Below are 56,342 nucleotides of genomic sequence, written 5' to 3'. Positions count from 1 at the left end.
GGTGCACCGGGATGAAGATGGCCGAGTTGAGAAACAGGTCGTAGAACAGGGACTGGTTCTCCGGGTTCATCATGTCCTGGTGGAAAGTCTCCAGCGCCTTGTCGAGTTCGGTCATGTTCGCATTGTCCTCTTTGCCCAGGGTTGTCTGCTACAACCTGTCGCGCCAAGACAAGACCGCCGCAGGGCAAACGGCGACTGACCATGGCCGGACCTTCCACCGAAGCTGCGTGGAGGAATCCGCAAATTGTATCTGAACAATATACCACCCACCCCGGCGAAAAGCCACCGCCGATACAGGAAATGCCGTATGAAATTGGACGTTGACTAGCCAGGTTGCTCAAAAAGTTCGGATGCAAGGTAGCCTAAATCTCGAGGGAAGATGAACAACAATGCGGAAGACGGCCCTTTTTCAGCAACCTCACCTGCTGTCGCTTGACTTCACCGGGCGCTGTTTCTATAGTCGCCGACATGAAAGACCTCTTCATCGCCGACGCCCACCTGCTCGATCCGGAAGACACCAATTACCAGAGGCTGCTTGCCTTTCTGGAGAGCCGGCGGGGAAGAATCCGCAACCTGGTCATTCTGGGGGACCTGTTCGAATTCTGGGTCGGCTACCGGGAAGTGGTCTTCAGCCGCTACCTGCCGCTGCTCGAACTGCTGCACCGCCTGCACCGCGAAGGCGCCCGCATCACCTACGTCGAAGGGAACCACGACTTTCACCTCGGTCCATGGTTCGCGCAAAAACTTGGCTGCCGCATTCTGCCGGACGGCGGCGACATCGAGATCGACGGCCGCCGTTTTCACCTGGCGCACGGCGACCTGCTCAACCCCGCGGACACCGCCTATCTGCGCCTGCGGTGGATATTGCGCAGCAGGCTGCTGCGCGGCCTGATCGCCGCCGTTCCGCCGGACCTGACCTGGCGTATCTCCCGCGCCATGGCCCGGCGAAGCGCCGGCCGGAAAAAAGAGCGCCCCGCCTTCGACCCGACGCCGCTGCTCGTCACCTACGCCGAGAAAAAAATCGCCGAAGGGGCAGATTTCGTTCTGACCGGGCACTTCCACCGCCCCATGGAGCTGAGCATCGGCAAGGGCAAGCTGGTCGCCCTGGGCGACTGGATCACCGATTTTTCCTACGCCGTCCACGACAACGGTGCCCTGAGTCTTCACTCGGCGGCGGACGAAAGCCCGGCCTCCGTCACGTCCGGATAAGATCGGCCAGCGTCCTGCCGCCAAGAGCCTGCTCGGCTGCCTGGTCCAACATCTCCTCGACCCGTTCGGCCTGACAGAGCTCTTCCGGCAGCTCCCCGGCCGGCTGCAACCTCATCTCCCCCCTGATCTGACGCAGAAAATCGACGATGCGCAGCCCGTCCAGGGCTCGCGCCGGCTGGTAACCCGCCTCATCAAGGTCGCCGTCATTGACCTCGACCAGCAGCCTCAGCTGCACCAGCTGCCCGATAATGTTGCGCACCAGCCGCGAGGGCAGCCCGAGATCGCGGGCAATCTGGTGCGCGCGCCCCGGCGTCTCCCCCTTGCGAAAACGGCCACCGAGATAGAGCATGATGCCGAGAGCCACCCGCTCGCGGTCGGCGGCGCTGGTCTCTCCGCCCAGTTCGTCCTGGCGCAGGCTGCCGAGATTCTGCCAGGCATAGGTCACCTCCACCCCCAGCAGCACGATGACCCAGGAGATGTAGAGCCAGATCATGAAAATGGGCAGCGCCGCCATGGTGCCGTAGATGGCGTTGTAGCGGGCAACCCCGACCTGGAAGTTGACGTAGCCCCACTGGGTGAGCTGCCAGAGGGTGCCACCGACGATGCCGCCGATCAGCGCCGCCTGCAGCCGCACCCTGATGTTGGGCATGAAGATGTAGAGAAAGGCGAAGGCCGCCCACATGGCGATGTAGGGCAGAACGTTGAACAGAAAGATGACCAGCGGGCCGACGTAGACCGTGCTTTTGAGTTGCAGGATGAATTCCTGCGATTCGAGCGAGGCGGTCATGGTCACCGCCAGCACCAGGAAGATGGGACCGAGAATGACCACCGAAAAGTAGTCGGCGAACCGGCGCATCAGGGAGCGGGTTTCGCGCACGTACCAGATGGCGTTGAAGCTGTCCTCGATGTTGGAGAGCAGGGTCAGCACCGTCATCACCAGAAAGACCAGGCCAAAGGTGCCCAATCGTCCGACGTTGGTGTTGTTGATGTACTGGACGATGCGGGAGACGATCTCTTCGGAGCCGACGGCGATATGTTCGAGCAGCAGCGGCTCGAGCCGGTTCTGCACGCCAAGCCCCTTGAGGACGGCGAACATCAGGGCCAGCAGCGGAACGAAAGAGAGCATACTGGCGTAGGTCAGGGCCGAGGCGCGCAGCAGGCAGCGGTCGGCGACGAAATCCCTGACCGTGCGGGACGCGACCTGGCCGAGGCGCAGCAGAAACCGCTGGCCCGGATTGAGCCCTTCCGGATCGATCCGCCAGATCTCCCGCAGAAAGAAGTCCCTCACCCACTGAAACATGCCTCCCTCCCGTCAAGCCGGCCGGCGCGATACGCTCCTGCCCCGTTCATCCCTATTGAATCATGTCTGGCCGCCTAAACAAGCTCAGTCGGTATCCACCTCGCGGACCGGCAGCCCGAGCCCGGCCAGGTCGCCCGCGAACGCCTCCTTGTCGCCGACCAGAACCAGCAGCTGGCGGTCGGGATGCAGGTAGCGCCGGGCGACCCGCTGCACGTCCTCGACGGTGACGGCGGCCAGCCGCTCACGGTAGCGGGGCAGGTAATCGGTCGGATAGCCATAGAAATCGAGCCGCATCTGCCGGGTGACGATATCGTGCAGATCCTCGAAGGCGAAGACGAAGGAGTTGATCAGGCTCTCCTTGGCCAGCCGCAGCTCCTCTTGGCTGACCGGCTCGTCGCGCATCTGCCGCATCAGCCGGCGCATCAGGCGCACGACCTCGCCGGTCGACTCGGTCTTGGTCTCGCAGCCGGCAATGAAGGGCCCCGGCAACAGGCGGCCTATCTGGTAATAGGAATAGACCGAATAGGCCAGCCCCCGATTCGACCTCACCTCGCGCATCAGCCGGCTGTTGAAACCGCCGCCGCCGAGGATGAAATTCATCACCCGCACGGCATAGACATCCGGGTTGTCCTTGCTCAGGCCGATCTCGCCGAAAAGGATGGTCGTCTGGGGGATTTTCTTGTCGGCCACCCAAAGGGCGGGCCGGCCGCTCGCCGCCAGCGGTGGCACCGGCGGCAGCTCGATACGCGGCGAATTCCAGCCGCCGAACAGCTCAGTGAGCCGGGCCAGCAGCTGCCGGCGGTCGAAGTCGCCGCTGACTGCGAGCCACAGGTTGTTCGGAGCGACAAAACGCCGGTGAAAACGGACGATGTCCTCGCGGCCGATGGCGGCGACGGAGGCCACCGTCGCCTCACGCCCGAGAGGATGGCCGGGATAGAGATTCCGCCAGAGAGCGCGGCGGGCCACCGACGAGGGTTCGTCGTTGCGGCGGCGAATCCCCTCGATGGTCTGCCGGCGCAGCAGCTCCAGCCTCCGGCCGTCGAAACGCGGCCGCAACAGCATGTCGCGCAGGGCCGCCAGCCCGATCTGCAGATCGTCGCTGCGCGCCGACAGGCCGATGCTCAGGGTGTAGCTGTCCGCCGACGCCTCCAGGTCGATGGCGCGCAGGGCCAGCCTCTCGTCGAAGGCGGCGGGTTCCAGGTCGCCGGCGCCGCCACTGCGCAGCAGGCCGGCATGCAGGGCCGCCAGCCCTTCCTTTCCTTCCGGCACCCGCAGGGAGCCGGCACCGAGCATCGCCGTCACCCGTACCAGCGGCAGCTCGTGGTCCTCCTTCAGGTAGAGGCGAATGCCGTTGGGTAGCTCGATCCGCTCGATGGCGGGCGGCTCGAACTTCAGCGGGACAAAGGAAAGCTGCTCCGGCCGCAGGGGCCTGTCTGCCGGCAGCTGGCACCCAGCCAGGAGCAGAACGGAAAGAACGGCAGAAAACAGTCGGATCATGATCCTTCACCCTCCCGGCGCAGAATGACCACGGTTCGGTTTTCGGGCCTGAACCACTTGCGCGCAACCTGCTGAATCTCCTCGGCGGTGATGGTCGAAACCACCTCGTCGTAACGGGCCAGATAGCGCCAGTCGCCGGCGACGATCTGGTAGTAGGCCAGCGACCGGGCCAGACCGGCGTTCGATTGCATGCCGCGCAGATGGTCGGTCCGCAGGCGGTTCAAGGCGCGGGTCAGCTCCTTTTCGCCGACCGGCTCGCGGGCCAGCCGTTCGAGCTCGGCATAGATGGCCTTCTCCACCTCCCGGGCGGTATGCGGATGGCGCGGCACGGCGCTGATGACGAACAGGTTCGGATAGCGCGCTCCGGGAGCCGAATAGGCCGAGACGCTCGCCGCCAGCTGCTGCCGTTCGACCACGCTGCGGTAGAGCCGGGAAACCCGGCCGTCGCTGAGGATCTGCTCGATGAGATCGAAAACGTAGTCGTCCCGCTGCGGCAGGGTCGGCTTGTGAAAGGCAATGGCCAGCCGCGGTTCGGCGTCGAACCGCACCTCGATGCGTTTTTCGCCGCGCTGCTCCGGTTCGACCGCCACCACCGGCGGCACCGGCGTTCCCGGCTGGATATCGCCGAAATAGCGGCCGACAATCTCCACCGCCCGCTCGAAATCGACGTCGCCGACCAGGGCGATCACCGTGTTGACCGGCGCGTAGTAGCGGTGCAGGAAGTTCTCCGTCTCGTGCAGGGTCAGGTTGTCGATGTCGGACGGCCAGCCGATGATCGGCTCCCGGTAGGGATGGACGGTAAAGGCGTTGGCCAGCAGCGTCTCGTACAGCAGGCCGCCCGGCCGACTGTCGTAGGAACGGCGGCGCTCTTCCTTGATCACCTCCCGCTCGGTATAGAATTCGCGCAGCACCGGGTTCTTCATCCGGTCCGATTCGACCAGCGCCCAGAGTTCGAGCTTGTTGGCCGGCAGGGAAACAGTGTAGGTGGTCTGGTCCTTGCTGGTGAAGGCATTGTAACCGGTGCCGCCGTTCTCGGCGTAGATGCGGGAAAACTCGTCCTTGACCACGTATTGGCGATGTTCCTGCTGCAGCCGGCGCAGTTTCTCGCGCAACCGCGCAAGTTCTGCCGGATCGGCCTGCGGATCATTTTTCAGCCGGTCGATCCGCTCACCGACCCGGGCGATCCGGTCGAGCAGCGGTTTTTCCCGGACGTAGTCGGTGGTCCCCAGGGTCTTCGTCCCCTTGAACAGCATGTGCTCCAGCAGATGCGCCACGCCACGGGTGCGGCTGTCCTCGTCAACGGCGCCGACGCCGATGGAAAGATAGGCGGCGAAGGTGGGACTCGTGTGGCGCTCGACCACCAGCAGTCGCAGCCCGTTGGCGAACCGGTGCTCCTGCACCCGCTCTTCCAGGCTGGCCGCCCGGCCGGCGGCGGCAAAGAGAAGAACAAAAAAAACGGCGGCCAGCCGCGCAAACATTCCCCGTCTCATTGGATTCATCCTCCGGCAAAGAAAAAAAGTGGTGACTGCCAGCCGATCCAGTATAGACCAACCGCCCTGCTCCGGCCAGCCCGGACCGGGGCACCGTTTTGACATGTTCCGTCCCTGTGGTTAACTATCGATAATCACTGTTCCGTCCATGTGCAAGGAGGATGCTGCGATGAAACGTATCGGCGTGTTGACCAGTGGCGGAGACTGCTCCGGAATGAACGCCACCATCCGGGCCGTGGTCCGCACCGCGATGAACACCGGCGTGGAAGTGGTCGGGTTCCAGAAGGGCTACCGCGGGCTGATCGACCGGCATTACGAAATCATGCAGAACCGCTCGGTCAGCAACGTGCTGCAGCGCGGCGGCACCTTTCTGCAGAGCGCCCGCTGCCGGGAAATGCTCGAAGAGGCGGGACAGGCGATTGCCGCCGACACCCTGAAGGGCCTGGGCGTCGAGGGACTGGTGGTCATCGGCGGCGACGGCTCGCTGCGCGGCGCCAGGGCCCTGGCCAACCGGGGCGTCAGGGTCATCGGAATCCCGGCCTCCATCGACAACGACATTTCCCATACCGAAATGTCCCTCGGCGTCGACACCGCCCTGAACAACATCATCTACGCCGTCGACTGCCTGAAGGACACCGCCTCGAGCCACGACCGCGCCTTCGTCGTCGAATGCATGGGGCGCAACAGCGGCTATCTCACCCTGGCGGCGACAGTCGCCTCCGGCGCCGAACACGCCATCATTCCGGAAACCCCTTTCGATCTCGAGGCCATCTGCGCCAGCCTGCGCCGCCGCTACCAGGAGGGACGGTTCAACTCGATCATCATGGTGGCCGAGGGCGCCGGCAGCGCCCAGGAGATCGCCGCCCGCATCAAGGACCGCATCGGTTTCGAAACCCGGGTGATGGTACTCGGCCATTACCAGCGGGGTGGCTCGCCTTCCGCCTTCGACCGGCTGCTGGCGGCCCGCTTCGGCACCGCCGCCGTCGAAGCCCTGCTGGCGGGAGAGTCGGGCAAGATGGTCGGGCTCTCGTCCGGCGCCATGGTGCTGACCGAGCTCGACCTGGTGCTGGCCAGCGGCATCCGGCCCATCGACCGCATGATGGTGCAGCTGGCTGACAAGCTGACCTAGGAATTGTTCTCCCCCCTTTGCCACAGCCGAAGCGATACCTCCACGGATGCGATGTATCACGCCCATGCGGCTGTTTCAAACAATCGACTTTGCAGGGGCGCAGTTTATCGTCCCCGAGCATCCGCCTTCAGTAGCCGCGAACGGGACAATGGCAAAACGGACCGTTGATGCCTGTTCCCGTTGCCCCTTGTCGTCGCCCGTCCGGGCATGTTAATTAGCTCCCTGTCAGCCCGAACCATCCACGCCACCCACGAAAGAAAGTACGTCACGTTCATGGCCTGTCACATTCGCAGAAGCATCGAAATCGAGGGCATCGTCCAGGGAGTGGGCTTTCGCCCCTTTGTTTACCAGCTGGCGCAGAAACATCGCCTCTCCGGCTGGGTGCTGAACGACGCCCGGGGGGTGAAGATCGAGGTCGAAGGCGATGCCGCGGCCGTCGACGCCTTTGTCCAGGCCCTGCAAACGGAGCATCCTCCCCTGGCCGTCATCACCTCCCTGCAAACACGCGAACAGCCGGCCGCCGGGGGATCCGGATTCGAAATCCGCCAGTCGGTACATGGCGCAGACGCGCGGGCGCAAATCGCCCCCGATACCCATGTCTGCGACGATTGCCTGCGCGAACTCTTCGACCCGGCCGACCGGCGTTACCGCTATCCCTTCATCAACTGCACCAACTGCGGACCGCGCTACACCATCATCGAGGGCATCCCCTACGACCGGCCGAAAACCACCATGGCCGATTTTCCCATGTGCGACGCCTGTCGGGCCGAATACGAAAACCCGGGATCGCGCCGGTTTCACGCCCAGCCCAACGCCTGCCCCGACTGTGGTCCGCAACTGCGCCTGACCGACGCCGACAGGCTGGATATCGCCGGCGACCCGCTGAAGGAAGCCGTCCGCCTGCTCAGCCAGGGCGCCGTTGTCGCCATCAAGGGACTCGGTGGCTATCATCTGGCGGTCGACGCTACCAACGACGCGGCGGTGGCCAAGCTGCGCCGACGCAAGGCCCGGGACGAAAAACCCTTCGCCCTGATGGCCTTCGACCTGGAACGGGTCCGACGCTTCGCCCGCTTCGACGCCATTGAGGAGCGCCTGCTGACCGGCCCGGAGCACCCCATCGTCCTGCTGCGGCAGCGACCGGGGCATTCCCTGTCGCCACTGGTGGCACCGGACAACCGTTATTTCGGGGTCATGCTCCCCTATACGCCACTGCACCATCTGTTGCTGGAATCCTTCGACGCCCTGGTGATGACCAGCGCCAATTTCAGCGACGAACCGATCCTCTACCGCGACGACGAGGCCGCAGAGCGATTGCGGGGAGTGGCGGACGCCTGGCTGACGCACAACCGGCGCATCCACGTGCGGGCCGACGACTCCATCGCCCGGGTCATGGCCGGACAGGCGCTGCTCATCCGTCGGGCACGAGGCTACGTGCCGCGCGGCATCCTGCTGCCCAGACCCCAGACGCCGGTGCTGGCGGTCGGCGCCGAGCTGAAGAACACCCTCTGCCTGACGCGGGACGACCGGGCCTATCTGAGCCAGCACATCGGCGATCTGAAAAACGCCGGGGTGCTGGACTCGCTGGATGAAATCCGCCGTCATCTCGAGCGGGTTCTCGAGGTGCAGCCGCGCCTGGTCGCCCACGACCTGCATCCCGACTACCTGTCGACCCGTTTCGCCGAGGAGTTCGCCGAGCTGCCGAAGCTGGCGGTCCAGCACCACCATGCCCACCTGGCCAGCTGCCTGGCGGAACATGGCCACCCGGGACCGGCCATCGGCGTCATCTTCGACGGCATTGGCCTGGGAGAAGACGGCACCATCTGGGGCGGTGAATTCCTGGTCGGCGACCTGGCGTCCTTCCGGCGCGCCGGCCATCTGCGGTCCGTACCCATGCCCGGCGGCGACGCCGCCACCCGTGAGCCCTGGCGCATGGCGGCCAGCTACCTGCAGCACGCCTACGGCGACGACTGGCCCCGGCTGCCGCTGGTCGAAAGACGCTCCGAGGACGATATCAGGCTGCTGCGGCAAATGATGGCCAAGGGGCTCAACGCCCCCCTGACCTCGAGTTGCGGCCGGCTGTTCGACGCCGTCGCCGCCCTGGCCGGGTTACGGGAAGAGGTCAGTTACGAAGGCCAGGCAGCGCTCGGGCTGGAGATGGCCATCTCGGGGCCGAAAACGGACAGGCTCTACGGTTGGGATCTGGCGGAACAGAACGGAACGCTGATCATCGAGACGGCCCCGCTGATCCGCGATCTGGTCGACGACGTTCTGGCCGGCGTCGATGCCGGACGCATCGCCTGCCGGTTCCATCTGAGCCTGGCCCGGATCGTCGTTGCGGTCTGCCGGGAGTTGCGGACCAGAGAAGGTCTGAACGTCGTGGTCCTTTCCGGCGGCGTCTTTCAGAACCGGTTTCTCACCGAGACCATCTCCTCATGGCTGCAGGCCGAATCCTTCGAGGTGCTGCGGCATTCCCTGGTGCCACCCAACGACGGCGGCCTCGCCCTCGGCCAGGCGGTGGTGGCGGGGGCGCGATACGAAGAAGCGGGGGCGTGAAGCGAAGCTCGAACCTCGATACTCGATTCGCGGCTCTCGATTCCCCTCTCTTTCCTTCCTGCCAACAAAAAAATCCCCGAACGCGGAGGAGGATGCGTTCGGGGAGATAAAGACCCCACGGGGAGAAGATCAGGGTCCGTCAACGATCGTTGTCAAAGAGCAAGGTCGATACCAACCGTCTATAACTGTATTTTTATACTTTACTACACTTGTTTGACATATATTTAAATATAATTAAATTCATCGGCCATCAAAAAAGGCGGCCGATTTCGGCCGCCCGCTCCCTGTCATCCGCCACTACCGGCGGTCTGCCGAAACCCTCCCCCTACTCTTCCTGCCGGAAACCGTACTTTTCCAGTTTGTAGCGCAGGGTGCCGCGCGGAATGTTGAGCAGCCGGGCGGTCTTGGCCACGTTGCCGCCGGTAATGCCGATCGCCTTTTCGATCAGCTCCTTTTCGATCTGCGCCAGCATTTCCTCCAGGGCAATCCCTTCCGGCGGGATCTCGAACCTGAAGGGCGATTCGCTGCGGGGCGATTCTCCCCAGATCTCGCCTGGCAGGTGCTCGGGCCGGATGGTCTCGACATTGTGCATGATGCAGATGCGCTCGACGACGTTCTTCAGCTCGCGCACGTTGCCGGGCCAGTGATAGCGCATGAGCAGATCGAGCGCCTCGCGGGAGACGCCGCGAATCTTCTTGTTGAAGGCGCGGGCGTAAAGAGCGATGAAATGGTCAAGCAGCGGCGGAATGTCCTCCCGGCGCTCGCGCAAGGGCGGAATGTGGATGGGAAAGACATTGAGCCGGTAGAAAAGATCCTCGCGAAACTCCCGGCTCTCGATCGCCTCTTTCAGGTCGCGGTTGGTGGCGGCGACCACCCTGACGTCGATGTCGATGTTGCGGGTGCCGCCGAGCCGGCGGATGCGACGGTCCTCGAGCACGCGCAGCAGCTTGACCTGCAGGTTCATGTCCATCTCCCCGACCTCGTCGAGAAAGATAGTGCCGCCGTTGGCCTCCTCAAACAGGCCGATCTTGCGCGTCTTGGCGTCGGTGAAGGCTCCCCGCTCGTGACCGAACAGCTCGGTTTCGAGCAGGTTGAACGGAAGTGAACCGCAGTTGATCTCGATGAAGGGCCTGCCTGCGCGCGGTGACAGGTTGTGGATGGCGCGGGCGACCAGCTCCTTGCCGACGCCGCTTTCGCCGGTGATCAGCACAGTTGCCGTCTCGTGCTTGGCCACCTCGCGCACCTGGCGGTAGATCTGCTCGAGCTGCGGGCTGGAACCAACCATGTCGGTGCCGAGGGTGCCGCGCTCGCTGCCCCGTTTCAGCTGCCGGACCTCGCGGCGAAGGTTCTGGGTCTCCAGGGCCAGGCGGACGATCAGGTGAATGGCGTCGGCCTTGAACGGCTTCTTGATGTAGTCGTAGGCGCCGAGCTTGAGCGCTTCGACGGCGCTTTCGACCGTGCCGTAACCGGTGATGATGATGACCAGCAGCTGCGGGTCGATCTCCTTCAGCTCCCGCAGCACGTCGAGTCCCGACCGGTTGCCGAGGTTGAGATCGAGCAGCACCAGGTCGATCTCTTCTTCGGCGACCATGCCGATCGCCTCGTCGCCGTTGTCGACGGAAAAGGTGCGATAGCCGTCCTCGGCGAGAATCCGTTCGAGATTTTCGCGAATGAAGGCCTCGTCGTCGACTATCAGTATCTTTTCCATGCTTCTCACCTCGGGTATATGCGCGCCGGCACAGCGTATACGACCCAGTCTAAAAGAAGCCGCGGCGACTGGCAACAGAAAAGCGGTGGTTTTTCGCCACTGCTCAACAGAAAATACTGCAAAAACCAACCCGGAGTGGCCAAAGTCAGCCAGCTGCCGGCAGCCAGACGCTGAACAGACTCCCCTGCCCGGGGCGGCTCTGTACGTCGATCCGCCCGCCGTGCTCGGAAATGATGTTGTGGGTGATGGCCAGTCCCAGCCCGGTGCCGCCACTCTTGCTGGTGTAGAAGGGCTCGAATATCAGCCGCATCTGCTCGGCGGTCATCCCCTCGCCCGCATCGCGGATGGTGATCAGCACACCTCCGTCGCAGACGGCGGCCGCCACCGCCAGCTCTCCCCCGTCGGGCATCGAATCCATGGCGTTGGTCAGCAGATTGAGCAGGGCCTGCTTCAGCTTGTTGGTATCGAAAGCCACCGGTGGCAGACTCTGTTCGCGATCGAAACGAAGGGCGATATTCTGCTTTTCGAACTGCTTCTTGAGCAGAAAGAGCAGGTCCTCGACCACCTTGCCGACATCCCCCGCCATCATTTCGCTCTGGTGCACGGAAGAGAAGTTGAGCAGTTCGCCGACCAGGTTCTCCAGCCGCTCGATCTCCTGCAGGGCCCGGCGGATCAGCTGCTGGTCCCCTTCCTGCCCCAGCAGCCGGTCGTGCAGCTCGTCGAGCAGCAGGCTGATGCCGGTCAGGGGATTGCGTACCTCATGGGCGATTCCAGCAGACAGGCGGCCGAGGGAGGCCAGCCGCTCCATGCGCTCCATGCGCTGCCGCATCTGCACCCGCTCGGTCAGATCCTCGATGGTCAGGATATGCCCCGAGTGCCGGTGATGGCCGAGCGGCAGCAGGGCCAGACGGAAGGTTAGCACTTCGCCATCGCGCTCGATGGTGACATACTCGCTCCAGCGTTCGACCGGATCCTTTTTCAGCCCCCGCTCTAGCACGCTCTCCAGCTCCGGCCAGTTGTGCAGCAGATCGCTCCATGGCACCGGCTGCGGCCGGGCGGAAAGGCCAAGAATCCGCTGGGCCGGGCCGTTGATCGAGGAGACCATCCCTTCGGGCGTGAGAGTCAGGATGCCGGTTTCGATATTCTCGAACACCGTCTCCTTGAAGTTGCGCTCGCGCAGGATCTCCTTGCGCGAGCGACGCAGATCCTCGAGGGTCTTCAGCAGCCGTTCCCGGCGCAGGCGCAGCTCGGCGGCCATGGTGTTGAAGGAGCGGGTCAGCTGGCCGATCTCATCGTCCGAGGTCACGTTGATGCTGGTCGACAGGTTGCCCCGCGCCATCTCCCGCGTCCCCCGGATCAGCTCCTGCAGCGGCAGGGCTATCCCCCGCGACAGCTGGTAGGCGGCGACGAAGACCGCCAGGCCGGTCAGGGTGATGAGGAACCAGCTCTGGGTCATGAAAGAACGGAACTGCCGCCGGATCAGCTGCGACGCCTCGAGGGCCGGACGGTGAAAGTTCTTGACCTCGGCACCGATGGTGATGCCACCGAAAATACCCTTTTCGGCATAGTCGCCGCCGTCGTAGAAGATGGGGGCGTAGGCCATGATCTTCTGCGAACCGCCGACATTGGTTACGTCGACCACGCCGGAGCGGCCGGCCAGAACCTCGCGGGCGGCCACCGGGTAGTTCTTGTGGACGAAGGCAGCGTAAAAGAGGTTGAAGGGGATCACCCCCTTCTCCACCAGCTCCGGCGAGGTCTTCTCGGTGTAGGGCGGCACCAGCCTTCCCTGCCGGTCGAGGCCGCGGATGTCCCACTGCTTGGGGTGGGTGATGATCCAGCCTTCGTCATCGAACATGAAGGCGTAATTGCCGCTCCTGTAGGAGGGATAGACCACGTAGCGTTCGCGAGTCGGAGTGACGTGCTGGGTGAACTCCATCAGGTGGCGGTGATCGAGGCTGAGCACGATCACCCCCCGCAGGCTGCCATCCGGCCGCCGCAGCGGTGCGGCGTAGCGGACGACGCCCCGGTACTGCCGGCCGCCGACGGCCTTCTCCGGCGAATCGGCACCGGCGAGCTGTTCTTCCCGGTTGATGTGCCAGCCGGTGACGTGGGAGACATAGATCTTTCCGGCGGGCAGCTCCCGGGCCCGCAGAAAGTAGGTTTCGCTCCTGTAGGTGGTGTTCTCCGGCCGCGACACGTCCCTCAGCCGCGTCGACAACTCGCCGTCGACAACGCGGATGCGCTCCCGGCCGTCCGGTCCGATGAAGGCGATTTCGCTGTAGAGCGGAATGTCCTCGAGCACGTCGCGCGGCGGATCGACATCGAGCCGCCGGTACCAGATCTGCCGCTTGTGGCTGCGGGCAAAATCCCTGTACATGGCGGGATCGGGCGGCAGCAGGCTCAAGGCGCGCAGGTCTTCTTCCGCCGAACGGAGAAAGTCGGACACCTCGCGGGCGACCAGCTCAGCCCGCACCTCGAGGGCTTCGGCCGCCTGCTCGTTGAGCGCCCGTGTCGCTCCCTCGAGCAGCAGTTGCTCGACCAGCCGCAGGCTGTGGCTGGAATTGAGAGCAAGAATGACCAGCGGAACCAGCGACAGGGCCCAGAAGGCGAACAGAACCTTGCGATGCAGGGTGAGACGAAACATGGAAAAGGATTATAGCGAAAAGCCGCGGGCGACAACAGGCGGGTTTTGCTTCATAAAAGCATGACAGGACCCAAAAAGCCCGATCCGGTACCGGATCGGGCTTTTTTGCGGAACATTCGATGACGCCTGCTCACATCGTGCGGCCGACCACATAGTCGGCCAGGATGCACAGCGCCTCGCGCTCGCGCGAGGGCGGAAAAATCTCGAGCCGGCGCTTGGCCGAGGCGACCAGCTCGGCGGCCCGCCGGCGGGTGTAGCCGATGCCGTCGTAACGATCGATGAGGGCCACCACCTCGTCGATGTGGGCATCGTCGAGTTCGTCGAGTTCGACGATCTGCTCGACGCGCAACCGCTCTTCGGCGGTGGCCTGCCGCAGGGCGTGAATCAGCGGCAGGGTCATCTTTCCTTCGGCGAGATCCTGTCCGCGCCGCTTGCCGAACTCCTTCTGGTCGGCGACATAGTCGAGGGCGTCGTCCATGAACTGGAAGGCGATTCCCAGTTCCATGCCGACCTCGCGCAGGGCGAGCTCCCTGTCGGAGTCGATTCCGGCAAGGATGGCGCCGCACTGGCAGGCAGCGGCCATCAGCACCGCCGTCTTGTTGCGGACCACGCTGATGTACTGCTCTTCGTCGAGATCGAGGTCGCAGGTCGAAATCAGCTGCTGCACCTCGCCCTCGGCCATCATGGTGGTGGCGTCGGAAAGCACCTTGAGGATGGCCAGGTTGCCGTCGCGCACCATGATCGAAAAGGACTTGGCGAAAAGGAAATCGCCGACCAGCACCGACGCCTCGTTGCCCCAGACGGAATTGGCCGAGGCGTTGCCGCGCCGCAGGGAGGCGCCGTCGACCACATCGTCGTGCAGCAGGGTGGCGGTGTGGATGAATTCGACCACGCTGGCCAGTCCGATGTGCTTCTCCCCCTGGTAGCCGGCCAGCCGGGCCGAAAGCAGCAGCAGCATCGGCCGCACCCTCTTGCCGCCGCTGCCGAGAACGTACTCCCCGACCTTGCGGATGAGAACCACGTCCGAGGCCAGATCCTCGCGGAACTGGTTTTCGACCGCCGCAAGATCGTTTTTCAGTAATTCCAATACCTTCTGCATCAAAATCCACCGGTGGAAAAGTTGCCCTATGGTAAAGAATCGCCTGTCGGCTTGTCAAAGCTTTTTTCCCCGCCGGCAACGGGCAGGCAGATGCGGAAACAGGCACCGGCAGCGGATGAAACCAGGTCGAGCCGGCCACCGTGATCCTCGACCAGCTTGCGACAGAGGGACAGGCCGAGGCCGGTCCCCTCCTCCCGGCTCTTGGTGGAAAAGAAGGGCTGAAACACCTGCTCCCTCTGCTCGTCGGGGATGCCCGGGCCGGTGTCGGCGACCAGAATCTCGAGCGTGTCGCCGGCGCGCCTGATGTCGATCCGGATCGTTCCTGCGCCCTCCATCGCCTGCGCGGCGTTGAGCATGAGATTGACCAGCACCTGCCGGAGGCGGTCGGCGTCCCCCTGGACGAAGTGACGGTCACCTTCAGCGCACAGGCGCAGTTCGATCTGGCGGAAAAGCTTCTGCGGCCGCAGGCTGTCGAACACATCGTCGACCAGGCGCACCATGTCGACGGCGACCACTTCCTGCGGCACCGAGCGGGCAAGCCCGAGCAGGCTGCCGGTGATCCGCCGGCAGCGACGGCACTCCTCGATGATGGCCAGCACGTCCTCGCGCCGGCTGTCGCCCTCCTCGAGATCCTCGAGCAGCAGCTCGGCGTAACCGAGAATGATGCCGACCGGGTTGTCGATTTCGTGTGAGACGCCGGCGGCGAGCTGGCCGATGGCCGCCAGCCGCTCCGAGCGCACCAGCTGCTCCTGCATCCGCTGCAGCTCCTCGTTGGCCTGCCGCAGCCGGCGGTTGCTCTCGGTCAGGGCCTCGTTGCTGGCGTCGAGACTGGCGGCCATTTCGTTGAAGGCCTTGGCCAGCTCGCCGATCTCGTCCTGCCGCTCCATCGGAATCTGGGTTTTCAGCTTCCCCTCGCCGATCGCGCACACACCCTCTGTCAGCTCCTTCAGCGGGCGGGTGAAACGGCGGGCGACAATGCCGGCCAGCAGCAGGGAAACGGTCAACGCAACCAGGGCGATGAGGGCGAATCGGATGCGGATCTCGCGGATGCGCTCGTCCACCCGGTCGAAACTGACCAGGTAACGGGCATAGAGAATGCGCGAACCGGTCGGACCGGTGACCGGAACGACAAGGTCGAGCAGATGGCCGCCGCCAGCCAGGGGCCGCTTGCGAACCAGAATGTCGTCGCCGGCCAGTTGCGGCAAGGCGGCGATGTCGAGCACAGCGTCCGGCAACGCCACGCGGTCATGGCCGTTCAGCGGGCCGGAACGATAGAGGAGCCGTCCGCCGGAACTGTAGAAGGCAATCTGCACCAGGTCGGGGTTGAAGGAGAGAAACTGGCGCACCCGGCTGTCCGCCGACGCGCCATCCGAAAAGCGGCCGCGGATGCGCTTCATCACTTCCGGGGTGGCGAAACGGGCAAAGGAACGGCTGCGGTCGATGAGCGAACGCTCCCACTGCCGCGACTGGTTGCGCTCGAGCACCACAAAGGCGGCGAGCAGCACCACCACGAGGATGGAACTGGTATAGAGAAAAAGTTTTCGCCCGATGGTCAGCTTCATCCGCACCCCGGGTGAGCATAGGATTGCCCGGAAGAACTGTCAAGCGCCCCCTCTGCCCTCCCGGCACGGGGTGCCACCCAAATCAACCACTGTTTTTCGGACAAGGATGTCGAAACGGGTCTAAACGGCCGGTTCGAGTGCAGGGGTGGCACGAGCCACATCAAACACCGAAGCGTCGCCAGCAACGCAGCAGATGGGCCTGTCACGGCAGCCGAATCGCGAAAGGGGGGGTAGTGGATTCGGGTGTAATATCGGGTATTGACAACCTGGCAGGAGCCCTCTATATTAATGACCGTTTTGGTTATAAATTAGGGTCGCTTGACTAACCCATCTTTCCCCTTAAACTTCACTACGTTACCTTCACCACCTAGTCACGGGAGGAACCATGGAAAAACCGGCCTACGATTACGGAATCGTGCGCAGCTTCGTCGTCTGGAGCATGGTCTGGGGGCTGGTCACCGTGCTGGTCGGCGTCCTGATCGCCTTTCAGCTCTGTGATCCGGCACTGAACCTGCCCCCCTTTCTGACCTATGGCCGCCTGCGCCCCCTGCACACCAACGCCGGCATCTTCGGCTGGGGCATCGGCAGCTTCTTCGCCCTTTTCTACTTCATCGTTCAGCGCCTGTGCAAAACCCCGTTGTGGAGTCCGAAGCTGGCACGTTTCCAGCTGTGGTTCTTCAACGCCACCATCATCGCGGCAGCCGTGACCCTGCTGCTCGGCTACAACACCTCGAAGGAATATCACGAGCTGGAATGGCCTCTCGACATCATGGTCGTCATCCTCTGGGTCATCTTCGCCGTCAACATCATCATGACCATCGTCAAGCGACGCGAAGAACAGATGTACATTTCCCTCTGGTATATCCTGGCGACGATTGTCGGCGTCGCCGTTCTCTACCTGGTCAACGGGGCGGAGGTGCCGGTTTCCCTCTTCAAGTCCTATTCGGCCTACGCCGGCACCAACGACGCCAACGTCCAGTGGTGGTTCGGCCACAACGCCGTCGCCATGGTCCTGACGACGCCTCCCCTGGCGATCTTCTACTATTTCCTGCCCAAATCGACCGGCGTCCCCATCTACAGCCACCGCATGTCGATCATCGCCTTCTGGAGCCTGATCTTCATGTACCTGTGGACCGGCGCCCACCACCTGCTCTGGACTCCGGTTCCCGACTGGGTGCAGACCCTGGCCATGGCCTTCTCGGTAATGCTGATCGCGCCGTCCTGGGGCAGCGTCTTCAACGGCTATCTGTCGATGCAGGGCGAATGGCACCAGATGAAACAGAATTACCTGGTCAAGTTCCTGATCCTGGGCATTACCTTCTACGGCCTGCAGACCCTGCAGGGGCCACTGCAGTCGATCAGGTCTTTTTCAGCCTTCATCCATTACACCGACTGGGTGCCCGGCCACGTGCACATGGGGACCATGGGCTGGGTGTCGCTGGTCCTGTTCGCCGCCATCTACTACCTGACACCCTACATGTTCGGGCGCAAGGTCTACAGCATAGGCCTGGCCAACCTCCATTTCTGGCTGGTTCTCGTCGGCCAGCTCGGCTACTCGGTAAGCATGTGGATCGCCGGAGTGCAACAGGCCGGGATGTGGCACGCCATGAATCCGGACGGCAGCCTCACCTATACCTTCATCGAAACCCTGGTCGAGATGTATCCCTACTACTGGGTACGCGCCTTCTGCGGCGTCATCTACCTGGCCGGGGTACTGGTCTTCTTCTACAACCTCTACATGACCGCCCGAAAGGGTGAGCCGGTCGACAATCCGGCCCTGCAGACCAACTGAGAAGGAGGGTGACTTTCATGTGGGAAAAGAAACCTGTTCTGCTGCTCGTACTGGCCACGGTCACCATCCTGGTCGGAACCATCATCACCATGGTGCTTCCCTTCGCCTGGGTCAACACCAAGGCCGACCGGATCGCCAGCGTCACCCCCTACACGCCGCTGGAGCTGGCCGGCCGGGACGTCTATATCCGTGAAGGCTGCAACAACTGCCATTCGCAGACGGTACGGCCGCTGGTGGCGGAGGTGCTGCGCTACGGCGACTATTCAAAGTCGGGCGAATTTGTCTACGACCGTCCGCATCTCTGGGGGTCACGCCGCATGGGCCCCGATCTGGCGCGGATCGGCGGCAAGTACCCCGACGCATGGCACTACAAGCACATGCGCGATCCGAAATCGATGGTGCCGCAGACCAACATGCCGGCCTACGCCTTTCTCGACCGGGAACGGGTCGATCCCGAGCTGACCCGCCGCAAGATGGAGGTACTCGGCTTTCCCTATACCGAAGAGCAGATCGCGGCACTGTCCGGCAAGACCGAAATGGACGCCATCGTCGCCTACCTGCAGAAACTGGGCACCGGCATCCCATGGCGCGAGGCCGCCGGCAGCGAAATCGTCGGCGAGCTGAAGAATCCCTTTGCCGGAAACCGCACCGCCGTCGAAGCCGGAGAGGAGCTCTACGAGAAACACTGCGCCGCCTGTCACGGCAAGGAACGCGAGGGGGACATCGGCCCCGAGCTGAGCGGACTGGGCGACCTGGACGATGCCGAGCTGTTCCGGATTCTGTACAACGGCATTCCCGACGGCGGCATGCCCGCCTTCTCGAAGCTCGGCAGCGAAAAGACCTGGCAGCTGGTCAACTACCTGAAAGAGGAAGACTGAAGCCATGGGCTGGGCCTCGATCCTCTATCTGGGGACCACCTTCACCCTGTTCGTCGTCTTTGCGGCGATCGTGGCGAGAACCTACAGCCGCAAACGCCGGCAGCGGGGAGAAGCACCGAAATACCGGATGCTGGACGATGACTGAATCGAGACGAACCTTCTGATTGCGGGGGACTGAAATCATGACTGCTGAACGAAACAACCATCACGACGCCGACGGAATTGTCGAGAATCGCGAACGCAGGCCGCCGGCCTACTTCAACATTCTCTTTTTCGGCCTGATCATCTGGGCCGTCATCTTCATGGCCTACTATCTCTTCAGTGGCTGGAGCAGTGAAGAGGAGTTCCGGCAGGCGATGCAGCAGCACCGGCAGACGGCCGGCCAACAGGCGCCGGCTCCGGCGCCAATGACGGCCGCCGCCCCCGGCGTGAAGGATGAATCGGCTGATCGCTCCGGCGATGCCGAAAAAGGGGAGAAGCTGTTCGCCGCCCGCTGCGCCATGTGCCACGGTCAGGAGGGCAAAGGCGGAATCGGCCCCGACCTGACCGGCAAGACCTACCGCTACGGCAACGACGAAGCCAGCATCGGGCAGTCGATCACCAACGGGCGCCCCAAGGGAATGCCCGCCTTCGGCAACCAGCTCTCGCCGGAGAAGATTGCCGACCTGACCGCCTTCGTCCTCTCACTGCAGCATTGATGTCGACAGAGGGGGAGGGAGATGGTCTCTCCCTCCCCCGAACCGCGGAAAAGGCCGGCCTGACAGTCCATGAACCTCCAGCCGTACCCAACCGATGAAAACTGACCGCCCCCGCCTGCTGGCGCCCTGGCGCCGAAGTTTCCAGTGGTTCTGCAGCCTGCTGGTTCTGCTGATTCCCTTCGGGCGCTGGCACGGACGCAGCCTGCTGCGTCTCGATCTCGACAGCTTCTCGCTCTGCTTTTTCGGACAGATTCTCCGTCTCGAGGATCTGCATCTCTTTCTCTTCGTCTGCCTGCTCTTTCTGCTCCTCTTTCTGCTGGCCACCCTGGTTTTCGGCCGGGTCTGGTGCGGCTGGGCCTGCCCGCAGACCACCCTGACCGACCTGGCGGAATGGTGGGCGCGGAAGATCGGCCTGAAAATCGAGCACAATCGCCTGCAGGGTCCGCCGGCCAGAAAGGCCGTCGCCCATGCCGGTTTCCTGCTGCTGTCGCTGCTTGTTGGCGCCAACCTGGTCTGGTATTTCGTCGAACCGGAACGTTTCTTTCGCCAGCTGGCCGACGGCACCCTGCATCCGGGGGCCTGGGGCGGCATGCTGGCCATCGCCGGACTGGTCTATGTCGATCTCGGCTTCGTGCGCCGGCTGGTCTGCCGCGAATTCTGCCCCTATGGCCGGTTTCAGACCGTGCTCGCCGACCGCGCCACCCTGGTCCTTCACCGGCCGGCGAGCGAGGCGAAACGCTGCATCGACTGCGGCGCCTGCGTCCGGGCCTGCCCCATGGGAATCGACATCCGGAACGGCTACCAGATCGAATGCATCAACTGCGGCCGCTGCCTCGACGCCTGCCGGCAGGTGATGGCCCGCCGCCGGCAACCGGGGCTGATGGTCTATTCCTTCGGCAGCGAAAACCTCGGAGCCCGGGCCCTGCTCAATCCCCGGACCCTGCTCCTGGTCGCGGCCACGCTCGGCCTGGCCGTCGTGCTGGCCGTTTCCATTCACAACCGCCCCCTGGCGACCCTCAAGCTCGTGCCGAGCCACACCGCCGCCAGCCGGCAGCTCGCAGACGGCCGCACAGCCATCTTTTTCGAAGGCTGGCTGCACAACCGGGACGACCGCGAACACAGCCTGAACATCGAGGCGCGCGACGCAGCGGCCGTCACATCACCGGAATTGCGGGGACAGACGCGAAACATCCGCCTGCAACCGGGAGAAAACCGTCCGGTCGGTTTTGTGCTGTTGACCTCGCCGGCGAAAAGACAGACGATTGAATTTCTTCTCAAAGACGGACAGGGCACCGTTCTCGCCCGCCAGCGGCTCGACCTTCGTCCACCGTCCGACCGCTGAACGGAAACCAAGAGGCAGGCAGCGCCATGAACGAACCGAAAAGGAACAGCTTCCCGCCCCTGCTGGCGGCCGTCATCCTGGTCTTTCTCTTCTTCACCGGCTGGTCGGTCTGGATGGCGGTCAAGGCCGACCCCGCCGTCACCGACCCCGACTACTACAGCAAGGGCCTGAAATACAACCGGACCCTGATCGAGAAGCGGGCCGCGGCCAGCCTCGGCTGGAACCTGACAACGTCCCTCGAACGGGGACAATTGCGGATCGAACTCCGCGACCGGCAGGGACGACCGGTCCCGGACGCCACGGGTGAAATCACCCTCTTCTCCGCCCGCTCCAGGACGCAACAGCTGCCGCTGCGCGAATCCGGACCAGGCATCTACAGCGTCCGCCTTCCGGCGGGTCTTGCCGGCGAGTTGCGCGCCCGGATCGAATTCGATCGCCAGGGCGTCCGGCTGATGCGGGATCTGCTGCTGAACATCTGATGGTAGAGGCCGAACTCATCTGCGAACATTGCGGCCTGCCGATCGCGCCGGGCGATCTCGTCGTCCACCGGCAGGACGAGATCGAACACCGCTTCTGCTGCCACGGCTGCCTCGGCGCCTGGACCCTGATCCGGGAGTCGGGCCTCGACAGCTTCTACCGCCGGCGCGACTGGCGACAGCCCGGCGTCGATCGCGATGTCTTCCAGCGCCGGTTCGACAGCGAGGAGCTGGCGTCCCACGTCCATCCCGCCGGACCGGATCGGGCAAGCATCCACCTGCTGCTCGACGGCATCCGCTGCGCCAGCTGCTGCTGGCTGGTGGAAAAGGTACTGGAACGAACTCCCGGTGTGATCCAGGCCAGGGTCAACTACGGCACCCACCGGCTGCGGATTGTCTTCGATCCGCGACAATGCGAGGTGACGGACCTGTGCCGCACCATCGCCCGCCTCGGCTACCTGCCCCGCCCCCACACCAGCGACGCCCGGCGGCAGGGCGCCGCAAGGGAGCGGCGGCGCACCCTCTACCGCTTCGGCACCGCCGTCTTCCTCTCCATGCAGCTGATGGGCTACTCGCTGGCACTCTACGCCGGCTACTTCCAGGGGATGGACCCGACCGCCCGCCGGCTGATGCAGGGACTCGCCGCCGCGGTGACCACCCCCGTCGTCTTCTACTGCGGCTGGCCGTTTCTGGCCGGAGCCTGGCGCAGCCTGCGCAACCGGCAGGCCGGCATGGACCTGCTCATCGCCCTCGGCGTGCTGGCCGCCTACGGCTACAGCCTGTTCGCCATGCTGGCCGGGCGCGAAGTCTACTTCGACACCGCCGCCATGATCGTCACCCTGATCCTGCTCGGGCGGCTGCTCGAAACATCCGCCCGGCAGCGGGCGGCCGCCGGCATCGACCGTCTGCTTTCCCTGGCCCCGGAACGGGCGATGCTGATCACCGAAAACGGCTTCCGGGAGGTGGCAAGCGACAGCCTGCGGCCGGGCGACCTGGTCCTGGTCGCCGCCGGCGAACGCTTCCCGACCGACGGCGCGGTCACCGAGGGCGAAAGCGAGATCGATGCCTCGGCCGTCAGCGGCGAATCGCAACCGGTTCCGAAACGGCCGGGCGACCGAATCGACGCCGGCACCATGAACCTGACCCATACCCTGAAAGTCCGGGTCACGGCCGCCAGCGGCGAATCCTTCATCGCCCGGGTGGCGGCGCTGGTCGAAGACGCCCAGAGCCGGAGGGCGCCCATCCAGGCCATGGCGGACAGGGTGGCGGCCGTGTTCGTGCCGCTGGTCGTTCTCGTCGCCGCGACCACCTTCGGCTACTGGGCCCTCATCGCCGGCGACAACCGGGCGGGCCTGCTCAACGCGGTCTCCGTGCTGGTCGTCGCCTGCCCCTGCGCCCTCGGCCTGGCCACACCGACGGCCATCCTGGTCGCATGCGGCCAGGCGGCGGCCAGGGGAATTCTCTTTCGCGGCGGCGACATCCTCGAACAAACGGGACGGATCGACCTGGTCGCCTTCGACAAGACCGGCACCCTGACACACGGCCGGCCGGCCGTCACCGGCCTCTACCCACTCGGTGGCGACGAAACCGAACTGCTGGAGGCCGCCGCCCGCTGCGAGTCGGGATCCGGCCACCCGCTGGCCCGGGCGATCGTCGCGGAAGCGAACCGTCGGGGCATTCACCCGCCCCTGGAGGCGGGAGCGGAAACCCTGCCGGGGTTGGGCGTGGTCCTGACGGGCGACAGGGACGAAATCCGGGTCGGAAAGGCTGAACTGGCGGCGCCGGACACCGTCATTCCCGGTCTGTCCCCCGATGCCGGCGAAACGGTCGTCTTTGTCAGCCGCAACGGCCGCTGCCTCGGGGCCATCACCCTGGCAGACGACATCCGCCCGGAAGCCGCCGACGTCATCGCCGGCCTGCGCAGGGCGGGCATCCGCACTGCCATACTGACTGGAGACCGCGAACAGACGGCGCACCATGTCGCCGCGGCCCTCGGCATCGACAGCGTCGCGGCCGGGATGACCCCGGCACAGAAGGCCGAATGGCTGGACCGGCAGAAACAGAAGGGCCGGCGGGTGATGATGGTCGGCGACGGCATCAACGATGCCGTCGCCCTGGCCACCGCCGACGTCGGCTGCGCCATGTCCGGCGGGACCGACATCGCGCTGGAAAATTCCGACCTGGTGCTGACACGTCCCGACCTGCGACGCCTGCTGCTGGCCCTCCGCTACGGCCGTGACAGCCTGAAAATCATCCGGCAGAACCTGGCCTGGGCCTTCTGCTACAACCTGCTGGCCCTGCCGCTGGCGGCCAGCGGCCGGCTGCTGCCCATCTTTGCCGCCGCCGCCATGGCCTTCAGCTCGGTCAGCGTCATCGGCAACTCGCTGCGCCTGCTGCGCGAAGGGAAGGACGAATCAACCGCCACAAAGCCGGAGGGAAGCCATGCCTGACTCGATCGTCGTTCTCATCATCCTCTCCCTCTTTCTCGGCACCGGAGTCTGGCTGGTCTTCCTCTGGGCGGTGCGCAAGGGAGAATTCGACGATACCGAAGGACCCAAGTACCGCATGCTCGACGACGGGGACGATCTCCCCGGTCACCACGACGACAGAAAGGAGGACACGACGGGTGAATGAACCGGTCCTTTCGATGGCCTTCCTCACCGGCCTGCTCGGTTCCGGACACTGCATCGGCATGTGCGGCGGCCTGGTCGCCGCCCTGACGATGACCGAACAGGGACAAAGGGGTGGCCTCGCCTTCCACATCCTCTACCATGCCGGCCGGGTGCTGACCTACATGCTGATCGGGGGGCTGGTCGGATGGCTCGGCTCGCTTCTGCCGCTGAAAGATTCCCTGGGACAACTGACCCGGGCCCTGCTCATCGGCTCGGATCTGCTGGTCATCGTTCTGGGGCTGGGGACGGCGGGAGCCTTTGCCAGGCTCAACCTCAACCGGCTCGACTTTCCCGGACCGACGGCGGCCATGGCCCGGGCCCTGAACGGCCTGCGCCGCTGGCCGCCAGCCTTCTCCGCCCTGCCCCTCGGCCTGCTCATGGGATGGCTGCCCTGCGGCTTCGTCTACGCCATGCTGATCACCGCCGGGCAGAGCGGCACCGGCATTGCCGGCGCCGGCATCATGCTCGCCTTTGGCATCGGCACCACCCCGGCACTGCTGATCTTCGGCAGCGCCGCCGGCTGGCTCACCGCCAGAGCCCGCAGCTGGATGGTGCGCGGCGCCGGACTGGCCGTCGCCGGCATCGGCGTCATGCACCTGCTGAAACACCTGCGCATGCCGCATTGATCCGGCGACAAAAAAGCTCCGGCGAAAGGGCGAATGCCCTGTCGCCGGAGCTTTGCGTTGCAAACTTCGGGTTGAGAATGCCAAACGAACCGCCTACGCGGCTCACTCCGGATGCTGATGGTAGGTCTCGGCCCGCTTGACCGGCCTGAAAACCTTCTTTTTCGACAGCCATCTGTAGCTGCCGGCATCCCAGACCGATTCGAGAAAATTCCAGTCGAGATGAACGCCTTTCATCTCGTCGAAGACATCCGAAGCTGCGAGAATTTCGGCATCGTCGATGACCAGGTTGCCGTCCTGGTCGGGCCAGAGGAAGGGGGCGACCTCGACCTTTTCCTTGCCGCCGACCCTGGCCTCGCCCTCGCCCGCTTCGCCCTTGATGACCACTTCGCCGCCAAACTTCACTGTGGAATTGACAGCAGAATCGGCCACGACCCGCAACAGGTAGACGATGCGCTCCCTCTTCTCTCCCGGCTTGACGATCCAGCGCGCCGTGCCGTTGATGTTGTCGAGACTGGAAGCCGGCGGATTGGCCTCGATCAGTTTCCAGCCCCGGGGAAAGTGCTCGCGCAGGATGTAACCGCGCCCGTCGAGCTTGCGGTCGATGGCCACCCGCACCGGGATGACACTGCCCGGCGCCGCATAGCGGGGCAACAACCGGAAAGCCAGGATGCGTACCCTGTCCGGCTGGCGGCCCATCAGAAAGAAGAGGCCGACCGCCGACAGCAGACTCGCCAGCAGAAAAACGGTCAGGGCAATCCGTCTGCGGCGAACATCGCCGGTAGCGCCGGCTTCAGTGTCATCTCCCTCATCCCTGCGCAGCAGCATCTCGACCGGAACCTCCAGGGCTTCGGCCAGCGCCAGCGCGTTGTCCCTCTTGATGTTCGGATAGCGGTTGTTTTCCCAGCGACTGATGGTATCGGTCGTCACGCCGACCACCTTGGCCACATAGAGCTGGGTCAGCCTCTTCTCCTCCCTGACCCGCCTGATGGTCCGGCCGTCAATCGATACCGTCGGCGGCAGCTGCATTGCCATGAAAAACCTCTCCCCCAAACGCAATGGCCGACAGTCTAGCAGAGCACTCCCAAGAAGAAAAGGGCAAATGTCGCCCCGAATCAAGCCCATGCCCGACCCGACATGACACGTCGCAACATACTGAAATCACGTAATTACATATCGACATCGATCGACATTGGGCCCGATGTCTGATGAGAGTCGTCTCAGACTTTGCTATACCTTGTTGCCGAATCAACGGACAATAGCGTCCGAAACAAAATTATTGCATGAGAGGAGAATGGGTATGAAACGTTTCATCGCTGTTCTGGTTGCCGTCAGCTTCATCGCTCTCGGCTCCGCCGTCGTCGTGTCCGCCAACAACGGCCCCGAAGTCATCGAGCTTCCGGCCAAGATGGGCACCGTGACCTTCCCCCACAAGGCTCACCAGGATCGCATCGCTGACTGCAAGACCTGCCACCACAACGGTGTCGAAGCCGGCTCCTGCCGCTCCTGCCACGACGGCAGCAAGGCTCCCAAGTTCAAGAACGCCGCCCACAAGACGTGCAAGGGCTGCCACAAAAAGGAAGGCGTGAGCACTTCCTGCAAGACCTGCCACAAGAAGTAAGCAGGTTTCGCAAGCACGCACAAGCAAAGAAGGCCCGGGTGCATCGCCCGGGCCTTCTTTTTTCCTGCCGTAGCCGTTTCCCCCCACACATGCTCACCGAACGAACAAGACCTCGACCTTTTTCATGAATCGTTTTTTTCCATTTTTTTCTTGAAAACCGACTCGAATCCCTCTAGTATTCGAGTCGCCTTGAGCTCCTGGAGCTCGGGCTGACCCCGTGTACACCCCCCCTCCGTGCACGGGGTCTTTTTTAGACACCCCGAAAAGCTGTTGCGCCTGCGACGGCTTTTCGCTAAGGTTACACGCAATCGGATCTTCAGCCCTGCGCTGAAGAGCATTGGCCCCGTGATCCCTCTCCTTCACGGGGCCCTTTTTTGCCCGCCGATCTGTTACACTTGGATCAGTGAGCTCATCAGCAGCGGATAACACACCTCAATTGACCTGCCTGCGCTTCCCAAAAATCACCGGCAAACCTGTGAGTGCGCCTTGCGATTTCTGAAAAACGCTTTCAGGCAAGCACCTAGCGCTCTCCATCCGGCATGAACTTGTTGATTCAGGTTATAATGACGGCATGCCCATCGACACCGTTCCAACGACCGATCCTCTCAAACTGACGCCGGCCGAGATCGCCGCCCTGCCGGCCAACGGCGGTCCGCACTACAACCGGCTCGTCTTCGCCAAGAGTCCCTACCTGCTGCAGCACGCCGCCAATCCCGTCGACTGGCACCCCTGGTCGGACGCCGCCTTCGACCTGGCGCGCGAACGCGACTGTCCGGTGCTGCTCTCCATCGGCTACTCGACCTGCCACTGGTGCCATGTCATGGCGCACGAATCGTTCGAGAACCGGGACGTGGCCGAACTGCTGAACCGCGATTTCGTCGCCGTCAAGGTCGACCGGGAAGAGCGCCCGGATATCGATGCCACCTACATGACAGTCTGCCAGCTGCTGACGGGCAGCGGCGGCTGGCCGCTCACCCTGCTGCTCACCCCCGGGCGCGAGCCTTTCTTCGCCGCCACCTACCTGCCGCCCCAGACGCGAAACGGCCAGCCGGGACTGATCGAGGTGCTGACGAAGGTCCGGCAGATGTGGGCCGACGACAGGGAACAACTGCTGCTCGGCGCCAACCGGATCGTCACCGCCCTGAAACGGGCCGAAGCCGGGCGTCCCCGCTCCCGGCCGCCGGACGAGAAGCTGCTGTACAGAGCCCTGCAACACTACCGCGACAGCTACGATCCGCAACACGGCGGATTCGGCGGTGCCCCCAAATTCCCCGCGCCGCACAACCTGATGCTGCTACTGCGCCTGGCCCGCCGTTTCGACGCCGCCGATGCCGCCGACATGGCCCGGCAGACGCTGCGTGCCATCCGCGCCGGCGGCATCTACGACCAGCTCGGCTTCGGCCTGCACCGCTACGCCGTCGACCGGCAGTGGCTGGTACCGCATTTCGAGAAGATGCTCTACGACCAGGCCCTGTTCATCCTGGCCGCCACCGCCGCCCGGACCGAAGAAAACCCGCACTTCGCGACAATGGCGCTTGAAACCGCCGCCTACCTTCGCACCGGCCTGCAACATCCCGAAGGTGGTTTCTGCGCCGGCGAGGACGCCGACTCCGATGGCGGTGAAGGCTCTTTCTACCTGTGGAGCAGGGATGAAATCGAAAAACTGCTCTCCGAAGAAGACGTCGAGCTGGCCTGCCGCTTCTTCGGCATCGACGCCAGGGGAAACTTCGAGGGGCGGACCATCCTCACCAACCGGATGGAGCGGGAGCAACTGGCGGAAGATCTGGGCGAAACCGAAGCGGCACTGACCGCCCGGATCGCCCGGATTCGGCAGACGCTGCTGGCGAGGCGAAACCGGCGGCCGAGGCCGCATCGCGACGAGAATATCCTGACCGGCTGGAACGGCCTGGCCATCGCCGCCCTGGCCCGGGCCGGAGCCGCCTTCGACCGCCCGGAACTGGTCGCGGCCGCCGAAAAAGCGGCCGACTTCGTTCTGTCGCGCCTGCGGCGGGACGACGGCCGGCTGCTGCGTCGATTCTTCCGGGCAGAAGCCGCCATCGGCGCCTTTCTCGAGGACTACGCCGGTCTCGCTTTCGGCCTGGCGGAACTCTTCCTGGCCAGCCTCGAGCCGCTCCGGCTGCAGCAGGCCCGGCAACTGGCCCACCAGATGCTGGAGCTGTTCGATGACGGCGAGGGAGGACTCAGCGACAGCGGCCGGGATGCCGAGAGAATTCTCGTCCGCAACCGCAACCTGCAGGACGGCGCCATGCCGTCGGGGCTTTCGCTGGCGATCGGCGTGCTGCTGCAGCTGGGACGTCTGCTCGGCGACGGGAAGCTCGAGATGGCCGGCCGCAACCTGCTCGAACGCCATCTGGCCGAAGCCGAACGCTATCCACGGGCCTACAGCTGGCTGCTTGCCGCCCTCGACAGCCATCTCGATTCGGAACCGACCCTGGTGATCGCCGCGCCCGACCGGCAACAGACGGCAATCTGGCTGGAGACGGCCCGCCGCCTCGGACCGCCCGACCTCCTGCTGCTCCCGGCGACGCCGGAACTGGCAGAGCTCGACCTGCCGCTGCTGCAACAACGGACCCCGCTGCACGACCGCGCCACCGCCTGGTTCTGCAGCCGCAGACACTGCCATCCGCCGGTGACGGAAATGGCGGAACTGGAACGGCTGCTGGCGACGGAACGGTGACGGCTCAGCCCTGCAGCACCTTCAGCAGGTGGGGGACCAGCTGCTTCTTGCGGGAAAGGACGTTCTTCAGCTCGTAGAGGTTGTCGCCGAGGTGGGGATAACCGATGATGTAGGGCAGCTCCCGGCTGCCGAGAGCGAGCAGCAGACTGGTGCCGTTGACGATATCGGTCACCAGCAGTCCGATCATCTCCAGCCCCTTTTCACCCCGCAGCCGCGCCAGGGCCTCTTCGATCTCCTGCTTCAGGTCGTAAAATTCCTGAAAGCTGACCACTTCCACCTGGCCGATGCCGAAGCGCTGCTCGCCGGCGGCGAATTCCTTGAAGTCGGAGAGCACGAGTTCCTCGCAACTGGCGAATCCGGCCAGCGAACTGCCCGCCTGGAACATGCGACGGCCGAAATCGTTCCAGTCGTAACCGCTCAGGGCGCTCAGCCACTCGGCATACTCCCGGTCGGTCGGCGTGGTCGTGGGCGACTTGAGCATCACCGTGTCGGACATCAGACCGGCCAGCATGAGTGCGGCGTAGACCGGTTCCGGGTCGATGCCGGCCTGGCGGTAGAGGGTCGCCACCACGGTGCAGGTGCTGCCCAGAGGCTGATTGACGAAACGGATCGGCTGATCGGTGTGAAAATTGCCCAGCCGGTGATGATCGATGACCTCGAGAATCTCGACCCTGTCCGCACCCGGAACCGCCTGGGCGAGTTCGTTGTGATCGACGAGGATCAGTTTCAGCGGCGACGGCTGCAGCAGGTTGCTCTTGGTGAGAATGCCGCAGACCAGGCCATCGACATCGACCACCACCGCCCCCGGATCCCGGCCGTGCATCAGTTTCAGCCGTGCCTCGTCGACCCGCTCGTCCCGGCCGACCAGCAGACATTCCTCGCCCACCAGCTCTCCCACCGGCGTCGCCAGCCGCGTCAGCCAGGCGCTGGTGGCGGTATCGAAAGAGGTCGAAAGGACGCTCACCTGCCGCTCGCGCGCCATCGCCAGAATGGCCTCGTCAACCGGCAGGTCGCCGGTGATGACCAGCACCCGAACGCCGGCCTCGACCGCCTGCCGCTGAATGTCGGGGCGATCGCCGGTGACCAGGATCATCCGCCGCGGGTCCTGACACTGCATCTTGTCGGCAAAAGTCCGCGCCGACATGGCCCCGACATAGAGATCGAGCTCCTCGATGCTGCCGCTCTCGAAGCAGCAGACCTTGCGCGCCCGCAGGCAGCTCGCCAGGGTGTCCGGCGAGGTGCGGACCCGCCGGATCTCGGCCTCGCGTCGCGGCACCAGAAAACGCTCGGTAATCCGCTTGAGCACCAGCAGCCCCAACGGCCTTCGCGCGCCATCGACCACCGGCAGCTGGCGGATGCTGTGCAGATGGAACAGCTCCATCGCCCGCGACAGGGGCTCGTCGCGATCGATGGTGATGACATGCGTCCCGATCACATCGCCGACCCGCGGGTAGACATCGCCGAGCAGGAGCGGCAGCGGCAGCGACAGCTCCTCCAGCACGAACTCGGTCTGCCTGTTCAGGTGCCCGGCCCGGGCCGCCTGCACGTTCTCCCTGCCCTGGCGTTGCAGCAGCCTGGCGTAGGCCATGGCGCTGCAGACCGAATCGGTGTCCGGATTGCGGTGTCCGATGACAAAGACCCGCTCATTCTCCATTCACAACCTCCCTCACTTTCGTGCCGCGCACGTCTCCCATGCCCAGAACATTCTCCACCACACCGCCAAGCGGCATGCCGCGCCGGTCGAGCCAGACGTAGACATGGCCGCCGCCGGTATTGAAGACCTCCTGGTCGAGCGTCACCCGGCAGAACAGAACATCTCCCTCGGGACGGTAGCCTGAAGGCCAGTCACTGCGCGGCAGGATGTCGATGACGATATCGGACGGCCCCTTGCGACTGAAAGTCGGCACCACCACCCGTCGTCCAACCTCCAGCGGGCCGTAGACACCGGCCCGGAAGTTGAAAAAGGCGGTCAGCACGTCGACCGGTTCCTTCCCGTCCGGCATTGGCATGGGATCGCCTTCGGTCACCATACCGTTCCGTTCGACGGTGACCCGGACCTGCCTCGCCTCGTGATCGTAGTGATAGACCTTGGTACGGCCGCGACGCTTCTCACCCTTGCCCTTGTAGATGGTCGATGAGTGCCAGATGGTGTGCAGCCGTCCCTGCCCGTCGAGCCGCATGAGCGACTCGTACTTCTGCTCCCGGTCCCGGGTAAGCCAGGCGGCGATGCCCAGAGTCCGGGCGTCGAGCACGGCGCGCCAGATGCCCGGAGTGTCGCCCGGGGCGAGGTAGAACTCTCCCCTGGCCAGCCGGCGAAACCAGAGAAAGGCAATGTCGTAGTGATAGGTGCGGCCCGGCAGCCCGGCGATGGAGGGGGGCAGCTCCGCCGTACCGGCGACGGGGTTGCCGGCCGCGGGATCACCGGCGGCAGCGACCGGAGACGACAGTAGCAGCAGAAGCAGCAACGGCAACAGACGGCGCATACTCAGCTCCGAAAGAGATGGGTTATGAACAGAGCATAACAGATCAAAAGCAGCACACCCTTGCGCCGGCCGATGCGACCGCCCAGGGAGAGACCCCAGAGACCGACGGTGAAGACGAGCATGACCGGGACCTGCACCCTGAGCAGCGAGGGATCGATGGCCAGGGGAGCGAGCATGGGGCAGATACCGAGCACGAAGAGCAGGTTGAAGATGTTGCTGCCGATGACATTGCCGATGGAGATGTCCATCTCCCCCTTCCAGGCGCTAACCACCGACGCCGCCAGCTCGGGCAGGCTGGTGCCGACAGCCACCACGCTGGCGCCGATAACCAGTTCGGAAATCCCGAACTGCCGGGCCATGGTCACCGCCGACCTGACCATCATTTCGGCGCCGACGGCCAGCCCGCCGATGCCGAGCAGCACCAGCAGCAGGTCCCGACCGCGCCGTGCGCGCAGCTCCCGCCGCTGTTGCGTCTCCTCGTCGAGACGCCACTGCCGGCGGGTATCGCGCAGACAGTAGCCCAGAAAGAGCAGCAGCAGCACCAGCTGAACCAGGCCGTCGAAAAACCCGAGTTCCCCGTCGAAGCAGAGCAGGACGAAAAGCAGCGAAACGCCCAGCAGAAACGGCAGCTCGCGACGCAGGGTTCCCCGGCCGACCGCCAGCGGGCTGAGCAGGGCGGCACAGCCGAGAATCAGGCCGATGTTGGCAATGTTGGAACCGACGATATTGCCGGCGGCAAGGTCGGCCGAGCCGCGGAAGGCGGCGACCAGCGAAACGATCATCTCCGGCATGCTGGTGGCGAAGGCGACCACGGTCATGCCGATGACCAGGGGCCTGACGCCGAAACTCAGGGCCAGCCTCGAACTGCCGGAAACAAGGGATTCGGCCCCGAAAAAAAGCAGCAGCAGACCGGCGACAAACACCACAATGGGAATCAGCATCAACCAATCTCCACGAGTACACGTCTGGACGACCGGGCAAGTCTAATTCATGGCCGGCAGGCCTGTCGAGTCTCAAAAGCGGCGTATTCGCCACCCTTCGTGCTTGACCTGAAACCGGCGGACGATTAAAATTCATATATACCATTTTTTCTGGACGTTTTTTTTCGTCCGATTCCACAGGTGGGTCCCATGGACAAAATGCCCTTCGACAAGGAACTGAGCTACGACAGAGAGGCGGAAATCCTCAAGGTTCTCGGTCACCCGGTACGCCTGAAGATCGTCGCCGGCCTGACGACCGAAACCTGCAATGTCAAGAAGATCTGGGAATGTCTCGGCCTGCCGCAGGCGACCGTCTCCCAGCACCTGGCGCTACTGAAGAACAAGGGGATCATCGAAGGCCGCCGCGAAGGGGTCGAGGTTTTCTACCGGGTCGTTTCCGAAGAAGCCAGACAGATTGTCGACGCGCTGTTCGATCATTCCGTATGCGCATGAAACAGCTGATTCTGAAACCAGGGCACGATCGACGCGCCCGTAGCGGTCATCCGTGGATCTTCAGCAACGAGGTTTCGCACCTCGAGGGTTCCCCGCAACCGGGCGATGCCGTCGAAGTGCTGGCTCCCCGCGGCGAGTTCCTCGGCGTCGCCTACTACAACCCCCGCCCCCTGATCACCGCCCGCATCCTCACTCACCAGCAGGAATCGATCGACGAGGTCGACTTCTACCGGCGGCGGCTGCAGGCCGCTCTCGACTACCGGGAAACCATCTACGGGGAGATGCCCTCCCTGCGGCTGGTGCACGGCGAAGGGGACAACCTGCCGGGGCTGGTAGTCGACCGCTACGGGGACGTGCTCGCCGTCCAGTTTCTCACTCTCGGTACCGAGTGCCGTCGCCAGATCATTCTGCAGGCGCTGCAGGAGCTGCTGGAGCCCGCCGCCATCATCGCCCGCAACGACGTGGCGGTGCGCGAGCTGGAGGGGCTGGAGCGCAAGATCGAACTGCTGCACGGCGAGTTGCCGGCCGACCTGGTCATTCGCGAGCATGGCCTGCGCTTTCGCATCGACCTGATGGAAGGCCAGAAAACGGGCCACTTCTTCGACCAGAAGGAAAACCACCAGGCCCTGCGTGGCCGGGTGGAGGGGCGCGACGTGCTCGACCTGTTCTGCTACTCCGGCGGCTGGGCGGTCCACGCCGCCCGCTTCGGAGCCCGCAGCGTTCTCGGCATCGACATCTCGCAAAAGGCGATCGAACTGTCACAGGAGAACGCCCGGCTCAACTACAAGGACAACATCTGCCACTTCGAGCGCGCCGACGTCTTCGAGCTGCTGCGTCAGCTCGGCCAGTCGAAACAGCGCTTCGGCACCGTCATCCTCGACCCGCCGGCGTTTGTCAAGAGCAAGAAGAAGCTGCCGGAAGCGGTCCGCGGCTATCTGACCATTAACCGCCGCGCCATGCGGCTGGTCGAGCCGGGCGGCTACCTCTTCACCTGCAGCTGCTCCTACCACATCAAGCGCGACGTCTTTCTCGACACCCTGCGCAAGGCGGCGGTGCAGGCCGGGCGCACTGTCCGCCTGCTCGAAATGCGCGGTCAGGCCTACGACCATCCGGTCCTGCTCTCCTGCCCCGAGACCGAATATCTCAAGTGCGCCGTGCTGCAGGTGCTGTAATCTTCCCCTGCCCGACTCAGCCCTGCTTGCGTGCGATGCCGTAGATCACCTCGTAGGACGCCGGAATCCCCTTCTCACACCGCCAGCGGCGTTCGTAAAGAGCGATCATGGCGGACATCACCCGGCGCGAGGCCAGCCCCGGCGGTCGGCTGGCCGAAGCGTTGCCGGCGCCGATGCGCTTGAGGCTGCGCAGCAGGGAGGGGACGTCAGGATGATACTCGACCTCCCGTTCCGACTGCAGCTGCTCGAGCCGCAGCCCCGCCCGCGCAAGGGCCTGCTCAACCCGGCCGGCGGAGGGGAAGGTCTGAAAATGCGAGCGGTGACGGCCGCAGGCGCGGGACGCCTGCTCGTGCGCCTGCCGCAGCTCGCACAGCGACCCTTCGCCGAACAGGGCGAAGACGAACCAGCCGTTCACCTCCAGCACCCGCTCCACCTCGGCGAAGGCCGCCTCCAGGGGGACGACCCACTGGTAGACCGAACTCGAGACGACGCCGGCGAACACGGCATCGGCAAAGGGAAGCGCCACCGCGTCGGCGTCGACGGCGGAAAGGCCGCCCAGGTTATGCCGGGCGCAACAGGTCATGCCGTGGGCGAGGTCGGAGAGGACGAGCGGCGTTTCCGGCCGGCGCTCGAGAATCCGCCGGGCCAGATAGCCGGTGCCGGTGCCGACGTCGAGCACCGGCCGGCCGCAGGTCGCCGGCCAGGCGAACAGTTCGCCAAGCCGGGCCACCACCCGCTTCTGCACCCTGGCGTAGCGGTCGTAGTCGGCGGCGTGGCTGCTGAAATGCCGGCGAACCAGCTGCCGGTTCAGGACGGGGGAAGACATGCCAGAAATCCTTCCAGTTCCTGCCGAACCTGTTCAGGCCGGGACAGGAAAGGGGCATGGCCGGTTTCGTCGAAGGCGACCAGCCGGGCCTGCGGCAGCGCCGCGGCCAGCTCCTCTCCCGAGGCAAAGGGGATGACGGCGTCCTGCCGGCCATGCAGCACCAGAACCGGCATCCGCACCTCCGGCAGCAGGGAGCGCAGATCGTCCTGCGCCAGAATCCGCAACCCGGCCTCGGCCACCGGCTGCGGCGGCAGGCTGCCCGGGCCGGCGGCGAAGCGGGCGATGCGCCGGTATTCGGCCGGTGCAAGCTCGTTTTCGGCGAACATCATCCGGTAGAAACGCTCCATGGCCGGGCGATAGCTGCGCCGGACATCCCGCCGCATGGCGGCGAGCCGGGCCGGCGGTACCCCGACCTGCCAGCCGTCACCGTTGACGAACCGGGGCGTGGTACCGATCAGCACGAGCGCCGCAGCCGAACACCCCGCCTGTACTGCCAGCTGCAGACAAAGCATGCCGCCCAGCGACCAACCGCAGAGAACCGGCCGCTGCAGGCGAAGAAGCTCGATGGCCGCCGCCAGATCCCGCACCCAGTCGGCCAGCGACGCTCCCGCGGCGGGATCGCTTGCGCCATGGCCCGGCAGGTCGAAGGCCACGACCTGGCAGCCGGCCGGCGGCCGCTCGAGAAATTCACGGAAGACGGCGCGCGACATGCACCAGCCGTGCAGCAGCACCAGGGGGCGCCCGGCGCCGCTGCGGCTGTAGGCCAGTCGGCGACCGTCCGGCAGCAGAATCTCAGCCATCGTCGCCGTCCCCGACAACCCGGACAATGGCCCGGGCGGCGTTTTCGACGTCGGCGTCGGCGTGGCTGGCCATCAGGGTGGCCCGCAACCGGCAAAGCCCCTCGGGCACCGTCGGCGGCCGGATCCCCTGCACGAAATAGCCCTCTTCCAGCAGCCGCCGGCTGGCCCGCATGGTCGCATCCGGCTGGCGGGTGATCACCGGCACGATCTGGGTGCTGCTCGCCAGAAGATCGCAGCCGGCCGCCCGCAGGATGGCGGTGAACAGGGCGGTCTTGCGTTGCAGATCCCGCCGCAACCGCCGCCCCTCATCGCCTTCGACGATGGCGAGCGCCGCCTGTGCCGCGGCCGCCGCACCCGGCGGCAGGCTGGTGGAATAGATGAAGGGACGGCAGCGGTTCACCAGCAGGTCGATCACCGTCCGCGACGCGGCCAGATAGGCGCCGCAGACGCCGAGCGCCTTGCCGAGGGTTCCCATGTGCAGGTCGACCTCCTGCAGGCAACCGAGCTCTTCGGCCGTCCCCCGTCCCGTGGCGCCGAGCACGCCGGTGCCGTGGGCATCGTCGACCATCAGCAGGGCATCAAAACGACGCTTCAGCGCCGCCAGTTCACGCAGGGGAGCGAGGTCGCCGTCCATGCTGAACACCCCGTCGGTGACGATCAGCCAGCGTCCCCGGCGCTTCGGCGCCTCCTGGCGCATGATCGCCTCGAGGGCCTGCACGTCGGCGTGCGGATAGACCCGCACCCGGGCGGTGGACAGCCGGCAGCCGTCGATGATCGAGGCGTGGTTGAGTTCGTCGGAAAAGATCAGGTCGTCCGGACCAAAAAGCGCCTGCAGGATGCCGGTATTGGCAGCGAAACCGCTGTTGAACAGCAGCGCCGCCTCGGTTCCCTTGAAGGCCGCCAGGCGCTCCTCGAGCTCGACATGGGCGCGCATGGTCCCCGACACCAGGCGCGAGGCGCCGGAACCGGCACCGAAATCGCGCGTCGCCCGGACCATCGCCTCGATCAGCGCCGGGTGACCGGCCAGACCGAGATAGTTATTGGAACAGAGGAGCAACACCCGACGACCGTCGAGCTCCACCTGCGGTCCCTGGGCGCCGTCGATGACCCGCAGAAAACGCCGCATGCCGGTCTCAGACAGCCGGTCGAGTTCCTTTTGCCAGTCTTCCATCATCCCTCCTGCCAGGGCCGCGCCGGCAACACCCGGCCCGGCCGGGTCACCAGCACCGGTGTCCGTTCAAGATAGCGGATCAGCGCTTCGACATCCGTCCGTCGTCCGTCGACGAAAAAGGCCCTCCCCCCGCGACGGTCCCCTGCCGGCTTGAGCCGGGGAAAGCGCTGGTAGCCGAAACCGGGGGCGGCGACATAGCCGGCGGTGTAGTCGGGGTCGTCCGACCAGCAGAGCTCGGCAACCAGCCCCGGAGCCGAGAGCACCTTGGCCGCCAGCACCAGCGCCTCTCTGACATGCCGGTTGTTCAGCCCGCAGGCGGCCAACTGTTGCTGCAGCTCCGCCTCCAGCTCCGGCAGCAGATCCATGCGGCTGACGCGAACCCCGCGCGCCTGGTCCGCCTCCAGCCTCTCGCCGCTGTGCACATCGACCAGCATGGCGCCGCGCATGACGCCGCCGCCGGGGGCAGCCCCCTTGGCCAGAGCCGCCATCGCCGCACCGGCAACCGCCTCGGGAACGCCGGCGGCGACCAGCCTGCACAGGGCAGCGCGGCGGCCGGCGGCAACGTCCGCCACCTGCCAGGTGAGCAGGTCGGGCAGGGCCGTGGTCACGATCTCCGCCTCTTCGACCAGGTCGACGGCCAGGCGCAGGGCATCGGCCGTCCCCCGGCTGTGACGGCGTCCCCGCCGCAGCAGCTCGAGACAGACCGTCTCGACATCTTCCTGCCGCACCAGGCGTTCGGCGCCGGACATGTGCTCGCCCCGCCGACTGGCCCGCATGCGGACACTGTAAAGAGGTGCCATGACCGGGCAAATTAGCACCGGCCACACCACTTGTCAACCAACGCAAATATTATGGTTGACAAGCCCGACTTCACCTTCTGCCGGCAATGTGCTACATTCCGCAGAACCCGGCAAGGCCATGAGGAAAACTCCGTCATGATCAGCTATCAGATCCCCCTGCTCTACCTGGCCCTGGCCTGCTATCTTCTGGCCGGCGCCGGCTATCTGGCGGCCTTCTTCGGCCGGCGGCGCAAGCTGGCGTTCGGGGCGAGAATCCTGGTCGTCACCGGCTGGCTGTCCCAGACCCTCTGTCTGGGGCTGCGCTGGCAGGCGGCGGGTTTTCTGCCGGTGACCAACCTCTTTTCGACCCAGTTCTTCTTCAGCTGGGCGCTGGTCTCCACCTACATCTACTTCGACCTGCGTTACCGCATCGGCGCCGCCGGCCTGTTCGTCATGTTTGTCAATCTGCTGCTGATTTTCAGCATTCTGCCGCGCGACCCGAAGCTGCCGGTGCTCATTCCCAGCCTCGACACGCCGCTGTTCACCCTGCACATCATCTTCTCCTTCACGGGATACGCCATGTTTGCCATGGCCTTCTCCCTCGGCGCCCTCTATCTCTGGCAGCGCCGCGCCGACAGCGCCCGGCTTCCCTCGCTCACCGACCTGCGCAAACTCAACGAGGAGGCCATCCTCATCGGCTTTCTCTGTTTCACCGTCTGCATGGTCTTCGGCGGCATCTGGGCCTGGATCGCCTGGGGAACCTGGTTTTCGTGGAACATCAAGAGCCTCTGGTCGTTCATCGTCTGGCTCTTCTACGCCGGCATGTGCCACGCCAAGTTCGTCCGCCGCTGGCAGGGGACCGGCTACGCGCTGCTCTCCATCGCCGGCTTCGGCGTGGTTCTCTTCACCTACCTCGGCATCGGCCTGCTGCTGGAAAGCAACCATCCCCTGGAGTAGCCCATGCAGACGGCTGGACAAAGACTCTGGAACCTCTGCTGTTCGCTGAAGCTGGCCATCGTGCTGGCCAGCCTGGCCACCCTGCTGGCCATCTTCGGTTCGCTGGTCATCTACGCCCATCCCACCGTCTTCGGCGATCTCGACCAGCACACCCTGGCGACCTGGTGGCGGCAGACCGGCAGCCGGCAGCTGGAGCAGACCTGGTGGATGCCGTTGCTCGGACTGCTCGCTCTGCTGCTGGCGGTGAACACTTTCTGCTGCCTGCTCGAATGGCTGCGCCACCTCCGTCATCGCTGGCGAAAGCTGGGGGAATACCTGATCCATGCCGGCTTCGTCCTGGTCAGCCTCGGCTTCCTCGTCGGCCATCTCTACGGCTTCCGCATCGACCGGGCGCAGGTTTTCGAGGGGGAGCTTTTTCCCATCTCCCCCTGGCCCGGCCACTATCTGCGGCTGGAACGCTTCGAACCGCGCTTCGGCGAGCAGGGACAGCCGCTCGACATGTACAACGATCTCAGTCTGCTGCGCGGAGAGGAACGGCTGGTCCGGCAGGTGGCGCGCATCAACCATCCGCTGCAATACGCGGGGCTGGTGGTCGTCCCCCTCTCCTTCGGCCGTCAGGCGCAAGGCTTCAGGGTCTTCCAGCCAGGCAAGGGGAATCTGCTGCTCAGAAGGGGATCACGTCTCGAAACCGGGACCGGGGCGGTGCTGCACGTGGAGGCCTTTCTGCCCGACGCCGTCAAGGGAGCCGACGGCCGCGTCCGGCAACGAAGCGGGCGACTGGAGGACCCGGCCATGCTGCTGCGACTCGAGCGGCCGGACGGTGAAATCTGGCGCGGCTGGTACTGGCTGCGCTCCCCCCTGCCCTACCCGCTGGTCAGCGCCGGCATCCGCTTCTGGCCGGTGGAGCCGATCTTCGCCAGCTACAGCCTGCTGACCATCAATTACGACCCCGGCATCAATCTCGCCCTGACCGGCGCCGTGCTGCTGCTGGCCGGAACGGCCCTGACCCTCGTCTCCTACTACCGCAAGCGCCGCATCGGCGACCATCCGCTTCTCGACTGACGGCCGCTGCACGCCGAAGAAGGAAAGCAGGCCTCAGTGGCCTTCGCCGCCGGCCACCGCGTGCCTGCAGGGACGCGCATCGCCAGCCCCCGGCGGCTCGTCGGAAACCGCCCTCTCCCGCGGCACGCCACCGTGAACAGCATCGATGCAGCGCGAGGTCACATAGACTGACCAAACTCCAGAGTGCCGGTTCGACGCGGTGAAAGACCAGGGCCGTCGCCAGGATGATGCCCAGGTCGATGGCGAAGATCACCTCGCCGGCGCGAAAGGGGCTGCGGCTGAAAACAATGCGGGCAATGATGGTCGAGCCGCCGGCCGAGGCCTGCCCGCCATCGAGGAGCTGCTCGAACAGGCCGAAAGGCTGCAGCGCAAGGCTGCCGGCCTGCGCCGGGGCAGCGGCGAACCGCTGCATATCGGCCTCAACACCGATCCCGGTTTTCTGCAGGTCGGTGCCATCAACCGACGGCTGCGCCACCTCAACGCCGAGTTCAACGTTATCTTCATCAGCAGCGAAACAAGCCACGCGCCCCGACTGCTGCGCCAGGGGCAGCTCGATCTCGCCTTCGTCTATGGGCGACCATCCGATCCCGACCTCTGCTGCGAGCCGCTGGCCGAGGTTCATTTCTGCATCGTCATTCCGCCGCCACTGCTGCAGACCCGACAGGAGCCGGACTGGGAAGAAGTCGCCAGCCTGCCCTGGATCTGGGCGGAGCACAGTTCCCTGCCCTACACCGCCGTGCTGCACGAATTCACGCGCCGCCGCCTGAAGCCGAACCGGGCGGTCAGGGCCGTCGACGAATTCATCGTCCGGCAACTGGTGATCGAAGGCCAGGGGGTGGCGGTGATGCGCGAGGACGAAGCGCTGCCGCTGGCGGATGACGGCACCGTCAGCATCTGGAGCAAGGGCTGGTTGCGCCTGCCCCTGAGCCTGATCTGGCTGGCACGCAATGAAAAGAACCAGCTGTTGCGCCTGGCGCGGGAAGCTATCTGCGAGCTCTGGTCGGCCAGGCCGTCGACCGCCGAATCACGCCCCGGCGGTTTCGGCTGAAACCGCTCCGCCTTTCTTCCCAACACATCTAGGCACCTTCCCGCTTTTTCTGGTATGATTTTTCACGTTTGTGACCGGCCGCCATCACGTAGCTTCATGTCAGCCGGTCCCGTGAAGGGCAGAACTTCACCCTGCCGATACAATGTATGAAGCAGAGGAGGGACTGGACCTTGAACCCCTGGTGCACGAGGGATCATCGAATGAGCAGAATTTTCGGCGGCATCGTTGCCATCGTTGTCATCCTGCTCTTTCCCACCCCACCCGCCCGGGCCGAACTCACCTTCGGCGCCGTGCCCGACGCCGCCGGCCTGATTCAGACCCGGTCCCAGGCCAAACAGCTGGCCGGATGGCTGCAGCGGCAGCTCGGCCAGCAGGTGCAGTTGCGCATCTTCAGCAGCGAGACCCTGCTCCACAAGTGGATGAACCGCTACCGTGAGGTCGACCTGGCCCTGCTGCCGCGCGATTACGTCGACAGGCAGAGTCCGGTCGAATTCAGCCGCCTGGTCACTTACGAACCCGCCCCTTCCTCGAAAAGGCAGGGCGCCGTGCTGGTCGGCCGCCGGGGACTGAAACCACAGCTGCTGCAGCAGCTGCGCGACCTGCTGCTGGTGATGGACACCGACCCGGAAGGCGCACGCCTGCTGGCCGCCATGGGCGTCGGCGACTATTCCGCCCCCGGCGTGCGGGTGACGCTGACGCCCCCCCGCCCGGCACCGGCCAGGACCGCCGCGTCAGCTTCCCGCCGGCCGGCCAAAAACGAAAACCGCTTCGCCCGGGTACAGATGCCGGACAAGCCAGCGGTGACCAGCCGGAAGGTCGTCGACAAATCGCCGATCTCCGACAAAACGGCCGCTCAGACTGAATCCGGGAAAAAAACACGACGACAACCGGCCGCCTCCACCGGGACAGCAGACGAAACCACCTCGCCACAGACGACCACCGACACCAACAGCAAAGTCGCTGCCCACCCTGCCCGGGCGACGGCCAACGGTCTGGCCGGCCCAAAACCCCGGTCACCGCGAACCGAACCGATCGACAACCGAACCGCCGGCGATCGCAGTGAAGACACCCGGCAGGCGCCACCGCAAACAGCTGCCGCCGGGCAGGCGCCACCGCAAACAGCTGCCGCCGGGCAGACGCCAGCAACGAACAGAACCTACCTGTGGCTCATTCTCCTGGTTCTCGGCAGCGGCGGCCTGATCAAGTTTCTGCTCATCTACCAGCGACGCCCGCGAAAGCGGCCGGCCATGCCGGCGCCGCAGATGCTGATCCAGCACGACTGGACCCAGTTGCATCCGGCAACCGAAACGGCCGCTCCAGTGCCTGACCAGCCATCGGCGGAAGCAGCCCGTCGATCCGGTGAAGCCGGCAAGGCGGCATCTGACTCGATCGCGCCGGACAGGGATGCGGCCGGATACCCGGCACTCGAAACAACGCCGGACGAACGCCTGCGCAGCCTGCTCCGCCCCCCGGTCAGAGTACCGGCTCTGCTCAGCCGTATCGACAAGGAACGTCTGACAGGCACACTGAAGGTCACGGCGCCACACAACGAAAAGGTACTGACCTTCAGCCGCGGCCAACTGACGTCGGCCACCTCGCAGAACATCACCAACCACGCCCAGACCGGCTTTTTGATGAACAAGCTCGGCTACCTGCTCGTCCGCCAGGGGAAGATCACCGAGGAGCAGCGCGACCGGGCGCTGGTACTGTGCGAAGGCAATCCGAACCTGCGGCTGGGCGAGGCACTGGTGGAAATGGGCGCCCTGAAGCGGAGTGAACTGCTCAGTTCCCTGCAGGATCAGGCCAAGATGATCCTGCATTCCCTCATCGTCTTTCCCGAAGGGGAATTTACCTTCATCCCCGGCGATCCGCAGGTCGACCCGAAAAACAACCTGCGGCTGGACATCGGTGATTTTCTGGCAGAGGCTGCCGCCAACGAAAACGAGTGGCAGAACATCCGGGAGATGCTGCCCTCCCTGGACACGGTGCTCGAATTCACGCCCGGCGGGCAGGACAAGGTCAACAGTGGCCGGCTGACCGTGCACCAGAAATTCGTTCTGTCATTGATCGACGGCAAGAGATGTATCCGCGACATCTGCGTCGCGGCCACAATGCTCGACTACGAGCTCTACCGCTTCCTCTACCTGATGGTCAAGGCCAACATCCTGCGCCGGGTCGCGGAACGTGACCGGCAAACGGCCAGCGCCTGAACCGTCCTGAACGGATGCCGGCGCGAAACGGCATCAGCGGTGACCGACGGAAGAAAAAAGACCGATCGGTACTCCGGCTAAAGGAAAAGGGCGTTTCTGACGAAAAGTAGAAAGGACCGAACCGGCGGCTGCCGGACAGGGAGGCGGATCATGAGCGCGACCGTTCTGATCATCGAAGACGAACCGGCCGTTCTGCAACTCGAAAAGCGGATTCTGGAAAGGATGGGATGCCGGGTACTGGCCGCGTCAAGTGCCGAACTCGGCCTCGAGGTGGCCCGCAAGGGGCAGCTCGACCTGATTCTGCTCGATGTCATGCTGGAAGGCGCCAGCGGCTTCGACCTCGCCCGCCAGCTGCGGCAGGAGGAGCAGACCCGCAAGATCCCCATCGTCTTCGTCACCGCCAAGGACGAACCGCAGGACATGATCGAGGGGTTCGCCACCGGCGGCCTGGTCTACCTGACCAAACCCTTCAGCGAGAAGAATCTGGAAACCGCCATCCGCAGCGTCCTGCCGCCGCAGGAATGACTCCCCCCCTTTTGTCGCCGGCGATGCAGGATCAGCTGCCGGCGGAGCGGGCACGACCGGCGGCGAAGGCGCGGCGGATTCGTTCGGCGATGCCGGCGGCGTCGATGCCATAGCGGGCCCGAAGCTCGGCCTGCTCTCCCTGTTCAACAAAGCGGTCGGGAAGGCCGAGCCGGATGACCGGCACGCTCACCGCGGCATCGGCGTAGAACTCGCACAGGGCGCTGCCGAAACCGCCCTGCAGCACGTTCTCTTCGACGGTGACCACCAGGCCGCTTTCGGCCGCGGCCAGAAGCAGCTTCTCGTCGAGGGGCTTGATGAACCGCGGGTCGACCACGCCGGCCGAAATCCCTTCCTTCTCGAGCATCTCCGCCGCCAGCAGAGCGTCGGCGACCGTAGATCCGATGGCGACGATGCTGACATCGTCACCTCGACGCAGCACCTCCCCGCGCCCGATCTCGACCGGTTCCGGATCGCCGTCCACCGCCAGTCCCCGGGCCTTGCCCCGGGGATAGCGAAAGGCGAAGGGCCCCTCATGCCGGCGGGCCGTTTCCATGGCCCGCCGCAACTCGACCTCGTCGCGCGGCACCATGAAGATCAGGTTGGGGATGCAGCGCAGAAAGGAGAGATCAAAGGTGCCATGGTGGGTCGGGCCGTCGGCGCCGACCAGTCCGCCACGGTCCATGGCGAAGATGACCGGCAGGTTCTGCAGGCAGACGTCGTGCAGCACCTGGTCGTAGGCGCGCTGCAGAAAGGTCGAGTAGATGGCCACCACCGGCTTCAGGCCGAAACAGGCCAGGCCGGCGGCAAAGGTCACTGCATGCTGCTCGGCGATCCCGACATCGTAGAAACGGTCGGGAAAGCGCTGGGCGAAGGATTTCAGCCCGGTCCCTTCCGACATGGCGGCGGTGATGGCCACCAGCCGCTCGTCCTTCTCCGCCATCTGCACCAGGGTGCGGCCGAAGACGCCGGTGTAGGTCTCCGCCCCGCCCTTGCCTCCGACCACCTCGCCGGTTTCGGGGTCGAAGGGACCGACCCCGTGGTAGCGCGAGGGCTCGTCCTCGGCCGGCCTGAACCCCTGTCCCTTGCGGGTGACCACATGCACCAGCACCGGACCGTCCAGCCGAACCACGTTCTGCATCGTCTCGAGCAGCTCGTCGAGATTGTGACCGTTGATGGGACCGAAGTAGTCGAAGCCGAAAGCCTCGAACAACATTCCCGGCGTGAAGAACCCCTTCAGCGAATGCTCGGCCCGGCTGGTCAGCTGCAGCAGCTCCTTGCCGATGCCCGGCATGGCGCCGATCAGATGCTTGGCCTCCTTCTTCATGCGGATGAAGAAATCGGAGGTCATCTTGCGGCTGAGAAAGGACGAAAGGGCGCCGACGTTGGGCGAGATCGACATCTCGTTGTCGTTGAGCACCACCACCAGATTCTTCTTCAAGTGCCCGGCCTGGTTGAGTCCTTCGTAGGCCAGTCCGGCGGTCATCGAGCCGTCGCCGATCACGGCGACGATCTTCTCGTCTCCGCCGCGCCGGTCGCGGGCCGCCGCCATGCCGAGAGCCGCCGAGATGGAGGTGCTGGAATGGCCGACATCGAAACAGTCGTGCGGACTTTCGGAACGCTTCGGAAAGCCGCTCAGGCCGTCCAGCTGCCGCAGGGTGGGAAAACGGTCCCGCCGGCCGGTCAGCAGCTTGTGGGCGTAGGCCTGGTGACCGACGTCCCAGACGATCTTGTCGCGTGGGCTGTCCAGCACCCGGTGCAGGGCGATGGTCAGCTCCACCACGCCGAGGGAGCTGGCCAGGTGGCCGCCGGTCCGGGAGACGGTCTGGACGATCTCCCGGCGCAACTCCTCCGCCAGTTGTTTGAGTTCGCTGCGGTCCAGCTCCTTCAGGTCGGCCGGCGAGCCGATGCGATCGAGAACACTCATCTTCTCTCCCCTAGAAACTGCGATCGACAATGTAATGGGCAATCAGGCGCAACGGCTCGGCCTCCTCTCCGAAAGCCGCCAGCGCCTCTAGCGCGACATCCCGCATCTCCCGGGCGCGCTGGCGGGCCTCGTCCAGGCCGAACAACGCCGGGTAGGTCGCCTTCCCCCTCTCCTGGTCGCTGCCGACATCCTTGCCCAGCACCTCCTGATCGCCGACGATGTCGAGAATGTCGTCGGCGATCTGGAATGCCAGGCCGGCGGCCCGGCCATAGCGGGCCAGGCGGTCGAACGCTCCGTCATCGGCGGAGCCGATCAGGGCGCCGGCCTGGATGGCGGCCAGGATCAGGGCGCCGGTCTTGCGGGTATGAATGAACTCGAGGGTAGGAAAATCGATCTTCTTCCCTTCCGATTCCATGTCGACCACCTGCCCCGCCACCATGCCGCGCGAACCGGCGCCGCGAGCCAGAAGATGGATCAGGCGCAGCCGGGCATCGGCAGTCAGCCCGGTCAGGACATCCGGACGGGAGAGCAGGTCGAAGGCCTCGGTCAGCAGGGCGTCGCCGGCCAGAATGGCGTGCGCCTCTCCAAAGACCTTGTGGTTGGTCGGCCGGCCGCGGCGGAAGTCGTCGTCGTCCATGGCCGGCAAATCGTCGTGAATCAGCGAATAGGTGTGGATCATCTCCATGGCGCAGGCGGCCGGCAGCACCGCCTCGCGCTCGCCGCCGACGGCCTGGCAGGCGGCCATCATCAGGACTGGCCGGATTCGCTTGCCCCCGGCGAAAACCGAGTAGCGCATGGCCCGATGCAGGCTGGACGGCAGCATCTCCTCATGGGGGAGGTAGTGGTCGAGAGCGGCGTCGACCAGGGCGACGCACTCCTTCAAGTAGGCCTTCAGCTCCATCTTCAGTCCTCCCCGTCGGCGAAGGGTTCGATGCGCAGGTTCCCCTCGTCGTCGTGCAACAGCTGCTCGATCCGCGCCTCGGCCTGCTGCAGCCGCTTCTGGCAGGCGGCGGCCCGGGCGATGCCTTCCTCGAAACAGCGCAACGACTCTTCCAGCGGCAGATCGCCCGATTCGAGCCTTTCCACCAGGGCTTCCAGTTCTTTCAGCGCCTGTTCAAAACTGATATCCGTCATGACAACCTCGGGTGAAGACTTGATTATCCGGTCGTACCAACGCCGAGTCAAGGCCCTTGCCCCGGCGGCAGCCACCTCACGATGAGGTCTTTTCGACCACGGCCCGCAGCTCGCCCCGGTGCAGGCGGACACGCAGCTTCTCGCCGGCGGCCACCTCCCCGGCCCGGCGCACGATCTTGCCGTCGCGTTCACGAAAAACGATGCTGTAGCCTCGCCCGAGGGTCTGCAGCGGCGAGAGCAGATCGAGCCGGGCCGACAGCAGGGCCAGCCGCTCGCGCCGCCGGGTGTCGGTCAACCCCCAGGCCGCCAGCAGCCGGCGGCGAAGCTCGTCCAGCCGCTGGTTCTGCAGTCGAAGCCGCTCCTTCGGCGGCAGCAGGCGCCGCCTCAGGCCCTCGACCCTGGCCTGCAGCAGGCGAAGGCGGTCGCGCAACGGTCGCTGCAGCCGCATCAGCAGATGGTCGATATGGCTTTCCAGCTCCAGCCGGTTCTTCACTACCAGCTCGGCGGCCGCGCTGGGCGTCGGCGCCCGCAGGTCGGCGACGAAATCGGCGATGGTCCAGTCCGTCTCGTGACCGACCGCCGACACGACGGGCGTGGGGGAAGCGGCGATGGCCCGCGCCACCACCTCCTCGTTGAAGGCCCAGAGATCTTCCATGCTACCGCCGCCCCGGCCGACGATGATGATGTCGACATCCTCCACCCGGTTCAGGTCGGCGATGCCTCTGGCGATCTCGGCGGCTGCCTCCTCCCCCTGCACCCGCACCGGACACAGCAGGACATCGATACCGCCGCTGCGTCGCCGCAGCACGTTGAGCATGTCGCGGATCGCCGCCCCGGTCGGCGAGGTGACGATGCCGATCCGCCGCGGAAAGGCCGGAAGCGGCCTTTTGCGCGCCTCGGCGAACAGGCCTTCGGCTTCGAGCTTTCTCTTGAGCTGCTCGAAGGCCAGCTGCAGTCCACCCAGCCCCTGCGGCTCCATGCCATCGAGCACCAGTTGCAGCTCGCCGCGCTGCCGGTAGACGGCAACCCGGCCGCGGCAGACGACCTGCAGGCCGTTTTCCGGCACAAACCGCAGCCGCCGCGCCTGGGAGCGGAACATCACCGCCCGGATCTGCGCCTCGGCATCCTTCAGCGTCAGGTAGAGATGCCCCGAGGCGGGAGCGGAAAAATTGGAGATTTCGCCTTCGACCAGCACCTGGACGAAATTGTCCTCGACCAGCTCCTGCAGCAGCAGCACCAACCGCGAGACGCTTAGCGGCCGGGAAAAATCGTCTGCATTCCTCATGTCGTTTGACTTCCCCGTGCAAATCACCTAAAAAAGGGCACACCTTCGAACCGACGCAAGTCAACGCCGTCTTTCGGCATCTTCGCGGAGCAACCCCATGCAGCCCTACGTGGTCACCATCGCCAGTGAAAAGGGAGGAGTCGGCAAGACCACTCTCGCCACCAACCTGGCCATCTATCTCAAGGCCCTGCGCGAGGATCTCGCCGTCACCCTGTTCAGCTTCGACAACCACTTTTCAGTCGACCAGATGTTCCGCATCGGCAGCGAAAAGCCGCGGGGAACGGTCTTTGATCTGCTTCTCGGCCGTCCCCTGCCGGAGCTGGTCGCCACCGGCGAATTCGGCGTTCAGTACATCCCTTCGAGCCTGCGGCTGCCCGAGTTGCGACCCAGGCTGCGCGATCCGTCCCTGCTCGCTTCCCTGCTCGGCCGCAGCGGACTCGGCGGCATCCTGATCATCGACACCCGTCCCGACCTGGACGAGTTCACCGCCAACGCCCTGTTTGCCGCCGACCGGGTGATCGTGCCGGTCAAGGACACACCCTCGCTGGAGAACACCCGCCGGCTCTACCGCTTCTTCGAACATCACGACCTGCCGAAGCAGGCGCTGCGCATCCTTCCCTGCCTGGTCGATTCCCGCATCCGCTACCAGGACGGCCCCTTCGAAAATCCCTACCAGCTGCTCAAGGCCTACGCCCTGAACCGCGGCTACCGCTGCATGGAAGGCTTCATCGCCAAGAGCCCGAAGGTCGAATCCCTCAACACCAATCCCGAGGGCAAGGTCTACCCGGTGCTGACCCACGGACGGGGGACCGAGGTACACCTGCAGCTGGCGCACCTGGCGCGGCAGGTGATCCTCGACGCCGACGCCTGTGAAGACCGGAGACTCGACAGCTGGCTGCGCCAGGAGCAGGACGAAATCCGCCGGCGCCAGCTGGAACACCGGCAACGCCTGGAACGGGTCGCCTTCCGCTGCCTGGCCTGCGGCAAGGCCCTGCCGACGGCGGGACTCGAGGCCTTCTACCTTGAAAACAGTGACGGCCGTCTTGCCGGATTCGTCGAGTCGCCCTGCCTGACCGACCTGGTCTTCAGCTCGGTCTACCGCAACCGCCAGGGCGATGCCGACAGCGGCCTGCGCGACATGTTTCTCGAATCGGCGCTGCGCAGCTATTTCGTCCTCTCCGGTCCAGAACCGGACCGGCTTGTCTTCCACCGTTTCGACGAAGACGGCCGGATCCTGTCGAGCAAGACCCTGACCACCGGCGGCGGCTTCTTCGGCCGCTCCCGCCCCCCCCTGACCCAGTTCTGGGAGCGCCTGCGCGACCGGCTGGGCGACGACGACTTTCTGCTCCTGCGCCGGGGCGTTCCCGGCCAGGCGGAGGACCTGCTGGCCAACCGCCCCTACCGCGACTTCTGCCGCACCCGGCAGCTGGTCAGCATGCAGCTCAGTTCACGGGCGCACGACTGACCACGCGCCGCTGACGCAACAGCTTCGACGCCGGCACCACCTGCACGCCGCTGTTCTCGATGAACGCCTTCTCCCGGGCCAGGGCGCGGATGGTTTCCGGATAGGGGTGGCAGATGCCAATGGCCTCCCCCTTTCGGCGCGCCTTGGCGATCAGCTGCCGGATCTGCCGGGCGATGGCGCCGACATCCTGCTCGTTGTCGAGGAACATGTCGCGCGAGGCGGTCGGCACCCCCATCTTTTCGGCCATGGCGGCGGCGATCGAGGCACCGCTGGTCCGGCTGTCGATGAAGAAGAGCCCCTCCCGGCGCATCAGGCCGAGCACCACCTCCATCCCCCGCCGGTCGGCGGTGAAGCGCGATCCCATGTGATTGTTGCCGCCGACGGCGTAAGGAACGATCTCAAGGTACTTGAGAAAGCGGCGCCTGATCTCCGCATCGGACAGAGAAACCATGAGGGCGTCCCGTCCCGGATCGGCGGCCGGATAGCCGAGAGGCTCCATCGGCAGGTGCAGCATGACTTCGCGACCGTAACGGTGAACGAGGGTTGCCGTCTCCGCCGCCTTCGGCGTGTTGGGAAGGACCGAAAAGGTCACCGGCAAACCGACGGCCAGCAACTCGCGGGCCGCCTGCAGGCTCCTGCCCATATCGTCGATGATGATCGCCACCCGCGGGCTGTCATCGGCGGCGGAAGCCGGCGGCGGCACGAAGTGCAGCCGAAACCGCGACTCGCCGTCGAGGGCGATCTCCAGCCGGCTCTGCGGCCGCGACACCTGCAGCCGCAGCTGAGGCGAAAGGCGGCGCAGCCGCTGCGCGAGCTGTCGCAGAATCCGCTCCTCCGGCAGCCGGCCGCGGGCCCGCATGACGGTCACTCCATTTTCCCGGACAACCTCGAGATCGCCCAGAGCGATGCCGCTGCGCAAAAGGGCGCTTTCCAGTTCGACCCGGGCGTCGGCCAGCAGCAGGTCGGCCGACGGCGATTCGGCAGGCGGCCGGTAACTCTGCCGCAGGTGCGACAGCAGGACCAGGCTGCCGACCAGAAAACCGCAGAGAAAGAGGATGGCCAGCGCCAGCCGCAGCCCCAGGGCGGGACGGGAGGACGCCGGCCGGCTCGTCCCCCTGCGGCCGGTTTTGCGCCGCTGTCTTTTCTTTCTGTCCTGCATCGCCCGTCTCAGGCCGCCGGCCGGGACAGCGAACGGAAGACCTGCATCCCGCGTAGCAGGTCGAGGGCCCGCATCAGTTGGTAATCGGCCCGGTCCTCGTCACTCAGCCGCGATGACGCCGGACGGGACGGCCCCTCTTCCGGCGCATCGAAATGGTTTTCCAGGTCGGCCTCCCGCAGGTGTTCGCCGCCGATCTCCTCCGTCGTCTTCAGGGAATGGACCTCGATGTCGGGACGGATGCCCCGGGCCTGAATCGAGGTGCCGTTGGGCGTGAAGTAGCGTGCCGTGGTCAGCCGCAGACCCGAACCGTCCTCGAGCGGAATGATGGTCTGCACCGAGCCCTTGCCGAAGCTGCGGGTTCCGAGAATCAGCGCCCGGCGGTGATCGCGCAGGGCACCGGCGACGATCTCCGAGGCGCTGGCGCTGCCGCTGTTGATCAGGACCACCAGCGGGCAGTCGGGCTCGGTGCCGTCGGCCTCGGCGGAAAAGGACATCTGGCTCTCCTCGTCACGCCCCTCGGTATAGACGATGAGCCCCTCTTTCAGGAAGGCGTCGGCCACCTTCACCGCCTGCTCGAGCAGACCGCCTGGATTGTTGCGCAGATCGAGGACCAGGCCGTCGAGCTCGCCTCCCGTCTCGGCCACCAGATCGTCCAGGGCCCGGCGCAGATCGTCGGCGGTGCGCTCCTGGAACTGGGCAATGCGGACATAGCCGATGCCATCGTCGAGCAGCCGCGCCTTGACCGAATGAATCTTGATGATTTCCCTGACCAGGGAGACCTCGAGCAGACGCTCCTCGCCTTCGCGGGCGATGGCCAGGCTGATTTCCGTGCCGGCGGGGCCACGCATCAGCCGCACCGCCTCCATGAGGTTCATGTTCTTGGTCGACTTCTCCTCGATCCTGACGATCTGGTCGCCGGGCTGCAGTCCGGCCCGGGACGCCGGCGTATCTTCGAGCGGGGTGACGATGGTCAGCACACCGTCCTCCATGGTGATCTCGATGCCGAGACCGCCGAACTCGCCGGTAGTGTCGATCTGCATCTCCTCGAACATCTCCGGCGGCATGTAGCCGGAGTGGGGATCAAGAGTCGCCAGCATGCCTTCGATGGCGCCATGAACCAGCTGTGACAGGTCGACCTGCTCGACGTAGCTTTTGCGAACGATGGTCAACACGTCGGTAAAGAGCCTCAACTCCTCGTAAGCCGACTTTTCATCGCCGGCGGCCTTGTCCGGGGCCGCGGCCTGCGCCATGCCGGCTGCGGCGACCAGCAGAATCCCTGTCAGTATCAGGTGCCTGAACACTCCACGCATTTTCTCGCTCCATACGGTTCGACCGGCTAGCGTCTGCCGGCCAGCCAATCCAGGGGATCGATCGGTTTGCTCCCCTGCCGGATTTCGAAATAGACCACGTCAGAACCCTCGAAACCGGAGATGGCGATCTTCTCGCCCCGTTCAACCCGGTCGCCCGGTTTATGCAACAGCCTGCTGGCCTGGGCGTAGAGGGTGTAGAAACCGTCGCCGTGGTCGATGATCATCAGGTTACCATAGCCCCGGAACGGCTTGGCAAAGATCACCCGGCCGTCCCAGACAGCGCGGATCGGTTTCTCGCCGTTGACCACGATCTCGATGCCATGGCTTTCGTAACGGGTGCCCAGCACCGGGTGACGCCCGGTGCCGAAACCGACCCGGATCGGCCCCCTGACCGGCCAGGGCAGACGCCCTTTCTGGTTTCGGAAACTGGTGCCGGCAACACCACCCCGGCGCCTTTCGCCGCGCTCCAACTCGCGAACCAGGTCGGTCAGCCGTCGGGCCTTCTCCTCCAGCTCGTGCAGCAAGACGGCCAGAGCTTCCTCATCCTGCCGTATCCGCGCCAGAAGCCGCTGCTTTTCCCGCCGGCTGGCAGTCAGCTCCTTCTCCTGTCGCCGGCGATCGGCCAGAATCCGCTTCTGTTCGCCACTCAGGCTCTCCAGCCGCTGCAGCTCCCTTTCGGCCTGCTGCCGCTGCTGCCGGTAGGTGGCAAGCAGCTCCCGGTCCCTGTGCACCATGCGGCGGAAGAAATCGTAATCCTCGGCCATGGTTGCCGGCGAACGGGCGGAAAAGAGCACCTTGAAAAACTGGGTTTCCCCGCCCTTGTACAGCGCGATCAGCCGTTTCTTCAGCTTTTGCGCGGTCCGGTTCCGGGCCCTCTCCGCCTGCTCGACCGCTTTTTGCTGCGAACCGATCTCCCGCTCGAGTTCGGCCAGACGCCGCTGCCCTCGCGCCAGCGCCTGGCGGATGCGGCCGAGACGGGCATCGGTTTTGTGCAGCTGGACGACCAGCCGTCGCGCCTGCTCCCGGCGCTGCCGGAGCTGCTGCTCGGTAGCGCGAATCTTCTTCTGTACCGCCTCCAGTTCGCTGCGGGTACTCCCGGCATCACGCGCCACGGCAGCGGTGGGCCAGAGCAGAACGAGCAGCAGGAAAAGCAGTGGCACTCCCCGGCGGGTCATGACTTAGATCCGGACGAACCTGCGCAGCGAAAAGAGGCTGCCGAGAAAGCCGAGAGCAGTCCCGATACCGACCAGCAGCAGCTGCCAGTCCGGGGGAAGAAAGCGGATGCGGCTGATGCCGGCGGCCAGCAGCAGGGCTCCGAGATCCTGCCGGAGAAAGAGGTTGAACAGGGTGAAACTCGCAAGCAGAGCCAGCAGGCCACCCAGGGCCCCCTGCAGGGCGCCTTCGACCAGGAACGGAGTCTTGATGAAGGCGGGCGTGCCACCGACCAGCGCCATCACCTCGAGCTCTTCACGACGGGCGTAGAGGGTCAGCTTGATGGTGTTGGCCACGATGAACAGGGCGGCAAACAGGAGAAAGCCGCCGAGGATCAGTCCGGCCGTGCGCAACAGGGTGAGAAAGGCCTCGAAGCGCTCCAGCCAATCATGGCCGTAGCGCAGGTCGCTGAAATCGCCCTCCGCCTTCAGCCGCGCCACCACCTGCTCGACTCCGGCGCGATTGCGGAACGGCTCTTTCAGCCTGATTTCGATCGATGCCGGCAGAAAGTCATCCGGCATGCCCGCCAGAAGGTCGGCGTCGTCACCCAGACGGCGGGAAAACCGCTGGTAGGCCTGACGCGAACTGACAAAGCCGACCCCCTCGACCTCGCGCCAGGCGCGCAATCGTGTCAGTGCCCGGTCGATCTGACGGCCGGACGGCTGCCGCTCGAAGTAGGCGACAATCTGCACATCCCGGCTCCAGTGACGGGTCAGCTGCTGCACGTTGAGGACGACAAGAGCGAAAAAGGCCAGAATCAGCAGCGATACGGTCACCGTTCCCACCGCCGCCGCACAGAGAAAGGGGCTCTGGCTCATGTTGCGCAGGGCGCGCACCACCAGGTAGATCAGCCTACGCATCTTCTTTCCCCTCCCTCACGGCATCCGGTCCTCGACCAGGCGTCCCTTGTCAAGGGTCAGAACCCGGCGGGGAAACCGTTCGATCATGTCGCGGTCATGGGTGGCGATCAGCACCGTCGTGCCGCGCGCGTTGGCCCCCTTGAAAAGCTCCATCACCTCGCGGGTGTTGTCGGGATCGAGATTGCCGGTCGGCTCGTCGGCGATCAGCACCAGCGGATCGATGACCAGGGCCCTGGCGATAGCCACCCGCTGCTGTTCGCCGCCGGACAGCTCCAGAGGATAGCGCTTCATCTTGTGTTCGATGCCGACATGCTTCAGCATCTGGTAGACCCGGTTGGCAACCTCGTACCGCTTCTTGCCTTGGACTTCGAGGGGAAAGGCCACGTTCTCGAACACCGTCCGGCTGTGTATCAGCTTGAAGTCCTGGAAGACCACGCCGATCCGCCGCCGCATCAGGGCAATGCGCTTGGCCCCCATCCGGGTCAGGTTCTGTCCGTCGATCAGGATCTGGCCGCGGGTCGGCTTTTCGGCGGCATAGAGCAACTTGAGCAGGGTCGACTTGCCGGCGCCGGAGGGACCGGTGATGTAGACGAACTCCCCCTTGCCGATCTTGATGGTGACATCCTTCAGGGCCGCGCTGTCCCTGCGGTACTGCTTGTTCAGGTTGTAGGCCTGGATCATCAGCTCTCGCCTACCATTCGCTGTAGGGGATGCCGTTCTGGCCGACAAGATCGGAACCGGAACGGACATCGAACACGCCGCCTTCGGCCAGCTCCCCTTCCGGCCCCGGTTCCGGCGGCACCGTCTGCCAGGTATCGGCCGATTTGGTGAAGGGATCGTGGGGGATACCGCGCAGATATTTCGCCGTTACCAGATCCTCAAGACTGTCCGGGTACTTGCTCTTGTCGGTGTAGTAGGCGTCGATGGCCCGTCGCATCTGATAGAGGTCTTCCATCAGCACCGTCTCGCGCGCCTTGATGAGGCTGCGCTTGTAACTGGGAACCGCGATGCTCAGAAGGATGCCGACGATCGACATGACGATCATCAGCTCGATCAGGGTAAAGCCTCTGCTGTTGGGCCGCTGTATCTTCATGGTCATCTACCAGCTGCTGTAGGGAGTTCCGTCGAGCGCGATACCGTCGCTCTGCGAATAGACATCGTACACGTTGTCGCCGCCCCAAACGGTCGAATCGGGATCGTCTTCAAGGGAGCGCAATCCCCAACCCTCGTCGTAGCGATCGAAGGGATCTTTCGGTATCCGGCGCAGGTAGCGCTTCCTATAGGGGAAGAGCCCGCCCCAGTCGGTCGGCTCGAGGAGCTTCTCAAGGCTCTCGGGATAGCCGGTCTCGTCGACCGCGGCGATGATCTTCTTCTGCCTGACGGCCTCGTCATGATCGGCCTTGTAGGCGTCGATGGCCGTCCTGATGATGCGCAGGCTCCGGCGCAGCTCGATCTCCTTGCTTCGCTTGACGGTCACCTCCGCCATGGGCAGCACCGCGGCGGCGAGAACCGCCAGGATGGCCATGGTGACAACCAGTTCGATCAGGGTCAGACCGGTTCTGTCAGTCGCAATGCGCCAGCGCAATCAGCGCACCTCCACAGTCAGACCCTCACCGGCGACGCGCAGGCGACTGCCGGTGGGATCGCGGAAATTGATCCGTTCGAGATTGACCATCGAACTGCCCGGCGCCAGCGGCTTGAACCGGAGATGGTAGAGAACGCCGTCTCCTGACGTCCCCTGGCCGCCGGCCCCCTGCTTGTAGCCGATGATCAGCCGACCGCCGATGCCTCCGATCGGGCTGGCGGTAAAGACCGTGGTTCGCGCATTACGCCGCAAAAAATCGCCTTCACTGGCAGAGATGAACTGCAGCACCTGCGGGTTGTAGGTGATGAAGACCGGCGCACTGAAGAGGTTCTGCACCTCGGCCACCCGCACCAGCAGTTCGAATTCCTTGCCGACATCGACCAGGCGCGGTCCGTCGATGAAGACCCGGGCCGCCCTGGCCGGCATCTCGACCGGCTGTTCCGGGGCCGGCATCTCGACCGGCTGTTCCGGAACCGGCGTCTCGACGACCGGCACCTCCGGCTCCGCGGCAGTCGCTGCCGCAGGGGGCTCCGCCGCCGGGACAGGCTGCCGCGCCTGCGGTCGCTCCGACGGCGGCGCAACCGCAGGTTCGCCGGCCGGCGACACAACCGGTTCATCATCGAGCGAAAGCACCTCGGCCGAAACCGGCTTGTCATCGTCTGTCGTCATGACCCCACCGGGCCGCGGCAGATTCTGGTCGGCATCGAAATCACGGGCAAAGGACCGGAAACTCGGACCGAACTGGAGATGGTCCTCGGAGCCTGACCAGATGCTGGCGACATCGGCAGAGGGCAGTTCACGCTCCCGAACGATATGCGGGGTAATGGAGAGCAGGATTTCCCGTTTCTTCTTGCTTCGGCTATGAGAGGCCAGCAGATCGCCGATCAGCGGGATGCGACCGACCAGGGGCAGCCGATCACTGTTCTTGGACCGGTCATCACGAATCAGGCC

The 56,342-nt window shown here is 64.9% G+C and carries 51 protein-coding genes (2 of these 51 only partly in view); 22 read left to right on the top strand and 29 right to left on the bottom strand.

What is annotated here, in order from left to right; genetic code table 11:
• On the bottom strand, positions 1 to 115 hold the beginning of the coding sequence (locus EDC39_RS07315; RefSeq protein WP_148895724.1) for an SseB family protein. Its footprint begins 317 nt before the window's first position; only the first 115 of its 432 coding nucleotides appear in the window; its start codon is at positions 113 to 115; its stop codon lies beyond the left edge, outside the window.
• 353 nt (positions 116 to 468) lie between these two features.
• Here EDC39_RS07315 and EDC39_RS07310 point away from each other — a divergent pair, with 353 nt between their 5' ends.
• Entirely contained in the window at positions 469 to 1,209 is a 741-nt protein-coding gene (locus EDC39_RS07310; RefSeq protein ID WP_148895723.1) for a UDP-2,3-diacylglucosamine diphosphatase, read from the top strand.
• Here the strand turns inward: EDC39_RS07310 and EDC39_RS07305 are convergent.
• The 3 genes from EDC39_RS07305 to EDC39_RS07295 all read right to left on the bottom strand — a co-directional run bounded on the left by EDC39_RS07305 (position 1,196) and on the right by EDC39_RS07295 (position 5,496).
• Positions 1,196 to 2,509 (bottom strand): YhjD/YihY/BrkB family envelope integrity protein, encoded by a 1,314-nt coding sequence (locus tag EDC39_RS07305; protein ID WP_148895722.1) that lies wholly within the window; start codon positions 2,507 to 2,509, stop codon positions 1,196 to 1,198. The genes EDC39_RS07310 and EDC39_RS07305 overlap by 14 nt on opposite strands.
• Positions 2,510 to 2,593: 84 nt before the next feature.
• Complete coding sequence (locus tag EDC39_RS07300) at positions 2,594 to 4,006, bottom strand: M16 family metallopeptidase (protein ID WP_148895721.1); 1,413 nt, start codon at positions 4,004 to 4,006, stop codon at positions 2,594 to 2,596.
• Positions 4,003 to 5,496 (bottom strand): M16 family metallopeptidase, encoded by a 1,494-nt coding sequence (locus EDC39_RS07295; protein ID WP_148895720.1) that lies wholly within the window; start codon positions 5,494 to 5,496, stop codon positions 4,003 to 4,005. The genes EDC39_RS07300 and EDC39_RS07295 overlap by 4 nt, the downstream gene beginning before the upstream one ends.
• A gap of 169 nt (positions 5,497 to 5,665) precedes the next feature.
• Here EDC39_RS07295 and pfkA point away from each other — a divergent pair, with 169 nt between their 5' ends.
• Both pfkA and hypF read left to right on the top strand, forming a co-directional pair.
• Positions 5,666 to 6,625, top strand: a complete 960-nt coding sequence (pfkA, locus tag EDC39_RS07290; RefSeq protein WP_148895719.1) for a 6-phosphofructokinase — start codon at positions 5,666 to 5,668, stop codon at positions 6,623 to 6,625.
• Between the two features lie 273 nt (positions 6,626 to 6,898).
• Positions 6,899 to 9,178: a carbamoyltransferase HypF gene (gene hypF, locus EDC39_RS07285; RefSeq protein ID WP_148895782.1), complete on the top strand. Its 2,280-nt coding sequence runs from the start codon at positions 6,899 to 6,901 to the stop codon at positions 9,176 to 9,178.
• Between the two features lie 325 nt (positions 9,179 to 9,503).
• On the opposite strand, the gene EDC39_RS07280 is transcribed toward hypF, so the two are convergent.
• From EDC39_RS07280 to EDC39_RS07265, 4 genes are all read right to left on the bottom strand, one after another.
• Positions 9,504 to 10,886, bottom strand: coding sequence for a sigma-54-dependent transcriptional regulator (locus tag EDC39_RS07280; RefSeq protein ID WP_148895718.1), 1,383 nt, complete (start codon positions 10,884 to 10,886; stop codon positions 9,504 to 9,506).
• 145 nt (positions 10,887 to 11,031) lie between these two features.
• Positions 11,032 to 13,530, bottom strand: coding sequence for a PAS domain-containing sensor histidine kinase (locus EDC39_RS07275; protein ID WP_148895717.1), 2,499 nt, complete (start codon positions 13,528 to 13,530; stop codon positions 11,032 to 11,034).
• Positions 13,531 to 13,660: 130 nt separating this feature from the next.
• A complete protein-coding gene (locus EDC39_RS07270) occupies positions 13,661 to 14,629 on the bottom strand; it encodes a polyprenyl synthetase family protein (protein WP_148895716.1) in 969 nt (322 codons plus the stop codon).
• 26 nt (positions 14,630 to 14,655) lie between these two features.
• A complete protein-coding gene (locus tag EDC39_RS07265) occupies positions 14,656 to 16,191 on the bottom strand; it encodes a sensor histidine kinase (protein ID WP_148895715.1) in 1,536 nt (511 codons plus the stop codon).
• Between the two features lie 385 nt (positions 16,192 to 16,576).
• Between EDC39_RS07265 and EDC39_RS07260 the strand changes: the two genes are divergently transcribed.
• The 9 genes from EDC39_RS07260 to EDC39_RS07220 all read left to right on the top strand — a co-directional run bounded on the left by EDC39_RS07260 (position 16,577) and on the right by EDC39_RS07220 (position 24,675).
• A complete protein-coding gene (locus tag EDC39_RS07260; RefSeq protein WP_148895714.1) occupies positions 16,577 to 17,983 on the top strand; it encodes a cbb3-type cytochrome c oxidase subunit I in 1,407 nt (468 codons plus the stop codon).
• A 17-nt stretch (positions 17,984 to 18,000) separates the two neighbouring features.
• Entirely contained in the window at positions 18,001 to 18,861 is an 861-nt protein-coding gene (gene ccoO, locus EDC39_RS07255) for a cytochrome-c oxidase, cbb3-type subunit II (RefSeq protein WP_148895713.1), read from the top strand.
• Between the two features lie 4 nt (positions 18,862 to 18,865).
• The gene (locus EDC39_RS07250) at positions 18,866 to 19,006 is read left to right on the top strand and encodes a CcoQ/FixQ family Cbb3-type cytochrome c oxidase assembly chaperone (RefSeq protein ID WP_148895712.1); all 141 of its coding nucleotides are present in this window, start codon (positions 18,866 to 18,868) and stop codon (positions 19,004 to 19,006) included.
• A 37-nt stretch (positions 19,007 to 19,043) separates the two neighbouring features.
• Complete coding sequence (locus EDC39_RS07245) at positions 19,044 to 19,559, top strand: c-type cytochrome (protein ID WP_148895711.1); 516 nt, start codon at positions 19,044 to 19,046, stop codon at positions 19,557 to 19,559.
• 94 nt (positions 19,560 to 19,653) lie between these two features.
• Positions 19,654 to 20,901: a 4Fe-4S dicluster domain-containing protein gene (locus EDC39_RS07240; RefSeq protein WP_148895710.1), complete on the top strand. Its 1,248-nt coding sequence runs from the start codon at positions 19,654 to 19,656 to the stop codon at positions 20,899 to 20,901.
• 26 nt (positions 20,902 to 20,927) lie between these two features.
• On the top strand, positions 20,928 to 21,380 hold the full coding sequence (locus tag EDC39_RS07235; protein ID WP_148895709.1) for a FixH family protein: 453 nt from the start codon (positions 20,928 to 20,930) through the stop codon (positions 21,378 to 21,380).
• On the top strand, positions 21,380 to 23,827 hold the full coding sequence (locus EDC39_RS07230; RefSeq protein WP_148895708.1) for a heavy metal translocating P-type ATPase: 2,448 nt from the start codon (positions 21,380 to 21,382) through the stop codon (positions 23,825 to 23,827). The genes EDC39_RS07235 and EDC39_RS07230 overlap by 1 nt, the downstream gene beginning before the upstream one ends.
• A complete protein-coding gene (gene ccoS, locus EDC39_RS07225; RefSeq protein ID WP_148895707.1) occupies positions 23,820 to 24,011 on the top strand; it encodes a cbb3-type cytochrome oxidase assembly protein CcoS in 192 nt (63 codons plus the stop codon). Before EDC39_RS07230 ends, ccoS begins: the two co-directional genes overlap by 8 nt.
• On the top strand, positions 24,004 to 24,675 hold the full coding sequence (locus EDC39_RS07220; RefSeq protein ID WP_148895706.1) for a sulfite exporter TauE/SafE family protein: 672 nt from the start codon (positions 24,004 to 24,006) through the stop codon (positions 24,673 to 24,675). The genes ccoS and EDC39_RS07220 overlap by 8 nt, the downstream gene beginning before the upstream one ends.
• Before the next feature lie 102 nt (positions 24,676 to 24,777).
• Here the strand turns inward: EDC39_RS07220 and EDC39_RS07215 are convergent, their stop codons facing one another.
• Positions 24,778 to 25,707 carry a helix-turn-helix transcriptional regulator gene (locus EDC39_RS07215; protein WP_187426692.1) on the bottom strand — a complete coding sequence of 310 codons (930 nt, stop codon included), beginning with the start codon at positions 25,705 to 25,707 and terminating at the stop codon, positions 24,778 to 24,780.
• 265 nt (positions 25,708 to 25,972) lie between these two features.
• On the opposite strand from EDC39_RS07215, the gene EDC39_RS07210 reads away from it, so the two are divergent.
• Positions 25,973 to 26,293 carry a cytochrome c3 family protein gene (locus tag EDC39_RS07210; protein WP_148895704.1) on the top strand — a complete coding sequence of 107 codons (321 nt, stop codon included), beginning with the start codon at positions 25,973 to 25,975 and terminating at the stop codon, positions 26,291 to 26,293.
• A 571-nt stretch (positions 26,294 to 26,864) separates the two neighbouring features.
• The gene (locus tag EDC39_RS07205) at positions 26,865 to 28,991 is read left to right on the top strand and encodes a thioredoxin domain-containing protein (RefSeq protein ID WP_148895703.1); all 2,127 of its coding nucleotides are present in this window, start codon (positions 26,865 to 26,867) and stop codon (positions 28,989 to 28,991) included.
• Between the two features lie 4 nt (positions 28,992 to 28,995).
• On the opposite strand, the gene EDC39_RS07200 is transcribed toward EDC39_RS07205, so the two are convergent.
• Genes EDC39_RS07200 through EDC39_RS07190 form a run of 3 tightly spaced genes read right to left on the bottom strand, consistent with a single transcriptional unit; the run spans position 28,996 to position 32,415 of the window.
• Positions 28,996 to 30,645 (bottom strand): putative manganese-dependent inorganic diphosphatase, encoded by a 1,650-nt coding sequence (locus EDC39_RS07200; protein WP_148895702.1) that lies wholly within the window; start codon positions 30,643 to 30,645, stop codon positions 28,996 to 28,998.
• Positions 30,635 to 31,474: a DUF3108 domain-containing protein gene (locus tag EDC39_RS07195; RefSeq protein WP_148895701.1), complete on the bottom strand. Its 840-nt coding sequence runs from the start codon at positions 31,472 to 31,474 to the stop codon at positions 30,635 to 30,637. The genes EDC39_RS07200 and EDC39_RS07195 overlap by 11 nt, the downstream gene beginning before the upstream one ends.
• A 2-nt stretch (positions 31,475 to 31,476) precedes the next feature.
• Positions 31,477 to 32,415 (bottom strand): calcium/sodium antiporter, encoded by a 939-nt coding sequence (locus tag EDC39_RS07190; RefSeq protein ID WP_148895700.1) that lies wholly within the window; start codon positions 32,413 to 32,415, stop codon positions 31,477 to 31,479.
• Between the two features lie 198 nt (positions 32,416 to 32,613).
• Between EDC39_RS07190 and EDC39_RS07185 the strand changes: the two genes are divergently transcribed.
• On the top strand, positions 32,614 to 32,907 hold the full coding sequence (locus EDC39_RS07185; protein ID WP_148895781.1) for an ArsR/SmtB family transcription factor: 294 nt from the start codon (positions 32,614 to 32,616) through the stop codon (positions 32,905 to 32,907).
• Positions 32,904 to 34,079, top strand: coding sequence for a class I SAM-dependent rRNA methyltransferase (locus tag EDC39_RS07180; protein WP_148895699.1), 1,176 nt, complete (start codon positions 32,904 to 32,906; stop codon positions 34,077 to 34,079). Before EDC39_RS07185 ends, EDC39_RS07180 begins: the two co-directional genes overlap by 4 nt.
• A 16-nt stretch (positions 34,080 to 34,095) precedes the next feature.
• Here EDC39_RS07180 and EDC39_RS07175 read toward each other — a convergent pair whose 3' ends face one another.
• From EDC39_RS07175 to EDC39_RS07160, 4 genes are read right to left on the bottom strand one after another with little or no spacing between them, the layout of a single operon-like run.
• Entirely contained in the window at positions 34,096 to 34,905 is an 810-nt protein-coding gene (locus EDC39_RS07175) for a methyltransferase domain-containing protein (RefSeq protein ID WP_148895698.1), read from the bottom strand.
• The gene (locus tag EDC39_RS07170; RefSeq protein WP_148895697.1) at positions 34,887 to 35,705 is read right to left on the bottom strand and encodes an alpha/beta fold hydrolase; all 819 of its coding nucleotides are present in this window, start codon (positions 35,703 to 35,705) and stop codon (positions 34,887 to 34,889) included. The genes EDC39_RS07175 and EDC39_RS07170 overlap by 19 nt, the downstream gene beginning before the upstream one ends.
• Positions 35,698 to 36,876: an 8-amino-7-oxononanoate synthase gene (gene bioF / locus EDC39_RS07165; RefSeq protein WP_148895696.1), complete on the bottom strand. Its 1,179-nt coding sequence runs from the start codon at positions 36,874 to 36,876 to the stop codon at positions 35,698 to 35,700. Before bioF ends, EDC39_RS07170 begins: the two co-directional genes overlap by 8 nt.
• Positions 36,876 to 37,676 (bottom strand): 6-carboxyhexanoate--CoA ligase, encoded by an 801-nt coding sequence (locus EDC39_RS07160; RefSeq protein ID WP_148895695.1) that lies wholly within the window; start codon positions 37,674 to 37,676, stop codon positions 36,876 to 36,878. The genes bioF and EDC39_RS07160 overlap by 1 nt, the downstream gene beginning before the upstream one ends.
• A 135-nt stretch (positions 37,677 to 37,811) precedes the next feature.
• On the opposite strand from EDC39_RS07160, the gene ccsA reads away from it, so the two are divergent.
• Positions 37,812 to 38,612: a cytochrome c biogenesis protein CcsA gene (ccsA, locus tag EDC39_RS07155; RefSeq protein ID WP_187426691.1), complete on the top strand. Its 801-nt coding sequence runs from the start codon at positions 37,812 to 37,814 to the stop codon at positions 38,610 to 38,612.
• A 3-nt stretch (positions 38,613 to 38,615) separates the two neighbouring features.
• A complete protein-coding gene (locus tag EDC39_RS07150) occupies positions 38,616 to 39,674 on the top strand; it encodes a cytochrome c biogenesis protein ResB (RefSeq protein ID WP_148895693.1) in 1,059 nt (352 codons plus the stop codon).
• Here the strand turns inward: EDC39_RS07150 and EDC39_RS15935 are convergent.
• Complete coding sequence (locus tag EDC39_RS15935) at positions 39,568 to 39,963, bottom strand: hypothetical protein (RefSeq protein WP_407925433.1); 396 nt, start codon at positions 39,961 to 39,963, stop codon at positions 39,568 to 39,570. The genes EDC39_RS07150 and EDC39_RS15935 overlap by 107 nt on opposite strands.
• Between EDC39_RS15935 and EDC39_RS07140 the strand changes: the two genes are divergently transcribed.
• From EDC39_RS07140 to EDC39_RS07130, 3 genes are all read left to right on the top strand, one after another.
• Positions 39,874 to 40,722, top strand: a complete 849-nt coding sequence (locus EDC39_RS07140) for a substrate-binding domain-containing protein (RefSeq protein WP_148895692.1) — start codon at positions 39,874 to 39,876, stop codon at positions 40,720 to 40,722. The genes EDC39_RS15935 and EDC39_RS07140 overlap by 90 nt on opposite strands.
• Positions 40,723 to 40,922: 200 nt before the next feature.
• The gene (locus tag EDC39_RS07135) at positions 40,923 to 42,932 is read left to right on the top strand and encodes a DUF4388 domain-containing protein (RefSeq protein ID WP_187426690.1); all 2,010 of its coding nucleotides are present in this window, start codon (positions 40,923 to 40,925) and stop codon (positions 42,930 to 42,932) included.
• A 150-nt stretch (positions 42,933 to 43,082) separates the two neighbouring features.
• Positions 43,083 to 43,457 carry a response regulator gene (locus tag EDC39_RS07130; protein ID WP_148895690.1) on the top strand — a complete coding sequence of 125 codons (375 nt, stop codon included), beginning with the start codon at positions 43,083 to 43,085 and terminating at the stop codon, positions 43,455 to 43,457.
• Between the two features lie 31 nt (positions 43,458 to 43,488).
• On the opposite strand, the gene dxs is transcribed toward EDC39_RS07130, so the two are convergent.
• The 4 genes from dxs to xseA all read right to left on the bottom strand — a co-directional run bounded on the left by dxs (position 43,489) and on the right by xseA (position 47,800).
• Entirely contained in the window at positions 43,489 to 45,381 is a 1,893-nt protein-coding gene (dxs, locus tag EDC39_RS07125; RefSeq protein WP_148895689.1) for a 1-deoxy-D-xylulose-5-phosphate synthase, read from the bottom strand.
• Between the two features lie 10 nt (positions 45,382 to 45,391).
• A complete protein-coding gene (locus EDC39_RS07120) occupies positions 45,392 to 46,282 on the bottom strand; it encodes a polyprenyl synthetase family protein (protein ID WP_148895688.1) in 891 nt (296 codons plus the stop codon).
• Positions 46,283 to 46,284: 2 nt separating this feature from the next.
• Complete coding sequence (gene xseB, locus EDC39_RS07115; protein ID WP_148895687.1) at positions 46,285 to 46,515, bottom strand: exodeoxyribonuclease VII small subunit; 231 nt, start codon at positions 46,513 to 46,515, stop codon at positions 46,285 to 46,287.
• Between the two features lie 76 nt (positions 46,516 to 46,591).
• The gene (xseA, locus tag EDC39_RS07110; RefSeq protein WP_148895686.1) at positions 46,592 to 47,800 is read right to left on the bottom strand and encodes an exodeoxyribonuclease VII large subunit; all 1,209 of its coding nucleotides are present in this window, start codon (positions 47,798 to 47,800) and stop codon (positions 46,592 to 46,594) included.
• A 97-nt stretch (positions 47,801 to 47,897) separates the two neighbouring features.
• Between xseA and EDC39_RS07105 the strand changes: the two genes are divergently transcribed.
• On the top strand, positions 47,898 to 49,265 hold the full coding sequence (locus tag EDC39_RS07105; RefSeq protein WP_148895685.1) for a ParA family protein: 1,368 nt from the start codon (positions 47,898 to 47,900) through the stop codon (positions 49,263 to 49,265).
• Here the strand turns inward: EDC39_RS07105 and EDC39_RS07100 are convergent.
• The 8 genes in view from EDC39_RS07100 to EDC39_RS15710 are tightly spaced (at most 26 nt apart) and all read right to left on the bottom strand, a layout consistent with a single transcriptional unit that may run on beyond the window.
• Positions 49,243 to 50,424: a divergent polysaccharide deacetylase family protein gene (locus EDC39_RS07100; RefSeq protein ID WP_148895684.1), complete on the bottom strand. Its 1,182-nt coding sequence runs from the start codon at positions 50,422 to 50,424 to the stop codon at positions 49,243 to 49,245. The genes EDC39_RS07105 and EDC39_RS07100 overlap by 23 nt on opposite strands.
• Positions 50,425 to 50,432: 8 nt before the next feature.
• Complete coding sequence (locus EDC39_RS07095; RefSeq protein WP_148895683.1) at positions 50,433 to 51,734, bottom strand: S41 family peptidase; 1,302 nt, start codon at positions 51,732 to 51,734, stop codon at positions 50,433 to 50,435.
• A 26-nt stretch (positions 51,735 to 51,760) separates the two neighbouring features.
• The gene (locus EDC39_RS07090; RefSeq protein WP_148895682.1) at positions 51,761 to 52,909 is read right to left on the bottom strand and encodes a murein hydrolase activator EnvC family protein; all 1,149 of its coding nucleotides are present in this window, start codon (positions 52,907 to 52,909) and stop codon (positions 51,761 to 51,763) included.
• A gap of 3 nt (positions 52,910 to 52,912) precedes the next feature.
• The gene (gene ftsX / locus EDC39_RS07085) at positions 52,913 to 53,806 is read right to left on the bottom strand and encodes a permease-like cell division protein FtsX (RefSeq protein WP_148895681.1); all 894 of its coding nucleotides are present in this window, start codon (positions 53,804 to 53,806) and stop codon (positions 52,913 to 52,915) included.
• Between the two features lie 15 nt (positions 53,807 to 53,821).
• Positions 53,822 to 54,487, bottom strand: coding sequence for a cell division ATP-binding protein FtsE (gene ftsE, locus EDC39_RS07080; RefSeq protein ID WP_148895680.1), 666 nt, complete (start codon positions 54,485 to 54,487; stop codon positions 53,822 to 53,824).
• 10 nt (positions 54,488 to 54,497) lie between these two features.
• The gene (locus EDC39_RS07075; RefSeq protein ID WP_148895679.1) at positions 54,498 to 54,905 is read right to left on the bottom strand and encodes a type IV pilin protein; all 408 of its coding nucleotides are present in this window, start codon (positions 54,903 to 54,905) and stop codon (positions 54,498 to 54,500) included.
• Positions 54,906 to 55,391, bottom strand: a complete 486-nt coding sequence (locus EDC39_RS07070; protein ID WP_246140200.1) for a type II secretion system protein — start codon at positions 55,389 to 55,391, stop codon at positions 54,906 to 54,908.
• Positions 55,392 to 56,342 carry the end of a secretin N-terminal domain-containing protein gene (locus EDC39_RS15710; protein ID WP_187426689.1) on the bottom strand. 1,530 nt of this gene lie beyond the right edge of the window, so only the last 951 of its 2,481 coding nucleotides appear in the window; its start codon lies beyond the right edge, outside the window; its stop codon occupies positions 55,392 to 55,394.

Origin of the sequence: Geothermobacter ehrlichii (assembly GCF_008124615.1) — a bacterium.
Classification (GTDB): domain Bacteria; phylum Desulfobacterota; class Desulfuromonadia; order Desulfuromonadales; family Geothermobacteraceae; genus Geothermobacter; species Geothermobacter ehrlichii.
Note: the sequence above shows the minus strand (reverse complement) of the source record. Positions and strands in the feature narration are given on the sequence as shown.

Excerpts from the sequence above, each read along its gene's own strand:
- EDC39_RS07310 (WP_148895723.1), top strand. The coding sequence starts at position 469 with ATGAAAGACCTCTTCATCGCCGACGCCCACCTGCTCGATCCGGAAGAC.
- EDC39_RS07305 (WP_148895722.1), bottom strand. The coding sequence starts at position 2,509 with ATGTTTCAGTGGGTGAGGGACTTCTTTCTGCGGGAGATCTGGCGGATC.
- EDC39_RS07300 (WP_148895721.1), bottom strand. The coding sequence starts at position 4,006 with ATGATCCGACTGTTTTCTGCCGTTCTTTCCGTTCTGCTCCTGGCTGGG.
- EDC39_RS07295 (WP_148895720.1), bottom strand. The coding sequence starts at position 5,496 with ATGAGACGGGGAATGTTTGCGCGGCTGGCCGCCGTTTTTTTTGTTCTT.
- pfkA (WP_148895719.1), top strand. The coding sequence starts at position 5,666 with ATGAAACGTATCGGCGTGTTGACCAGTGGCGGAGACTGCTCCGGAATG.
- hypF (WP_148895782.1), top strand. The coding sequence starts at position 6,899 with ATGGCCTGTCACATTCGCAGAAGCATCGAAATCGAGGGCATCGTCCAG.
- EDC39_RS07280 (WP_148895718.1), bottom strand. The coding sequence starts at position 10,886 with ATGGAAAAGATACTGATAGTCGACGACGAGGCCTTCATTCGCGAAAAT.
- EDC39_RS07275 (WP_148895717.1), bottom strand. The coding sequence starts at position 13,530 with ATGTTTCGTCTCACCCTGCATCGCAAGGTTCTGTTCGCCTTCTGGGCC.
- EDC39_RS07270 (WP_148895716.1), bottom strand. The coding sequence starts at position 14,629 with ATGCAGAAGGTATTGGAATTACTGAAAAACGATCTTGCGGCGGTCGAA.
- EDC39_RS07265 (WP_148895715.1), bottom strand. The coding sequence starts at position 16,191 with ATGAAGCTGACCATCGGGCGAAAACTTTTTCTCTATACCAGTTCCATC.
- EDC39_RS07260 (WP_148895714.1), top strand. The coding sequence starts at position 16,577 with ATGGAAAAACCGGCCTACGATTACGGAATCGTGCGCAGCTTCGTCGTC.
- ccoO (WP_148895713.1), top strand. The coding sequence starts at position 18,001 with ATGTGGGAAAAGAAACCTGTTCTGCTGCTCGTACTGGCCACGGTCACC.
- EDC39_RS07250 (WP_148895712.1), top strand. The coding sequence starts at position 18,866 with ATGGGCTGGGCCTCGATCCTCTATCTGGGGACCACCTTCACCCTGTTC.
- EDC39_RS07245 (WP_148895711.1), top strand. The coding sequence starts at position 19,044 with ATGACTGCTGAACGAAACAACCATCACGACGCCGACGGAATTGTCGAG.
- EDC39_RS07240 (WP_148895710.1), top strand. The coding sequence starts at position 19,654 with ATGAAAACTGACCGCCCCCGCCTGCTGGCGCCCTGGCGCCGAAGTTTC.
- EDC39_RS07235 (WP_148895709.1), top strand. The coding sequence starts at position 20,928 with ATGAACGAACCGAAAAGGAACAGCTTCCCGCCCCTGCTGGCGGCCGTC.
- EDC39_RS07230 (WP_148895708.1), top strand. The coding sequence starts at position 21,380 with ATGGTAGAGGCCGAACTCATCTGCGAACATTGCGGCCTGCCGATCGCG.
- ccoS (WP_148895707.1), top strand. The coding sequence starts at position 23,820 with ATGCCTGACTCGATCGTCGTTCTCATCATCCTCTCCCTCTTTCTCGGC.
- EDC39_RS07215 (WP_187426692.1), bottom strand. The coding sequence starts at position 25,707 with ATGGCAATGCAGCTGCCGCCGACGGTATCGATTGACGGCCGGACCATC.
- EDC39_RS07210 (WP_148895704.1), top strand. The coding sequence starts at position 25,973 with ATGAAACGTTTCATCGCTGTTCTGGTTGCCGTCAGCTTCATCGCTCTC.
- EDC39_RS07205 (WP_148895703.1), top strand. The coding sequence starts at position 26,865 with ATGCCCATCGACACCGTTCCAACGACCGATCCTCTCAAACTGACGCCG.
- EDC39_RS07200 (WP_148895702.1), bottom strand. The coding sequence starts at position 30,645 with ATGGAGAATGAGCGGGTCTTTGTCATCGGACACCGCAATCCGGACACC.
- EDC39_RS07195 (WP_148895701.1), bottom strand. The coding sequence starts at position 31,474 with ATGCGCCGTCTGTTGCCGTTGCTGCTTCTGCTGCTACTGTCGTCTCCG.
- EDC39_RS07190 (WP_148895700.1), bottom strand. The coding sequence starts at position 32,415 with ATGCTGATTCCCATTGTGGTGTTTGTCGCCGGTCTGCTGCTGCTTTTT.
- EDC39_RS07185 (WP_148895781.1), top strand. The coding sequence starts at position 32,614 with ATGCCCTTCGACAAGGAACTGAGCTACGACAGAGAGGCGGAAATCCTC.
- EDC39_RS07180 (WP_148895699.1), top strand. The coding sequence starts at position 32,904 with ATGAAACAGCTGATTCTGAAACCAGGGCACGATCGACGCGCCCGTAGC.
- EDC39_RS07175 (WP_148895698.1), bottom strand. The coding sequence starts at position 34,905 with ATGTCTTCCCCCGTCCTGAACCGGCAGCTGGTTCGCCGGCATTTCAGC.
- EDC39_RS07170 (WP_148895697.1), bottom strand. The coding sequence starts at position 35,705 with ATGGCTGAGATTCTGCTGCCGGACGGTCGCCGACTGGCCTACAGCCGC.
- bioF (WP_148895696.1), bottom strand. The coding sequence starts at position 36,876 with ATGGAAGACTGGCAAAAGGAACTCGACCGGCTGTCTGAGACCGGCATG.
- EDC39_RS07160 (WP_148895695.1), bottom strand. The coding sequence starts at position 37,676 with ATGGCACCTCTTTACAGTGTCCGCATGCGGGCCAGTCGGCGGGGCGAG.
- ccsA (WP_187426691.1), top strand. The coding sequence starts at position 37,812 with ATGATCAGCTATCAGATCCCCCTGCTCTACCTGGCCCTGGCCTGCTAT.
- EDC39_RS07150 (WP_148895693.1), top strand. The coding sequence starts at position 38,616 with ATGCAGACGGCTGGACAAAGACTCTGGAACCTCTGCTGTTCGCTGAAG.
- EDC39_RS07135 (WP_187426690.1), top strand. The coding sequence starts at position 40,923 with ATGAGCAGAATTTTCGGCGGCATCGTTGCCATCGTTGTCATCCTGCTC.
- EDC39_RS07130 (WP_148895690.1), top strand. The coding sequence starts at position 43,083 with ATGAGCGCGACCGTTCTGATCATCGAAGACGAACCGGCCGTTCTGCAA.
- dxs (WP_148895689.1), bottom strand. The coding sequence starts at position 45,381 with ATGAGTGTTCTCGATCGCATCGGCTCGCCGGCCGACCTGAAGGAGCTG.
- EDC39_RS07120 (WP_148895688.1), bottom strand. The coding sequence starts at position 46,282 with ATGGAGCTGAAGGCCTACTTGAAGGAGTGCGTCGCCCTGGTCGACGCC.
- xseB (WP_148895687.1), bottom strand. The coding sequence starts at position 46,515 with ATGACGGATATCAGTTTTGAACAGGCGCTGAAAGAACTGGAAGCCCTG.
- xseA (WP_148895686.1), bottom strand. The coding sequence starts at position 47,800 with ATGAGGAATGCAGACGATTTTTCCCGGCCGCTAAGCGTCTCGCGGTTG.
- EDC39_RS07105 (WP_148895685.1), top strand. The coding sequence starts at position 47,898 with ATGCAGCCCTACGTGGTCACCATCGCCAGTGAAAAGGGAGGAGTCGGC.
- EDC39_RS07100 (WP_148895684.1), bottom strand. The coding sequence starts at position 50,424 with ATGCAGGACAGAAAGAAAAGACAGCGGCGCAAAACCGGCCGCAGGGGG.
- EDC39_RS07095 (WP_148895683.1), bottom strand. The coding sequence starts at position 51,734 with ATGCGTGGAGTGTTCAGGCACCTGATACTGACAGGGATTCTGCTGGTC.
- EDC39_RS07090 (WP_148895682.1), bottom strand. The coding sequence starts at position 52,909 with ATGACCCGCCGGGGAGTGCCACTGCTTTTCCTGCTGCTCGTTCTGCTC.
- ftsX (WP_148895681.1), bottom strand. The coding sequence starts at position 53,806 with ATGCGTAGGCTGATCTACCTGGTGGTGCGCGCCCTGCGCAACATGAGC.
- ftsE (WP_148895680.1), bottom strand. The coding sequence starts at position 54,487 with ATGATCCAGGCCTACAACCTGAACAAGCAGTACCGCAGGGACAGCGCG.
- EDC39_RS07075 (WP_148895679.1), bottom strand. The coding sequence starts at position 54,905 with ATGACCATGAAGATACAGCGGCCCAACAGCAGAGGCTTTACCCTGATC.